Raw genomic sequence first — 56107 nt, forward strand, 5'->3', positions numbered from 1 at the left:
CCCTCACGGGCGCCGACGACCAGACGGCGCACGACGTGCTGGGCAGGCTCGCGCTCGCCACGATGGTGCCGATCATCGGCGTCATCGCCGGTACGGGTGCGATCGGTCCGGAGATCGACGACGGCTCGGTGGTGTACCTGCTGTCCAAGCCGGTGAAACGGCCGACGATCATCTTCACCAAGCTGATCGTGGCGATCGCGGTCACCATGGTCTTCTCGGCCCTGCCGACCCTCGTGGCCGGGTTCATCCTCAACGGCAACGGCCAGCAGATCGCCGTGGCCTACACGGTGGCCGCACTGGTCTCGTCGATCGCCTACGCGGCGCTGTTCCTGCTGCTGGGCACGGTGTCGCGGCACGCGGTGGTCTTCGGGCTCGTCTACGCGCTGGTCTGGGAGGCGCTGTTCGGTTCCCTGGTGCCGGGCGCGCGCACCCTCAGCGTCCAGCAGTGGTCGCTGGCCGTCGCCCACAAGGTGGCCGGCGGGGACCTGGTGACCTCGGACGTCGGCCTGACCACGGCGACGGTGTTCCTGATCGCGGTGACCGTCCTGGCCACCTGGTACGCCGGCCAGAAGCTGCGCTCGCTGACGCTGGCCGGCGAGGAGTAGACGCCGGCTTTATTGACGGGGCCCTCACCCGGGTCCGGGCACACTGGGCAAAAGGGAAGAGTGGGCTGAGAGGAATGGGGATGGCAGACAACTGGGACGACCTCGTCCTGGACGAGAACTTCATACGGTCCGCCGAGACGACCGAACCCTCAGCCCGCGCCCGCATGCTCGCCGCCCGCTGGCGCGAGGAGGAGCCGGAGCCGCAGCCGTGGCGCTCCGACGAGCCGCCCGCCGGGTGGTTCTTCAGCAAGGGGCGCCGTCGGCGGTGGCGGCGCCGCTGACCTGCCGTACGACCCTTTTATTCGGTGGCGTCCGTCTCGTCCGCCAGGCACAGTGGTGGTGTCCACGACGCCGGACGAGCCGGCGCCACCGACTGGGAGAGGAGCCCGGCGATGTCCATGCACGACAGTCCGTCGAGCTCCCGGCAGGGCAGTCGTCGGCGGACTCCGGTGTAGTTACCCCACCGTCGAGTCCACCCGTACGGAAACTGCCCGGGGCGGCCGCTTCGAGCACGCGATGTCGATCTCGCGTGGGTCGCCTTCCCTCGTCGCCCCCTGCTGAAGGGGGCACCCTCCGCCGGGGTGGCCCGGTCGGCCGCGCTACCGGGCACCGCGAGGTGCCTCCCCCACAGGGGGGCTGCCGGCGCCCGCCCGTGCCGCCCCGGCGGTACACCTGCTCGCGACGCGCGGATCCCGCACGGCTATGCCAGCAGGCGCTCCAGCACCACCGCGATGCCGTCGTCCTCGTTGGAGGCCGTCACCTCGTCGGCCACGGCCTTCAGCTCCTCGTGGGCGTTGGCCATGGCCACCCCGTACGCCGCCCACCCGAACATCGGGACGTCGTTCGGCATGTCGCCGAAGGCGATCGTGTCCGCGGCCTTCAGGCCGAGCCGTCGCGCGGCCAGCGACAGCCCCGTCGCCTTGGACAGCCCCAGCGGCAGCAGTTCCACGATGCCGGCGCCCGCCATCGCCACCGAGACGAAGCCGCCCGCCGCCTCACGAGCCGCGTCCGCCAACTCGTCGTCCGTCAGCCGCGGATGCTGTATGTAGATCTTGTTCAGCGGCGCCGCCCACAGGTCTGCGGCGTCGGTGAACGGCGTCGCCGGGAGCGCGCCCGTCACCGCGTACCCCGGCCCGACCAGCACGGCGCCGTCCAGACCGTCCCGGCTGGCGGCCAGATGCAGCGGGCCGACCTCCGCCTCGATCTTCGCCAGGGCGACGCCCGCCAACTGCCGGTCCAGGGTGACGGACGTCAGCAGGCGGTGCGCCCGGGCGTCGTACACCTGCGCGCCCTGGGCGCAGACCGCCAGGCCCTCGTAGCCGAGGTCGTCGAGGATGTGCCGGGTCCAAGGGGCCGCTCGGCCGGTGACGACGATGTGCGCGGCGCCCGCCGCGGTGGCTGCGGCGAGGGCGTCACGGGTGCGCCGGGAGACCGACTCGTCGGAGCGCAGCAGCGTTCCGTCCAGGTCGGTGGCGATGAGCTTGTACGGGAGAGCCCCGTCCGGGGACGCGTCGCTCACCTGGCGACCGGCTCCAGGACCTCCCGGCCGCCCAGGTACGGGCGCAGCACCGGCGGCACGTACACGGAGCCGTCTGCCTGCTGGTGGTTCTCCAGGATCGCCACGATGGTGCGCGGGACGGCGCACAGCGTGCCGTTGAGCGTCGCGAGCGGCTGGACCTTCTTGCCGTCGCGCAGGCGCACCGACAGCCGGCGGGCCTGGAAACTGTCGCAGTTGGAGGCCGAGGTCAGCTCGCGGTACTTGCCCTGGGTCGGGATCCACGCCTCGCAGTCGAACTTGCGGGACGCCGAGGCGCCCAGGTCGCCCGAGGCCACGTCGATGACCTGGAAGGGCAGCTCGAGGCCGGTCAGCCACTGCTTCTCCCACTCGAGGAGGCGCCGGTGCTCGTTCTCGGCGTCCTCGGGGGCGACGTACGAGAACATCTCGACCTTGTCGAACTGGTGCACGCGGAAGATGCCGCGGGTGTCCTTGCCGTAGGTACCGGCCTCGCGGCGGAAGCACGGCGAGAAGCCCGCGTAGCGCAGCGGCAGTTGGTCGGCCTCGAGGATCTCGTCCATGTGGTAGGCGGCGAGCGGTACCTCGGAGGTGCCGACCAGGTAGTAGTCGTCCTTCTCCAGGTGGTACACGTTCTCCGCGGCCTGCCCGAGGAAGCCGGTGCCCTCCATGGCACGCGGGCGGACCAGCGCGGGGGTCAGCATCGGGATGAAGCCGGCCTCGGTGGCCTGGGCGATCGCCGCGTTGACCAGCGCCAGCTCCAGCAGGGCGCCGACGCCGGTGAGGTAGTAGAAGCGGGAGCCGGAGACCTTGGCGCCGCGCTCCACGTCGATGGCGCCCAGCGCCTCGCCCAGCTCCAGGTGGTCCTTGGGTTCGAAGCCCTCGGCGCCGAAGTCGCGGATCGTACCGTGCGTCTCGAGGACGACGAAGTCCTCCTCGCCGCCGACCGGGACGTCGGGGTGCACGAGGTTGCCGAGCTGCAGCACGAGCCGCTTGGTCTCCTCGTCGGCCTCGTGCTGTTCGGCGTCGGCACTCTTGACGTCGGCGGCGAGCTGGCTCGCCTTCTTCAGCAGCTCGGCCTTCTCGTCGCCGGAGGCCTTGGGGATGAGCTTGCCGAGCGACTTCTGCTCGTTGCGCAGCTCGTCGAAGCGGACGCCGGACGACCTGCGCCGCTCGTCGGCGGACAGGAGAGCGTCGACGAGCGCGACGTCCTCTCCACGGGCGCGCTGGGAGGCGCGCACACGGTCGGGGTCCTCACGGAGCAGGCGAAGGTCAATCACGCGGTCAAGGCTACCGGTGCGGGGGTACGGCCCACGACTCAACCATTCCAACAGTCCCGGAAAATCTCTTACGTTCCGTTATGGGCGAATTGCGCACCGTGTCAATAAAAGGTGCCCCATTCCCCGGGACGGATCATGGGGGTGGCGCTCGGTTGACTGGATTCCCTTGTGCGGAACGGTACTTGGGAACTGGTTGTCCACAGGGATCCAAGCCCCTCGGAGAGTTATCCACAGGCTGTGCGGGAGATCTGTGGATTTCGGAATCGATCACTCCGAAAGTCGGCGATCACGCCGAGGATTCCCTCTTCAAGCCCGCCCCTACCCCCGCTTTCGAGTGGAAAGGGGCGCTCCAAAGGATGGCCCGAAGGAAACGCGTGGACGAACGGTGATGTGCGCGCATGTGGACGCCGGGCGGGTTCAAAGGCAGATTTGTCGACAGAGTCATGGGTGGTTGTCGACTTGTCCCCAGGTCGAGATGCGGACCTGTGGATAACTCCTGTGGATAACGAAAATCTGCAGGTAGGACTGGTTGACAGCAGCCGGAAACACGTCAGAAACGTCCGTCCTGGCAGCGCGCCAGCCAGTCCGAGGCGGACGCGAAGTCCTCGTCCGAGGTCCCGGGCCGCGGAGCGTTCACCTCCTCGACGCCCGCGTCCGCACGCGGGTACGAACCGAGGAACCGCACCTCCAGACAGATCCGCTTGAGCCCCATCAGTGCCTCGGCCACCCGGCGGTCGGAGATATGGCCCTCGGCGTCGACACAGAAGCAGTAGTTGCCGATACCGGCGCCGGTCGGACGAGACTGGAGGAGCATCAGGTTGATGCCCCGGGTGGCGAACTCGCCCAGCAGGTCACGCAGACCGCCGGGGTGGTCGTCGCGCTGCCACAGCACGACCGAGGTCTTGTCCGCGCCGGTCGGCGCCGCGGGCCGGGCGGGCCGGCCGACCAGCACGAAACGCGTCTGTGCGTTCTCGGCGTCGTGGATCCCGGTCTCCAGGGCGTCCAGTCCGTACAGGGCGGCGGCGAACTCGCCGGCGAACGCGGCGTCGTACTGGCCCTCCTGGACCAGGCGGGCGGCGTCCGCGTTCGAGGCGGCCGACTCCCAGTGGACGTCCGGGAGGTTCTTCCGCAGCCAGTTGCGCACCTGCGGCTGGGCGGCCGGGTGGGCGGAGACCGTCTTGATGTCCGACAGCTTCGTGCCCGGCCTGACCAGTAGCGCGAAGGTGATCGAAAGCAGCACCTCGCGGTAGATCATCAGCGGCGCGCCCGCGACCAGCTCGTCGAGGGTGGTGGTGATCCCACCCTCGACGGAGTTCTCGATCGGCACGAACGCGGCCTCGGCCTCGCCGGAGCGGACCGCGTCGAGGGCGGACTGGACGGACACGTACGGGACCAGCTCCCGCGTGGCCGTCTCGGGAAGCGTGCGCAGGGCGGCCTCGGTGAAGGTGCCCTCGGGGCCGAGATAGGCGTAGCTCGCAGGCATGACCTCACCCTAATGGCCCTTGCTTGACCCGGCGCCCGCGTCACCCCTCCAGCAACGCCTGCCCCACGTACTCACCCTTCGCCGCGCCGCCCGGTACTGCGAACAGACCGCTGGACTCGTGGCGGATGTACCTGGACAGGGCGTCGCCCCGGTCGAGCTTGCGCTGGATGGTGACGAAGCCGCGCAGCGGGTCGGCCTGCCAGCACACGAAGAGCAGGCCCGCGTCGGGCACGCCGTCGGCGTCGATGCCGTCGTGGTAGGAGAACGGCCGACGCAGGATCGCCGCCCCGCCGTTCTGGTCGGGCCGCGTGATGCGGGAGTGGGCGTTGACGGGGACGACGTACTCGCCCTTGGCGTCCGTCTTCTCCAGGTCCATCGGCGTCGTCTCCGAGCCGCCCGACAGCGGCGCCCCGTCGGGTTTGCGGCGCCCGATCACGTTCTCCTGGGCCGTGAGGGAGAGCTTCTCCCAGTCGTCGAGAAGCATGCGGATGCGCCGGACGACGGCGTAGGAGCCGTTCGCCATCCACGCCGGGTCGTTCGAGCCGGACGCAGGCACGAAGATCCGTTTGTCGAAGTCGGCGTCCGTGGGCTTCGGATTGCGTGTGCCGTCGATCTGGCCCATGAGGTTGCGGGCCGTCATGGGGTGGGCCGTCGCCCCCGGGGTGCGGTTGAAGCCGTTCATCTGCCAGCGGACCTTCGCCGCGCTGCCCGCGTCCTTCTGGATCGCGCGCAGGGCGTGGAAGGCGACCAGGGCATCGTCGGCGCCGATCTGCACCCATAGGTCGCCGTCGCTGCGGGCCCTGTCGAGCTGGTCGGAGGAGAAGTCGGGCAGTGGATCGAGCGACACGGGCCGCTGCTTCTCCAGGCCGGTCCGGGCGAAGAAGCTGTGTCCGAAGCCGAAGGTGATGGTCAGTGACGAGGGCCCGGCGTCCCGCGCCACGTCCGTGTCGTCGCTGGTAGCCGCCTCGCCCGCCATGAACCGCTCGGCCGTCGCCGACCAGCGGCGCAGCAGTGCTGCCGCCTCCTTGCGGCCGGCGCCCGCCACCAGGTCGAAGGCGACGAGATGGCCGCGGGCCTGGAGACCCTCGGTGATGCCGGGCTGATGTTTCCCGTGAAACATTGCCATGTTCGCGCCGATGGAGGTCAGCGGAGTGGCCGCGGAGGGCGCGGCGGCGTATCCCACGGCGCCGCCGGCCGCGCCGAGCACGAGCCCGGTGGCGCCGGCGGTGCCGAGCAGCGCACGACGTGAGATCCCGCCCGGGGGAGGGGTCTGGGCATCAGGACCCGTGGAGGCGGGGGTGCGGGTCGGAGGGGACTGGTCAGCCATGCTGCGGTTCAGCCGATCTGCGCGTTCTTGGAGACGGTCACCTGGTCGATGTCGGAGGTGCGCACGGTCACGGCGATCTTCCAGTCGCCGGCCATGGGGATCTGCACCCCGTTCGCGGCCCAGTGTCCGGTGGTGACGTGGTCGGGGGCGACGGGCAACGGCCCGATCTTCTTGGCCTCGAGGGTGAAGGCGACCTTCACCTCGGGGACGTCGAAGGCGCGGCCGTTGGGCCGGGTGACGTAGACGTGCATCTCGTTGGCGCCCACGTTCGCGGGGTCGAGGTCGACCGAGACGACGCCCTTGCCGTCGGTGCCGCCGGTGTCGAAGGGCATGGTCAGGGTGAGCGCGCCGGACGAGGAGTCGGCCGGGGACGAGGAGGAAGAGGAGGACGAGGTGGCCGCCTTGGCCTCCTGCTCGGTGCGGCCCGGTTCGGTCTGCGTCAGCACGGTGGTGACGGCGAGCAGGACGACGGCGACTCCCGCCTCGGCGAGGACCGAGCGCCGGAGCCCGAACCGGTTCGGATCGGCGTCCCGCTCCCGCTTCTGCCGCGCGGTGTCCCTGGCCGCCTGCTGGCGGGCGAGCTGGGCGGCGCGTTCGGAGCCGCCCGTGGCCTTGGAACCGCCCGCGGCGGCCTTCTTCTTCGCCGTGCCGGCCCCTGCGTTGACGTGTTCCTTCTCCCGCTGGCGTTCCTTGGCGGGCACCGTCTGCGCCAGTTGCCCCGTCCACCGCCGCGAGATCGAGGCGATGCCGACGAGCAGGGCCACGAGGCCGATCTTGACGAGCAGCAGCTGTCCGTACGCCGTGTCGGTGAACGCCGACCAGGAGCCGAGCTGGCGCCACGACTGGTAGGCGCCGGTCGCGACCAGGGCGAGGACGCTGCCGAAGGCGACCCGGGAGAAGCGCCGTACGGCGGCGGACTCGATCGGGGTGTCCGAGCGGTAGAGCGCCACCAGGAGCGCGGTGAGACCGCCGAGCCAGGCCGCGACGGCGAGCAGGTGGACCACGTCGACCGGCATGGCGATGCCCGGCTGGAGCCCGGTGGAGGCGTGCTCGGCCATGGCCCAGCTCGCCGCGAGCCCGGCGGCCACCACGAATCCGCCGATCGCGAGCCCGAAGGTCAGGTCCCGCTTCTCGTCGTCCTCGCGTTTGTCGTACGCCCCGAACAGCACCGCGATGAACAGGGCCGCCGCGGCGAGCAGCAGCAGCCGCGACACCAGGGCGGCGCCCGTCTTGGTCTGCAGCACCTGCCCCAGCAGGCTCAGGTCGAAGACGTCACCGACCTTGCCGGTACTGGTGTAGGAGCCGCGCAGGAGCAGCAGCAGAAGGGTCGCCGCGGTGAGCGAGAGCCACCCGGAGACCACGAGCCGCTGCAGCGGCCGTACGCCCGATCCGCGCGGCCAGCAGGCGAGGACGAAGGCGCCGGCGCCGACCATCACGATGAAGCCGGCGTACGACATGTACCGCCCGAAGCCGTACAGCCAGCCGACCGTCCCGCCGCCGACCTCCTGGCCGACCGCCTTGACGGTGGTCTTGGAGGGGGAGCCGATGGAGAAGGTGAAGGCACCGGCGACGGGGTGGCTGTCCGCCGACACGACCTGCCAGGACACGGTGTAGGTGCCGTCGGGCAGGCCGCTGTGCAGCTGCACGGCGTACGTCGTGCCGCTGATGTCGACCGGTTTGCCGTCGTCGACGCGCTTGCCCTTGGGGTCGAGGACGCGCAGGGAGTCGGAGTTGGTGGCGACCTTCTCGGAGAAGGTCAGCGCGACCTCGGTGGGCGCCTTGGCGACCACCACCCCCTGTGCGGGGTCGCTGCCGGTCAGCGCGGCGTGTGCCGAGGCCGGTCCGGCGCCGGCGAGCAGCGTCCCGGCGACGGCCAGGAACAGCAGCACCAGGGCCCGCACTCGGCGGGGGGTGATGGTCGGTGTCACGGTCGTGCCTCCCTCAGTGGCCCGTCGCAGGGTTGTACGTGGCCGACTTCACCGGCATCTCGATCGTGATCGGACGGGACTTGGCGAAGTGCAGTTCGACGGTCACCTTCGTGCCCTGCTCCGGCTTCCCCTTCAGCTTCTCGAACATCAGGTGGTTGCCGCCGCTCTTGAACACGAGTTGACCGTGTGCGGGCACGTCCAGGGAGGAGACCTCCCGCATGGACTGTCCCACGGTCTCGTGCACGGTGACGCTGCCGGCGGCGCTGCTGGTGACGGAGGTCAGCTCGTCCTTGGTGCCGCCCTTGTTGGCGATCTTCAGGAAGCCCGCGGCCATCTCGCCGGTGACCGGCTGGGGCATGTACGCGGAGCTGACGGCCAGTTCGGGCGCCGAGCTGCCGGAGCCGCCGCAGCCGGCCAGGGCCACGGCGCCGGTTATCGCCAGGGCGGCGGGGGTGAGGCGCCTCATGGGTTCTGCCCCTTGATGATCTTGGGGAGGTCCTTGGTGTAGTCGTCGACGGTGGCGTCCTCGCCGTACAGGACGTAACCGCCGTCGGTCTTGGGGGAGAACGCGATGACCTGGGTGCCGTGCACCGAGACGGTCTTGCCGGTCTTCTTGTCCTTGTGGGTGGGCTCGATGGAGATGCCGAGGGTGCGGGCGCCGGCCTGGATGGTGGGGAAGTCGCCGGTCAGTCCGATGAACTGGGGGTCGATGCCGTTGAGCCACTTGCCGAGTTCGGACGGGGTGTCCCGGGCCGGGTCGGTGGTGACGAACACGACCCGCAGCTTGTCCTGCTCCGCCTTGGGCAGCTGCTTCTTGGCGACGGCGAGGTTGTTCATCGTCAGTGGGCAGATGTCGGGGCAGTGGGTGTACCCGAAGTAGATCAGCGTGGGCCTGCCCGCCGTCTCCTTACGGAAGTCGTACTTCTGCCCCTTGGTGTCGGTCAGTACCAGATCGGGCTTCTCGAACGGCTGGTCGAGGACCGTCGCGGCCTTGTGCGAGGTGTCCTCGGAGACCACGGCGACGGGCGAGTCACTGCCGCCACCGCTGCCGCAGGCGGAGAGGGTCACAGTGGCGGCGGCCAGCAGCGCGGCCGTGGCGAACGTCTTCTTGCGCATAGAAAAATGTCCCAGATGTGAGAGATCCGGTGTGCGGCGGGGGTGTCGCGCCCCCGCCGCACGGGGTGGATCAGGAAGTTCAGGCCTCGGTACGCCGACGGCCGGCGAGCACGCCGTAGGCCACGCCGAGCGCGCCGACGACGATGCCCACGACGCCCAGTACGCGCGCGGTGGTGTCGGTGCCGTCGCCCGACGGGCCGGAGGAGTCCGCTGCGGAGCCGGTCGTCTTCTGCGCGGCGTCCTCGGCCGTCGCCGCGCCGTGCCCGTCCGCCGTGGCGGCGGACAGGGTGAGCACCGGAGCGGGGTTCGCGGGCTCCTGCCCGCCGTCCTGCCGGACCTCGATCCAGCGCACGACCTCGTTGTCGGAGTACGTCTGCAGCGCCTTGAAGGCCAGGTGGTCGGCGTCCTCGGGCAGGGCGCCCACGGAGACCGGGAACTTCTCGAAGTAACCGGGCTCCACGCCCTTGCCGTCGGCGGTCCAGGTGATCTTGGAGACGACCTCGTTGATCTTCTCGCCGTGCATCTCGACCGGCTTGGCCGGCTTGGACTTGGTGACCTCGATCTTCCAGCCCGGTACCGGCTCCGGCAGCGCGGAGGCCAGCGGGTGGTCGGTCGGGAAGGTGACCTCGAGCCTGGTGGTCGAGGCGTTGTCGCGCTCGTTGGGGACCTTGAAGTCGATCACCGCGTAGCCGCCCTTGGCGGCTGTGCCCTCCGGCTGCACGGTGACGTGCGCGAACGCCGGGGCGGACAGGGCGAGCACCGCGGAGCCGGCGAGGGTACCGGCGGCGGCGAGACGAGAGACCTTCATGGCAGGGAGCACTCCACTTCGAGTGAGTTCCGGTGAGGACGAAGGGGTACGCGCGCGTGGGCGTCGAAAAGCCGAGAACGCCGGTACGCGCGCGTGCGCCGCGTGACGGCGGCCCCTCCTCCGGGAAGCGGAGTGACGGTCGCGTCGCGTCAGGCGGCGAGGACGAGCACGCCGGCCGGCGGACCGCGCCGGATCACCGAGTGGCGGAGTGCGGTGGTATGGGGCTTGGAGGGCGCGAGCAGGGCGGTGCGCGGCGGCCGCGGGGCCGTCCCGGGCATCGCCGGGAGCCCGGCGCGCAGGGCACGCGCCAGCGCGAGCGCCGCACGCAGGGACCGTACGAGAGCGCTGTCCGCGAAGGAGTCGGCCGACAGGTCGATGAGCCGCAGCAGGGCCAGGTCGCCGCGGCGCAGCAGCCAGCCGGCCGCGACGGCCGCGAGGACGTGGCCGAGGAGCATCGGCAGGGACGGCAGCAGCGACGAACCGGCCGCCGTGGACAGGGCGTCCGCCCGGTGGGGCATGGCGCTCATGCCCAGGGCCGGGTCCGTGGACAGCCGTGCGTCGGCGAGGATGCGGCGTGCGTGTGCGGGCGAGATCGCCGCCGCCGAGGTCCCGCACACCAACCGCGCCGCCCGTTCGACCAGGGAGGTGTCGGACATCGACGTCATCGACATCCCGCCGCCCACCGTCGAGTTCTGGCCCAGGCCGAACAGCGTGTGCAGCACGGTCTGGCCGACCGCCAGCAGGGCCGCGATGCCGGGCAGGGAACGTGCGCGTCCGGCGAGCGGTGCCGCGACCAGGACCACCCCGAGGAAGCCCGCGCCCAGGGTCCACAGCGGAACCGTGGCGCAGGAGGCGAGCGTGTGACCGGCCGCGGCCAGCGCGACGCAGACCGCGGCGAACACCGCGGCCCGCAGCATCCGGACGTCTCGTCCGGAGCGCGCCGTGCGCTGGTGGGGGTCGGTCATGGCGGGCTCATCATCGCACTGGCCCCACCGGCGTCATGCGGCAGGTCCGCAACGTCGGACACCGACCGGAAGATCACTCTCTGGTGTGAGCCGACCCCACATACACGGATTCTTTCTTGGATGCATCGCCCATATGGGCCGCATCACGTCAACTCCGTGCTTACACACGGGCACGGGCGGCAATAAGAAACGGTATGTCGAGCCGCGGCCGGGAGGCTGGAGCATGAGCATCTGGTGGTCACTCCATTTGCGGCGGGAAGCTGCGAGCGTGCCGCTCGCCCGGCGGCTGCTGCTCGGCACGATGGAGACGGCGGGCGTCGACCCGGACGTCTCCTACGACCTCTCGGTCGCCCTCAGCGAGGCCTGCGCGAACGCCGTGGAGCACGGCGGGGACACCGCGCCGGGCGCGTCCTCGGAGGCGTACCGGGTCACCGCCTATCTGGACGGCGAGAAGTGCCGCATCGAGGTCACCGACTCCGGCCCCGGCTTCTGCGGTGCCGAGGCCGCCCGTCCCGCGCGCGCCGACGCCGAGCACGGCAGGGGTCTGTGTCTCATCCAGGAACTCGCCGACCATGTCCACATCGGCGCCAAGCCCGGGCTCGGGGGCACGGTGGTGAGCTTCGACAAGATCCTCAAGTGGCGGGAGGACGCACCGCTGGTGGCGGTATGACCCTGGACCCGCCGTCGGTCAGGCCACCGGCACCGGCCGCCCGAGGTCCTCACCGGTCCGTACGGCGGCCCTCCGCGTCGCCGGCCCCATCGCGTACGAGGCCACCACCGTCGCCCCGCCCAGCAGCAGCCACCCCGGCGTCCCCCACCCCATCAGCAGCGAGGTCAGCACGAGCGGCCCCAGCGTCCGGGCCACCGTCACCCCGGTCCCGAAGAACCCCTGGTACTCACCCACGCGGTCCGCCGGCGCCAGATCGAAGGACAGCTGCCAGGAACCGGCCGACTGCCCCATCTCGGCGACGACTTGGAGCACCGCCCCGACGGTCAGGGCTCCCACCGCCGCCCACCGCGTCACTCCGGCCGACAGCGCGAACACCGCGCACGCCCCGAGCATCACCCACGCGGAGCGCCGCACCGCGCGCGTGGCGGACGCCAGGCCGGTGACGCCGCCGGCCGTCCGCACCTGGAACAGCATCACCGCCCCGGTGTTGAGCACGAACAGCGCCGAGATCAGCCAGGCCGGTGCGGTCGTCCGCTCGGCGATCCACAGCGGCAGCCCCAGGCTGAGCAGCGGCATCCGCAGCAGCAGCACGGTGTTGAGCAGCGCGAGCACCGCGTACGGCCGGTCCCGCAGCACACCGAGCCGGTCCCGGTTCCGCGCGGGCTGCTCCTGAAGCACACCCCGCGCGTCCGGTTTCCCCGCGGCGGCCACGCCGGCCGGTGCGACCGGCGGCAGCCGCAGCAACATCCCCGCGCACACCAGGAAGCTCAACGCGTCCAGTGCGAACACACCGAAATACGCGGCCCGGGTCCCCGCCTGCAACGCCAGGCCGCCCAGTCCCGCACCCACGGCCAGCCCGGCGTTCAGCGTCGCCTGCAGGTGCGCGAGCAGCCCCGTCCGCTCCCCGGCCGCCACCAGCCCCGCGAGCAGCGCCTGCCGGGCGGCCGCCAGACCCGCCTGCGCCGTCGCGTAGGCGCAGGCGGCGAGGACGAACGGAACGAACCCCCGCACCACCAGGAACGAACCGACCGCCGCAGCGGTTCCCACCGCGAGCGCCACGGCCGTCCCCCGTGCCCCCCGCCGGTCGGCGATCCTCCCGAGCGGCACCCCGGCCAGCGACCCCACCGCCCAGGCGACGGTCAGCCCGAGCCCCACACGCCGAGGCGCGAGACCGACGACGTGCGTGAAGTAGAGCGCAGAGGTCACGTAGTACGCGCCGTCGCCGACGGAGTTGGCCAACTGGGCGAAGGCGAGCACCCGCCGCGGCCCGACGGGCGGTACGAGTCGAGAGGTCATGCTCCGACGCTACGATCCCAATGGGCCGTTCGGCAGTCCCAATCCCTTGCCGTCTCACTGGCCCAATTCAGCTGCCGTCCAGTACCTTCCCCAGCACCTCCAGGGCTTCCGGATACACCCGCTCCCGCGGTGTTCCGTACCCCACGACGACGCCCTGCGGCCGTTCCCCGCCCGGCTCGTGCCAGTGATCGCCGAGCCGCCCGAGCGCGAGCCCCGCCGCCTCGGCGCGCCCCAGCACCTCCGCCTCGTCGGCGACCTCCACGAGGGCGTGCAGCCCGGCCGCGATGCCGCGTACCTTCCGCCGCCCGCCGAGCCGGTCCAGGAGCTGGTCCCTGCGTCTGCGGTAGCGGAGACGGCACGCGCGCACGTGCCGGTCGTAGGCGTGGCTGTCGATGAGCTCGGCGAGTGCCAACTGGCCGATGGACTCGGTGTGGTGGTCGCTGTGCAGCTTGGCGTCGGCGACCGCGTCGACCAGGTGCGGCGGCAGCACCATCCAGCCCAGGCGCAGCGCGGGCCCGAGCGTCTTGGAGGCGGTGCCCAGGTAGACGACCTGCCCCGGCGCCATCCCCTGCAGGGCGCCCACCGGCTGGCGGTCGTAGCGGAACTCCCCGTCGTAGTCGTCCTCGACGATCAGTCCGCCCCGCGCGCGTGCCCAGTCCGTCACCGCCCGCCGCCGCTCCGGGTGCAGGGTGACGCCCGTCGGGTACTGGTGGGCCGGAGTGACCACGACGGCCTTCACGTCCCCCAACTCGTCGGCGCGTGCCCCGCGTTCGTCCACCGGCACCGGCAGCACGGTCCCGCCGTTGCGCCGCACGACCTCCCGGTGGAACGGCAGCCCCGGATCCTCCATGGCCACCGTGCCGCCCTCCAACACGCGGGTGAGGAGCGCGAGGCCCTGGATGTAGCCCGAGGTGATCACGATGCGCTCCGGGGGCGCGATGACGCCCCGCGCGCGTCCCAGGTACCCGGACAACGCCGTCCGCAGCTCGACGCGGCCCCGCGGATCCCCGTAGTCGTACGCCAGCAGGGGCGCCGTCGCGATGGCCCGCCTCAGCGCCCGCAGCCAGGCCGCCGCCGGGAAGGCGCCGACGTCCGGGCTGCCCGGGCGCAGGTCGAAACGCGGGGTACGCGCGTGCGTGGCCGCGTCGGGCGCCTCGGCGTCGGCCGACGGCAACCGCGCGACCTGCGTTCCCGACCCCTGGCGAGCGGTCAGGTACCCCTCGGCGACCAACTGGTCGTACGCCGCCTTGGCGGTCCCCCGGGAGATCCCGAGCTCACCGGCGAGCCGCCTTGTCGCGGGCAACCGGGTCCCGGGCGCGAGCCGCCCGTCCCGCACGGCGTCCCGCAGGGCCCGCTCCAGCCCGACCCGCCGTCCATCGCCGTCATCGGTCTCGAGATGCAGATCGACACCGACACCCGACCAGAAGCCGTCCACCCATCAACCCCCGTAGCCGCGGACCGCAGAGCAATGGCCGGGCACCCCTTCGTACCCGGCCATCAACAGCACATCAGCCCTTCAGCGAAGCCATCCAGCTCTCGACCTCGTCGGACCGCCGCGGCAGCCCCGCCGACAGGTTCCGGTTGCCGTCCTCGGTCACCAGGATGTCGTCCTCGATCCGCACGCCGATGCCCCGGTACTCCTGCGGCACCGTCAGGTCGTCGGACTGGAAGTACAGCCCGGGCTCCACGGTCAGCACCATCCCCGGCTCCAAGGTGCCGTCGACGTAAGACTCCACGCGCGCGGCGGCGCAGTCGTGGACGTCCATGCCCAGCATGTGACCCGTCCCGTGCAGCGTCCAGCGGCGCTGCAGCCCCAGCTCCAGCACCCGCTCCACGGGCCCCTCGACCAGCCCCCACTCGACGAGCCGCTCGGTCAGCACACGCTGCGCGGCGTCGTGGAAGTCCCGGTACTTGCCGCCCGGCTGCACGGCCGCGATACCGGCCTCCTGGGCGTCGTACACGGCGTCGTAGATCTTCTTCTGGATCTCGCTGAACCGCCCGTTCACCGGCAGCGTCCGCGTGACGTCGGCGGTGTAGTACGTGTGCGTCTCGACGCCCGCGTCCAGCAGCAGCAGCTCACCGGAGCGCACGGGTCCGTCGTTGCGCACCCAGTGCAGCGTGCACGCGTGCGGGCCGGCCGCGGCGATCGTGCCGTAGCCGACGTCGTTGCCCTCCACTCGGGCGCGCAGGAAGAACGTGCCCTCGATGTACCGCTCGCTGGTCGCCTCGGCCTTGTCGAGCACGCGTACGACGTCCTCGAAGCCGCGGACCGTGGAGTCGACGGCCTTCTGCAGCTCGCCGATCTCGAAATCGTCCTTGACCAGCCGCGCCTCGGAGAGGAAGACCCGCAGCTCCTCGTCGCGCTCGGCGGTGACCTTGTCGTTGAGCGCCGCCTCGATCCCGGCGTCGTACCCGCGCACGACGCGCACCGGGCCGGTCGCCTCGCGCAGCTTGTCGGCGAGTTCGCGCACGTCGGAGGCGGGGAGGCCGTAGAGCTTGGCGGCCTCGGTCAGCGAGTGCCGGCGGCCCACCCACAGCTCGCCCTGGCCGGAGAGCCAGAACTCGCCGTTCTCGCGGTCGGAGCGCGGCAGGAGGTAGATCGTCGCCTCATGTCCCTCGCCCTGGGGCTCGAGGACCAGGACGCCGTCCTCGGTCTGGTTGCCGGTCAGGTAGGCGTACTCGACCGACGCCCGGAAGGGGTACTCCGTGTCGTTCGAACGGGTCTTCAGGTTCCCCGAGGGGATCACCAGACGCTCGCCCGGGAAGCGCGCGGACAGCGCCGCGCGGCGGGCCGCGGTCTCGGCGGCCTGGGCGATCGGCTCCAGGTCGTGCAGCTCCGTATCGGCCCAGCCGGACTTCATGTGCTCGGCCAGTTCATCCGACACGCCCGGGTACAGGCCGTTCTTGCGCTGCTTGATCGGCTCCTCGGTCTCTTCCGGGCCCGCTGCGGCAGCAGCAGATGTCTCAGCCGGATTGAGCTCGTCGGCCACGGTCATCCTCCTCGATACGGCACTGGACCCCCTCCATCGTACGGTCGTACGGAAGGGGGCCCAGGGGCGAAGGGCCTGTTACCGAGGGAAGCGGCGCGCGGACGGAAGTACACGCCTCCGGCTCATTCGAACCGCGCCGCCAGCAGGACGACGTCCTCCTCGTGGTCCGCCGCGTCCAGCTCGTCGGGCAGCACCGTGCGCAGCACGTGGTCGGCGATCGCGTCCGGGTCGTGGCGCAGTGCCCTCGGCACCCCGGCCGCCGCCGCGTGTAGGCGGGCGAAGGCGCGGTCGGTGGGATCGCCGGTGCGGTGCAGCAGGCCGTCGGTGTAGAGCAGCACGGTCTCGCCGGGCTCGGCCTGGAGCTCGACGCTGGGCGCCTCCCAGCAGGCGAGCATGCCGAGCGGTGCGGAGACCGACGTCTCCACGTACTCGGTACGCCGTTCGCCGACAAGCAGCGGCGGACAGTGCCCGGCACCCGCGAGGGTGATCTTGCGCAGCGCGGGTTCGCAGTAGGCGAACAGGGCGGTGGCCGAGCGGGCGGGCTCGGTGAGCCGCAGCAGCAGTTCCAGGTCGGACAGGACGGCCACCGGGTCCTCGCCCTCCATCACGGCGTACGCGCGCAGGGAGGCCCGCAGCCGGCCCATCGCGGCGACGGCGCTCGGTCCCGAGCCGGTCACCGAGCCGACCGCGAGGCCGAGGGCGGCGTCCGGCAGCGGCAGCGCGTCGTACCAGTCACCGCCGCCGCGCGGGCCGGTGCGGTGCCGGGCGGCGAGCTGGACACCGGCGACACGGGGGAGCCGGGACGGCAGCAGCTCCTCGGACATCGTCGCCATGCACGCGCGCGTGCGCTCCAGCTCGACCAGCCGGGCCAGGTGTTCGCCGGCGTAGCGCGCGTACAGGCCGACGAGGTGGCGTTGACGCTCGACCGGCTCGGCGGGCTCGTCGTACAGCCACACGGCGGCGCCCAGGCGGCCCGTCGCGTCGGCGGTCAGGGGGAGGGCGTAGCTGGCGGCGTAGCCCAGGCGGGCGGCCACCTCGCGGTGGCGGGGGTCGAGGCCGTCCTCGGCGAGCAGGTCGGGCTGGGCGATCTCCGCGTCCGCGCCGGGCAGCCCGTCCAGGATGCGGCCGTACGACATGGCGCTGCGCGGCACGGTCTCGATGTGACCGAGGTCGGCGCGGCCGAGGCCCAGGCCGATCGTCGTGTCCGGTCCCAGCCGGTCGGCGGGTTCCAGGACGACGAGACCGCGCCGGGCGCCCACCAGGGCGGCTCCGGCGTGCAGCAGTTCGGTCAGGGCGTTGGTCAGGGTGTCCGTGCGGGCCAGTCGTTCGGTCAGTTCGTGCAGGGTCGTGAGGTCGGAGACCCAGCCGGCGAGGCGGTCCTGGAGCAGGGCTCCGGGTGGGTTCGGCGGGGGGACCGGAGCGGTTCCCGGGGCGACGGGCGCGGGCGCGACAGTGTGTGCGGGCGACGGAACCGTTGCATCGATTCCAGCCACTTTCGGAGGGTGAGGGGCGTTCATGGCGTCCGGCTTTCCGACCGGTGCGTACTGCTCAAAAGCATCGCAAACCCCCATGTCATTCTGCGCCGCTAGCAGTGTCTCCACATGTACACGCACTCGTGAGGGGATGTCCAGCATTGTCCTGCTGGGATTCCTGGTGTCCGTGGGTAACAAGTGCCTCGCCTGCCATAAAGCAAAGTTGGCTTAAAACTGCCCCAGGTAACGGGGTATTGCGGTCGACTGGCCTTGCTCCACGGAGCGTCACAGCGGTCGTGATGGGTACGTACTCGGAGAAGACCAGGGGTGTTTGACGGCCACCCGGAACCTGGTGACCGACCCGGGCGTCCTATCCACCGACGACCGTGCCCCATCCTCCCGTGGCGGAGGCGAAGAGAAAAACGCGTGACGGCAAAACGCCAGACTTCGCCACCCCGCGCCACGCCCATGCTTTTGACTGACGCAGTATGGGTGGCGTGGCTGCCACGGAAGCAGTCAACGTTCGACCCATAGGGGTTCCCCTTGTCTCCGGCAGGGGTGTGATGCGCCAACAGGTACGCACAGTGAAGTGATCGACACATTTTGTGATGTGGCCCACGGTGTTGCCAGCGGTGCAACGGAAAGGAACGAGCGCTCATGCGCGAGATCCTCGGAAGGCGACGCAGGCTCCTGTCCCAGCGCAGCGACGGAAGGCCTGAGTTGATCAGCGCGGCCCTGACCTTCGCGACGGAATGGCAGTGGCCGGTACTCCCGGGAGTGGCGGCGGACCCGCAGGGACGCTCCCGCTGCGCCTGTCCCGACCCGGAGTGCACGGTCCCCGGCGCGCATCCCTTCGACCCCGGCCTCCTCGCGGCCACCACCGACGCCCGCATGGTGCGCTGGTGGTGGGCCAACCGCCCGGCCGCGCCGATCGTCCTGGCCACCGGGGGTAAGGCCCCCTGCGCGGTGAGCCTGCCGGCCCTGGCCGCCGCGCACACCCTCACCGCCCTCGACCGCATGGGCCTGCGCCTGGGCCCGGTCGTGGCCGCGCCCAGCCGCTGGGCGATCCTCGTGAAGCCCTACTCCCTGGAGCAGTTGGGCGAACTGCTCTACGCCAAGGACTTCGTCCCCGGCTCCCTGCGCTTCCACGGCGAGGGCGGCTACCTCGCGCTGCCGCCGTCCGAGACCGGCGAGGGCGAGATCCGCTGGGAGCGCGCCCCGCTTCCCGGTTCCGCCTCCCCCTGGGTCCCCGATGTCGAGCCCGTGGTGGACGCGGCGGTCGAGGCCCTCACTCGTACGGGTGTGAGTGCGCCCGAGTTGTAGGGGTGTCGAGCGCGCGTGGTACGGCACGCGCGCGCGTGGTCGTTATCTTCCGCTCATGCTGCATCATTCCGGGGGCCGTCCCCCGGGCTCCCCGATCCGTCTGCTCGCCCTCGCGGGCACCGTGGTGTGCGCGGTCGCACTGCCGCTGGCCGTCGCGTCCGCGGGACCGGTGGGCGACGAGGGCCGTGCCGTCGTACGCACCCTGACCACCGACGACCCGAAAGTGCCCGCCGCCGAGGCCGGCCGATCGCCCCTGCTGCTGGGGCTCGGCCTCGCCACCGCCGCCCGGTGCGGGCCCCGACTCACCTCACCCGGCGGCATCGAGGCGCAGACCTGTGTGCTCACGGAGGGCGAGTACACGTGGGCGCGCACCTACTTCCGCAACACGACCGGCGACGCCCTGGGCGCCGTACTGAGCCTCCTGGGGCCCGACGACCGGACCGTGCAGACGAACTGCGCCGTGGGAGCCGGGAACGATCCAGGGACGTGCGAGACGCCCCGTGAGCGCACCCGGGGCGCCCTGGACGCCTACACGGCGGTCTCCGAGTTCGCGGCGCGGGCCGCGGACGGGCCGCTGCTGTTGCGCTCGGGAAGCAACTCGGGTGCGCCTACCGGCAGTTGACGCGTGGCCGCGTTCCGTCAAAGGAGCGCGGACATGAGAAGACCCGGTTGCTGGCGACGGGGGATGCACCAGCAACCGGGCTACTCGAACGGTAACAAGAGATCGGCGGTTCGCAAATTCGATCCGGGCTTTCCGGTCACCTACCGGCCCGTTCCCGAAGGGACTTGGGAGCACCGTCACCGGCCGTGCGGGAGCCCGGCGGGGCTGACCGGTGGTTCAGCCCCGCTCGATGCAGACAGGGTCTGTCAACTGAGCGTGACCTGCCGGTTGGTGAGCCCACCGCGCGCGCGGCGCTCGTCGGCGGTCAGCGGCGCGTCGGAGGCGAGGGCGTCGGCGAGGCGCTCGGCGAACTCGGCCGCGGGCTTCTCGATCTCCTCCGCCCCGACCCCGCTCGGCAGGTCCCAGACCGGCACGGTGAGCCCGTGGGCGCGGAAAGACCCCACGAGACGGGTGCCCTCCCCGAGGTTCGAGCCACCCGCCGCGTGCAGCCGCGCGAGAGCGTCCAGAAGCCGCTCCTCCGGGTGCGGCATCACCCAGCGCAGGTGGTTCTTGTCCGGAGTCTCGCACCAGTAGGCGGCGTCCACCCCGGTCAGCTTCACGGTCGGGATCGCCGCGGCGTTCGCCCGCTCCAGGGAAGCGGCCACCTCAGGGGTGGCGTTCTCCGGGTCCGGGACCCAGAACTCGAAGCCGCTGTGCACAACTGGCTCGAACGCGCCTTGGGGATCGAGCAGGTCCTGCAGCCGCGGACTCCCGGCGGGGGCGCGCCGTCCCTCGACCGGCGTGCCCGGTTCGGCGGTCAGCGCCCGCTGGAGGGTGTCGGCGAGGTCGCGGCTGATGTCACCCGACGCCGTGTCGTTCTGCAGCCCGAGCAGCACCGCGCCGTCGTCGCGGCGCAGGGCCGGCCAGGCCATCGGCAGCACCGTCGCGAGCGTGATGGACGGGACGCCCTCGGGGAGGCCGCCCTTCAGCGTCAGCTCGACCGTGGCTGCCGGGACCAGCTCGCGCAGCGCCACCCAGTCGCACTCGCCCGCGAGGCCCTCGAAGGGACGGTGCACCAGCTCGGTCACCGCGTGCTGGGCGGCCCGGCCGTGACAGGCCTTGTAGCGACGGCCGCTGCCACACGGGCAGGGCTCGCGCGCGCCGACGACCGGGATCTCTTGGTCGTCGAGAGGCTGCTTGGCCTTCGTCTGGGGTCGCTTCTTGGCCATCGTGGGTGTCTCCCGGTTACGGCTCGTCTCGTACGTCGGGAGCCTAGCCGTTCACGCCTCGGGCGACGGGAGCCTGTGGACAACGCGGTGTCCTCGCGCCGACCTGTGGACGACGCACCGGTCGTCCCGGAACCGGCGGACCCTGGTCCGCCCCGCGACCGGCGCCTCAGTCCAGGTCGTCGAAGGCGTCCGAGAAGCCCAGACCCGGCATCGCCGCGATCCGCGACACCGGTGCCGTGACGCGCGCGGCGAAGCCGTCCCGGCGGTGACCCGCGTCAGGATCATGAACGTCCGCGTGCACCACGACCCAGACGGTGACCTCGCCGCGGGCGTCGTCCCGCACGCCCCAGTCGTCGGCCAGCGCGGTGATGATGTTCAGCCCGCGGCCGCCGTGCGCGGTGACCGAGGGCGTCGCCGGAGCCGGGCGGGTGGGCCCGCCGCCGTCGGTGACCTCCACCGTGAGCCGACCGCTCAGGTCGACCCGCCAGGCGGCCCGGACGTCGCCGTCGCCGGCCGGCGCGCCGCCCAGCGGGCGGCCGTGCTTGCACGCATTGCTCAAGAGTTCGGAAAGAATCAGTACGGCATCGTCGATGACCGCTTCCGAGACCCCGCCCCTGCGCAGTTGCTCGCGCATACGGTGTCTCGCCTCCCCCACGCCCGCAGGGCCATGGGGTACGGCCATGCTCGACGACGTGGGCACCTCCTGTGCCACCACCAACGCCACCCCCGAGACCTCCTTCGCCCCACGCCACGGTGTGGATGCCCCATTGGCCTGTACCGGAAACCGGCCAGTGCTGGCCCGGTGACGCATTCGCAACGATCGAATACGGACCGAACGCGCCGGAGCACTCCCTGTAGCCGTGTGGCTTGATTTCGACGGTGGCCGGAGTCGGAGAATGGCTGCAAACCGGTCGAAGGGTCAAGGGTTCTTCACAGGTATTTACCAGTGACACACCTTCACAGGCGCCCCAGCTGTCGCAGCACCGCGCGCGGCCGGTTGGTGATGATGGCGTCGATGCCCAGGTCGACGCAGAGGTCCACGTCATCGGGCTCGTTCACGGTCCACACGTGTACCTGGTGCCCGGCGGCCTTGAGGCGCTCGATGTACCCCGGATGGTTGCGCACGATCCGCATGGAGGGGCCCGCGATCCGGACACCCGCCGGCAGCCGTCCGTCCCGCAGCCGCGGGGAGACGAACTGCAGCAGGTAGACCGTCGGCAGAGTCGGCGCGGCGGCACGCACGCGGTGCAGCGATCGCGCCGAGAAGCTCATCACGCGCACCGGGGAGTCGGCGGCCGAGGCGGGAGCGTCCAGTCCGAACCGCTTGAGGAGCATCAGCAGCCGCTCCTCCACCTGCCCCGCCCACCGCGTCGGATGCTTGGTCTCGACGGCCAGCTCCACGCGCCGCCCCGCGTCCGCGACGAGCTCCAGCAGCCGCTCCAGGGTCAGTACGGAGGTGTGCTCCCGCCCCTCGGGCAGGTACTCCCAGTCGGGCTCCTCGTCGCGCGTCCGCCAGAACTCGCGCGCCCGGCGCGAGCCGAAGTCCAGCGCGGCGAGCTCCGCGAGTTCCAGCGCCGAGACCGCGCCCCGGCCGTTGGACGTACGGTTGACGCGGCGGTCGTGGACACAGACGAGATGCCCGTCCGCCGTCAGTCGTACATCGCATTCGAGGGCGTCGGCGCCGTCCTCGATCGCCTTCTTGTAGGCGGCGAGGGTGTGCTCGGGGGCATCCTCGGACGCTCCGCGGTGGGCGACGACTTGGATCGTGTGCTGCCGTACGTGGGTCACCGCGTCATGGTGCCACCGCCAGGGGGTAGTCGTGCGGTCGGAGGGGCAGAGAATGCATCCTTTTTGCGAGTCATGACCTATATAAAGATTGCCCCCGGACCCACAGGCACCGCTTATGGTGCCCTGACGGCTCATGGGAAAAGCTGACGACATACAAAAGGACATGCACAGCTGCAGCGCACCGGACCGTCGAGCAAGTGAACGGGCGTGACCGAGTGCGACCCAGAACAACAGCCGTGGATCGAGGAGAGAAGCTGTGAGCACCGAGAACGAGGGCACCCCGGTACCCCCGGCCCCGTCTGCACCCCCCGTGCCGGTGGACGCTCCCGCTCCTTCGGCACCCGCCGCACCCGAGGGGGGCGCACCGACGACCCTGCTTCCTCCGACGCCCGCGAGCGCCCCCGGAGACCAGGGACAGGACCTGGCGCACGCCGGCCACGCGCCCGCGTACGCGTCGACGGACCCGAACAACCCCCAGGGGCATTCCGCTCCGGACGCCTCCTGGCCGCCCCCGCCCCCCGCGACGCCCGCGTACGCCGCCGGCGGCGGCGGTGCCGACTCCGGCTGGGGATCCCCGTACCCGTCGCAGCCGGCGCCGAAGTCCGGCCGCGGCGGTCTCTTCGCCGCGATCCTGGTGGCCGCCCTGGTCGCCGGCGGCCTGGGCGGCGGTCTCGGTTACACGCTGGCCAAGAACAACGACAACAACAGCGGCTCGACGACGGTCTCCGCCTCCACCAGCGGCGGTGGCGTCAAGCGCGACGCGGGCACGGTGGCGGGCGTGGCCGCACGGGCGCTGCCCAGCACGGTCACCATCGAGGCCGAGTCCACCAACGGCCAGGGCGGCACCGGAACCGGGTTCGTCTTCGACACCCAGGGCCACATCGTCACCAACAACCACGTCGTCGCCGACTCCCTGGACGGCGGCAAGCTGACGGCGACCTTCCCGAACGGCCGGAAGTACGACGCCGAGGTGGTCGGCCACGCGCAGGGCTACGACGTCGCGGTCATCAAGCTCAAGAACCCCCCGTCGGACCTCAAGCCGCTCACCCTGGGCGACTCCGACAAGGTGGCCGTCGGCGACTCCACCATCGCCATCGGCGCCCCCTTCGGCCTGTCCAACACGGTGACGGCGGGCATCATCAGCGCAAAGAACCGCCCGGTGGCCTCCAGCGACGGCCAGGGCTCCAGCGCCTCCTACATGAGCGCGCTGCAGACCGACGCCTCGATCAACCCGGGCAACTCGGGAGGCCCCCTCCTCGACGCCCAGGGCAACGTGATCGGCATCAACTCGGCGATCCAGTCCACCGGCAGCGGTGGCCTGGGCGGCAGCGGCCAGTCCGGCTCGATCGGCCTGGGCTTCGCCATCCCGATCGACCAGGCCAAGTACGTCGCCCAGCAGCTGATCAGCACCGGCAAGCCGGTCTACGCCAAGATCGGCGCGTCCGTCTCCCTGCAGGACTCCGGCAACGGTGCCAAGATCACCCAGCAGGGCGCGGGCGGCGCCTCCGCGGTGGAGTCCGGCGGCCCCGCCGACAAGGCCGGCCTCAAGCCCGGGGACGTCATCACCAAGCTCGACGACATGGTGATCGACTCCGGTCCGACCCTGATCGGCGAGATCTGGACCCACAAGCCCGGCGACAAGGTCACGATCACCTACGAACGCGGCGGCTCGTCCCACACCGTCGAACTGACTCTGGGCTCCCGGGTGGGCGACAACTGATCCACCCCGGGTCGATCAACAACCGACCACGCGCGCGCGTGCGGACCGGTTACCCTGTTCCCGCGCCGCCGATCTCGTGGGCGGCGCGGGGTGGGTTGCCCGAGCGGCCTAAGGGAACGGTCTTGAAAACCGTCGTGGCAGCGATGTCACCGTGGGTTCAAATCCCACACCCACCGCATCCATGAAGCCCTGGCACCGGAATCATTCCGGTGCCAGGGCTTCATGCGTGCCCGGGCGCTGGTCCGGCTAGGGCCTGTTGCGAAAGTGGCGCCTGCCGCGCGACGCCCGGCACGTGCTCTCGCCGCACCGCCCGAAAGCCCGAGTACGCCCGGTCCATCAACGGCGTCTTCCGGCCGGCACGCCGAGAGCACGCTCCCCCCACGACGCCGCGCGGCCGCCCTCCGGGCGACGACGCCACTTTCGCAACAGGCCCTAGAGCTCGAAGTCCCGTGCCAGTGCTGCCCAGTCCACCTCGCGCAATCCCGCCTCCGCCTCGCACTCGTCCGGTACGCGCGGTGTCGGCTGGAACCAGATGACGGTGAGGGAGGAGCGGTAAAGGACCGGGTCGTGGGCCGGATCGAGGGCGGTTGAGTGCAGGGAGCCCACGCAGGCGACCGGCGGCAGGACCTCGACCGGGCCGAACGCGCCCGAGTACTGGTCGGGGTACTCGCGCGCGGGCGGGACGAGGTGGACCGGTGAGCTCGGGAAGGCGCCCTCGGCGGTGCGGAGCAGGCCCTTGATCTTCATGTCGTTGACCAGTTTGCAGGGATAGCCCTCCAGCATTCCGCCGTACGTCGACGACAGCCGGAGCTCGGTGAGGTCGACGGAGCGGCCGGAGGTGAGGATCACGCGGGTCAGCGACATGAACCGCACTCTAGGGCGGTCTTGCATGGACTTCCTTTGCTTTTCGGCGCGGGTGGCCTCACGGCCGGTGCCCCGTCATCCGCGCCGCCGACGCGATCGTCGCCCGGGCCTCGCGCTCGGTCAGACCGGCGTTGAGCGCGGCGTCGACCAGGGGGGCGACGAGGGCGGGGCCGATGCCGTTCTCGTAGGCCCGGCAGGCCGCCCAGAACAGGCGGGTGTTGCGCTGCCCCTCGTGTGCCGCGAGGACGAACTGGACCAGGCCCTGCCCATGGTCGCCGGCCGAGGGGTGCGTGGCCGGGTGGACGGGCCGTGGCGGCGGGAGCAGCAGGCGCAGCAGGGCGGGCGGACAGGCGGCCGGGGCGAGGTGGGCGGTGCCGGGGGCGGTCGTGTAGGCGCCGTGGTCGGTGCGGGAGCCGGGGCCGACGAGGTAGCCGCCGGCGCCGCGGATGTCGATGCCGGGGGCCAGGCGGCCGGCCGAGTTGGGGACGGCCGCGTCCGGCGGGCCGGTCAGCCACAGGTGGCGGCCGCCGCTCGGGGTGAGCACGACCACCGTGTCGGGGATGGTGAACAGGTGGCGCAGGGCCAGTTCGCGCAGGGCCGTCGAGGAGTCCGTGCCGGACTTGGTGTCGAGGTCGACGCCGATCAGGTGATGGGGCGGCAGGCCGCAGGCGATGCCGTAGCCGGTGGCCCAGGGGGCCGCGGCGAACAGTTCGCGGATGCGCGCCGGGTCGGTCGAGGCGTCGTAGACCCCGTGGCCGAGGCGTCCGCACTCGCCGTGGCAGGGCTGGGGGTCGGGGTCGTCGCGGTGGGGGGAGCGCAGGGCCGGGAGTTTGGTCCGGGACAGCGGGATGACGGCCAGTCCGCGCTCGGCGGCTGACAGGGCGTGTGCGAGGGCCAGCGTCGTGGCCTGCCGGTCGGTGGTGGCCATGCCTCTATGCTCGTACGTACGTTCGAAAAAGGGAAGAGGGGTCGAACACGACGCGCCGGGGGCGGGCGAGTTGGCCGGAAAAGTGCTGAAACGCTTCGCCCCTTGTGTCACGGGAGAGGTGAGTGTCCGCACTGCACCGAACTGGGCCGAGAAAGGGGTGAAAGGGGTTTATCGACTTGTCGTAGCACTTGAGGAGGAATCGCGGCTTCCGGGGTGGTTCGCCGGGGATTCGGTGGGCAACCCTGGTCTTGCGACGTCGTGCACAGAACCGAGGTGGTCGGCCAACTTCCTTGGTAGCAGCCTTACTTGACGCACTACCGGCTGGAGAGCCGGGTTCTGGAGGAAGAAACATGGCAAGCATCCGTACCGCCCGCATCATCGCCGCCGTCTCCGCCCTCCCGCTGGCAGCCGCCCTGTTCACCGGCGTCGCGGCAGCGGACAACGGCGCCCTCGCGGGCAACGGATCGAACGCGGGTGTCGCGAGCGTCGTCGGCGGCGGCGTCGGACACGACAACAAGGGCAACTCGTCCACCACGAACCAGAACGCGGTCGGCTCCGGCGCCTCGAACCAGAGCAACACCGCACAGGTCGACGGCTCCGCCTTCACGGCGGTCCAGCAGGGGAACGAGGACGTCGTCGTCCATTTCAGTCACCTGTGGTGAGCCGACGGTCCTGACCCGCGAGGTCGGACCGGGGGTGTGGGGCAACGCGTCCGCGCGGCGATGCTTCGGCGTCGCCGCGCAGGCGTTTTCGTTGCGTGCACGCGTTTCGGCGGTCGCGGATCCGACCTTGACAGCCGACCTCATCTGACGGACAGTCAGAAACTCTCGGGACGAGGGGGCGATGGTGAGCGAGGACGAGCTGGGCGCACGGCTGAAGGCCTACGAGGGACGGCCGGCCGCGGTCGCCGGAGCGGGCAAGGACCCCGTGAACCTGCCCATGATCCGGCACTGGTGCGAGGCGATGGGCGACACCAACCCGGTGTACGAGGGCCCGGACGCCATCGCCCCGCCCACCATGCTCCAGGCCTGGACCATGGGCGGCCTGACCGGCCACACGGGCCGCTCGCAGGCGTACGACGACCTGCTCGGCCTCCTCGACGAGGCGGGCTGCACCTCGGTCGTCGCCACGGACTGCGAGCAGGAGTACGTCCTAGTCCTGCGGCCGGGCGACGAGATCACCTTCGACACCGTGATCGAGTCGGTGTCGGAGCGCAAGACGACCAGGCTGGGGACGGGCTACTTCGTCACCACCCGCACGGAGATCCGGGTCGGCCCGGGCCAGGACCTCGCCGGCACCCACCGCTTCCGCATCCTCAAGTACGCCCCCGCGGGCGGAGGTCGCAAGCAGCGGGGCGAGACCGCGGAACGGCAGCCCGCCCGCCGCCCCCGCCCGGTGGTCAACCGTGACAACGCCGGCTTCTGGGAGGGGGTGGAGCACCACCGGCTCCTCATCCAGCGCTGCACCGCCTGCCGGACCCTGCGCTTCCCCTGGCTGCCGGGCTGCAACCGCTGCGGCGCCCCGGACTGGGACACGGTCGAGGCGAGCGGGGAGGGCACGGTCTATTCGTACGTCGTGATGCACCACCCGCCCTTCCCGGCCTTCGACCCGCCCTACGCGGTCGCCCTCATAGAGCTCACGGAGGGCGTCCGGATGATCAGCAACGTCATCGGGACGCCCTACGACAAGGTGCGCATCGGGCTCCCCGTCCGTCTCGAGTTCCAGTCCTACGACGACGACCTGGTGCTGCCGGTGTTCCGTGCCCGGGAGGAGGTCGCATGAGCGGGCTTACGAGGGCCGGGCAGAAGCTTCCGCCGCTGGAGATCCCGATCACCTGCACGCTGATCGTCGCCGGGGCCATCGCCTCCCGCGACTACCAGGACGTGCACCACGACGCCGAGCTGGCCCGGCGGAAGGGCTCCCCGGACATCTTCATGAACATCCTGACGACCAACGGCCTGGTGGGCCGTTACATCACCGACCACTTCGGCCCGACAGCCGTGCTGCGCAAGGTCGCCATACGGCTGGGGGCGCCCAACTACCCCGGTGACACCATGGTGTTGACGGGCACGGTCGAGGAGGTCGTCGAGCACGCCGACGGCGACACGGCGACGGTCCGGGTGGTCGGGGCGAACGGCATCGGCAGACACGTCACCGGCACGGTGACGGTGACCGTCCCTTCGGGAGGTGCCGGATGAGCGTGCGCGCACCGGACCTTCTCGGCGGGCGGGCGGCCGTCGTCGGCATCGGCGCCACGGAGTTCTCCAAGGACTCGGGGCGCAGCGAGCTGCGGCTGGCCGTGGAGGCGGTGCGGGCGGCGCTTGAGGATGCGGGGCTGACGCCGGGCGACGTGGACGGGATGGTCACGTTCACGATGGACACCAGTCCGGAGATCACCGTGGCGCAGGCCTCCGGGATCGGTGAGCTGTCCTTCTTCTCCCGGGTCCACTACGGCGGCGGCGCCGCCTGCGCGACCGTCCAGCAGGCCGCGCTCGCCATCGCCGCCGGGGTGGCCGAGGTCGTCGTCTGCTACCGGGCCTTCAACGAGCGCTCCGGGCGCCGCTTCGGCTCCGGCGTGCAGCACCGCGAGCCGTCGGCCGAGGGCACCGCGCTCGGCTGGTCCCTGCCCTTCGGGCTCCTCACCCCGGCCTCCTGGGTGGCGATGGCGGCGCAGCGCTACCTGCACACCCACGGGCTGACACCGGAGGCGTTCGGGCAGGTGGCGGTGGTCGACCGGACGTACGCGGCGACGAACCCGGCGGCGTACTTCCACGGCCGCCCGATCACCCTCGCCGAGCACGCCGCCTCCCGCTGGATCGTCGAGCCGCTCAGGCTCCTGGACTGCTGCCAGGAGACGGACGGCGGCCAGGCGATCGTCGTGACGTCTCTCGAGCGGGCCCGCGATCTGCCGAACCGGCCGGCGGTCGTCGCGGCGGCCGCCCAGGGCGCGGGACGCGGACAGGAGCAGATGACCAGCTTCTACCGGGACGACCTGAGCGGTCTGCCGGAGATGGGCGTGGTGGCCCGCCAGCTGTGGCGGACCTCCGGGCTCACCCCGGCCGACGTGGACGTGGCGATCCTGTACGACCACTTCACGCCGTTCGTGCTGATGCAGCTGGAGGAGTTCGGGTTCTGCGGGCGGGGCGAGGCGGCGGACTTCGTGGCCGGTCGGAGCCTGCCGATCAACACGCACGGCGGCCAGCTGGGAGAGGCGTACCTCCATGGGATGAACGGGATCGCGGAGGGGGTACGGCAGCTTCGGGGGACGGCGGTGAACCGGATACCGGGCGCGCAGCGGGTCCTGGTCACGGCGGGCACCGGGGTGCCCACCTCGGGCCTGGTCCTGGCCGCGGACGGCTGACCTGCGCCGGAGCGGCCGCAGCGGGGTGCCCGCGGTGAACCCCCGGGCTTCCCCTCAGGGGTGATCCCAGGGTGATCCCGCAGTACACGTCACCCGCTCGTCCACCTTCAGGAGGTGCAGCGAGCCCCACCCCTACAACCTGAGGCGGAGTCCGCTTCGGGACCTGCGGCCGATGAGCCGGAGGCCCCCCGCTCATAGCGTGGAGCCATGACCACACCCGTCTGCACCAGCGCTTCGACCGCCGCCAAGCCGGCGACGCAGACCATTCCGTACACGTCGTTCACCTCGTACGTGAGGGCCCGGCAGCCGGTGCTGCTGCGTACCGCCCGGTCGCTGACCGCGAACCCGAGCGACGCGGAGGACCTGCTGCAGACCGCGCTCACCAAGACGTACGTCGCCTGGGAGCGGATCGAGGATCACCGTGCGCTGGACGGCTATGTGCGCCGGGCGCTGCTGAACACGCGCACCTCGCAGTGGCGCAAGCGCAAGGTCGACGAGTTCGTGTGCGAGGAACTGCCCGAGCCCGAGCCCGTGCCCGGCGGGGACGATCCCGCCGAGCAGCAGGCGCTGCACGACGCCATGTGGCGGGCGGTCATGAAGCTGCCCGACCGGCAGCGGGCGATGGTCGTCCTGAGGTACTACGAGGACCTGAGCGAGGTGCAGACGGCCGAGGTGCTGGGCGTGTCGGTGGGCACGGTCAAGTCCGCGGTGTCGCGTGCGCTGGGCAAGCTGCGGGAGGACCCCGAGCTGGGCCTGGTGCGGTGACGCGCCGAGCCGGCGGGTACGGGGGAGCGGCGTGACACGATCGTTCACCGGCAGCTAGTGACATACCGCGCGGTATGTGAGCAGAATCAGCGCAGACCCTACCGCCGCGTTGGCAATGTCGCCCCGGGAGGACACCGTGCTGAGCACGATGCAGGACGTACCGCTGACCGTTACCCGCATCCTGGCGCACGGGACGCTGGTGCACGGACGGTCGCAGATCATCACCTGGACCGGCGAGGGCGAGCCGCACCGGCGCAGCTTCGGCGAGGCGGGCGTCCGGGCCGTACGGCTGGCGAACGCCCTCCGGGACGAGCTCGGCGTCCGGGGGGACGACCGGGTGGCGACGCTGATGTGGAACAACGCCGAGCACGTCGAGGCCTACTTCGCGATCCCCTCCATGGGGGCGGTGCTGCACACCCTCAACCTCCGCCTGCCCGCCGAGCAACTGGTGTGGATCGTCAACCACGCGGCCGACAAGGTGGTCATCGTCAACGGTACGCTGCTGCCGCTGCTCGCCCCGCTGCTGCCGCACCTGCCGACGGTGGAGCACGTCGTGGTCTCCGGCCCCGGCGACCGCTCGCTCCTGGAGGGCGCCCGCGCGCGGGTGCACGAGTACGAGGAGCTGATCGCGGACCGGCCGACCACCTACGACTGGCCCGAGCTGGACGAGCGCCAGGCCGCCGCCATGTGCTACACGTCCGGCACGACGGGCGACCCCAAGGGCGTGGTGTACAGCCACCGTTCGATCTACCTGCACTCCATGCAGGTCAACATGGCCCAGTCGATGGGATTGACGGACCAGGACACCTCGCTCGTCGTGGTGCCGCAGTTCCACGTCAACGCCTGGGGCCTGCCGCACGCGACCTTCATGACCGGCGTCAACCTGCTGATGCCGGACCGCTTCCTGCAGCCCGGCCCGCTCGCCGAGATGATCGAGAGCGAGCGGCCCACCCACGCGGCCGCCGTCCCGACCATCTGGCAGGGTCTGCTGGCCGAGCTGAACGCCAAGCCGCGGGACGTCTCCTCCCTCACCCAGGTCACCATCGGCGGCTCCGCCTGCCCGCCCTCCCTCATGGAGGCCTTCGACCATCTGGGTATGCGGGTCTGTCACGCCTGGGGCATGACGGAGACCTCCCCGCTCGGCACCATCGCCCGTCCGCCCGCCCATGTGGTGGGCACGGACGAGGAGTTCGCGTACCGCCTGACGCAGGGCCGTTTCCCGGCCGGCGTCGAGGCGCGGCTCAGTGGCCCCGGCGGCGAACGCCTGCCCTGGGACGGCGAGTCGGCCGGTGAGCTGGAGGTGCGCGGCCCCTGGATCGCGGGTGCCTACTACAACGGCCCGGACGCCGAACCCCTGCGCCCCGCCGACAAGTTCAGCGAGGACGGCTGGCTGAAGACCGGTGACGTCGGCACCATCTCCCCCGAGGGCTTCCTCACCCTCACCGACCGCGCCAAGGACGTCATCAAGTCCGGCGGCGAGTGGATCTCCTCGGTCGACCTGGAGAACGCGCTCATGTCCCACCCGGAGGTCGCCGAGGCGGCCGTCGTGGCGGTGCCGGACGAGAAGTGGGGCGAGCGCCCGCTGGCCACGGTCGTCCTCAAGGAGGGCGCCACCGCCGACTTCGCGTCCCTGCGCGCCTTCCTCGCCGACGAGGGCCACATCGCGAAGTGGCAGCTCCCCGAGCGCTGGACCATCATCGAGGCGGTGCCGAAGACCAGCGTGGGCAAGTTCGACAAGAAGGTGCTGCGCAGGCGGTACGCCGACGGCGAGCTGGACGTGACCCAGCTCTGAACCGTACGACCGGCACCAACTGGCGTGCCCCGAGCGTCAGTTGGTGCCGATCCGCGCCAGCAGGTCCACGATCCGGGCCTGCACCTCGGTGCTCGTCGACCGCTCCGCCAGGAACAGCACCGTCTCGCCGGACGCCAGCCGCGGCAGGTCCGCCTGGTCGACGGCGGCGGTGTAGACGACGAGCGGGGTGCGGTTGAGCTGCCCGTTCGCGCGCAGCCAGTCGATGATGCCGGCCTGGCGCCGGTGCACCTGCATCAGGTCCATCACGACCAGGTTCGGCCGCAGTTGCCCCGCCAGCGTCACCGCGTCCGCGTCGCTCGCGGCCCGCGCCACCTGCATCCCGCGCCGCTCCAGTGTCGCCGTCAGCGCCAGCGCGATCTCCGCGTGCTCCTCGATCAGCAGCACCCGCGGCGGATGCTGCTCACTGTCCCGCGGCGCCAGCGCCTTCAGCAGGACCGCGGGGTCGGCCCCGTACGCCGCCTCGCGCGTCGCCTGCCCAAGGCCGGCCGTGACCATCACCGGCACCTCGGCGGCGACGGCGGCCTGCCGCAACGACTGCAGGGCCGTCCGGGTGATCGGCCCGGTCAGCGGGTCCACGAACAGGGCGGCCGGGAAGGCGGCGATCTGAGCGTCGACCTCCTCGCGCGAGTGCACGATGACCGGCCGGTACCCGCGGTCGCTGAGCGCCTGCTGGGTCGTCACGTCCGGCGCGGGCCACACCAGCAGCCGCCGCGGGTTGTCCAGCGGCTCCGGAGGCAGCTCGTCGTCCAGCGGAACGGGCCGCGGGGTGTCCGCGACCTCGACGGCACCGCCGGGACCGTCCAGCGGCTCCGGACCCTCGGCGGCGTTCTCGTCCGGCGCGCCTATGGCGTAGGACCGTCCGCTGCCCTCGGTGGTCTGCGTCAACCGCGACGGGGCCTGCCCGGGCGCCTGCTCGGCCGTCGGATGCGGCCGGGCCGTCTGCTCCGGCGCGGTGCCGGCGTCGGTACGCGTCCCCAGCTTGCGGCGCCGCCCCGAACCGCCCGGGTTGTGCGGCGCGGGCGTCGCGGTCGGCTGCTGCACCTGCGCCGCCTGGCGCGTGAACGGCACCCCCTGCCCGAGCGTCCGCACGCTGATCGCCCGTCCCTGCGTCGAGTTGGGGTCGACGGGAGCGGCGCCCGCCTCGGCGGGAAGCGGCTGAGCGGCCCCCGCCCGCGCCTCGGGGGGCAGCGGAGCACCGGGGACGGCCTGACCCGGCAGCCCCTGCCCGGGCGCCTGTTGCTGCTGGACGGGCAGGGCGACCTGCCCGGTCGCGTTCTGCGCGGGCACGCCCGGTACCGGTACGGGAACCGACTGCCCCGGCGCCATCTGCGCCGGAATCGGCTGACCGGGAGCCGACTGCACACCCGCCGGAAGAGCCCCCTGCGGGGGCACGGCGACGGCAGCCGGCTGCCCCTGGGCGACCGGCTGACCGGGCGCCGTACCGCTCGGCACGGCCTCCGGTACGGCGGTACCCGCCGCGGGCTGGGCGACGGCACGACGGCGCCGTCCGGTGGGCGCACTCGTGGGATGCGGCTGGGGCGGGGTGTGGTCGCCGGACTGGTCGTGCGGTACGGCGTCGTGCCGGCCGTCCTCGGTGGGCGCGTCACCGGAGGCACCCTGCTCGCCCTGCGCGGGAACGGGCGCCTGCGGCTGCCCCGGCACGACCGCCGCCTGCGCGGGCCCGGGCACCTGTCCTGCGACCGGCGCCGGCCCTGACCCTTGCGGCTGTGCGCCCACCTGCTGCTGCCCGGGAACCGGTACCTGCCCGGGAACCGGCGGCTGTCCCGCCACCGGCATCTGCCCGGCAGCCGGCACCCGTCCCTGCCCGGGAGCCGCAACGGGCACCTGCCCCGCAGCCGGCACCAACCCCGGCGCGGGAGCCGCAACCGGCCCCTGCCCCGTGACCTGCGGCTGCACCGGCATGAGCCCCTGCCCGCCGGCATCCGTGCCGGGTGTCCGGTCCGCCTCCGCCGGGGGCAGCGCGAACACCGAGCGCGGGCCGGCCTCCTGCGCGGCGGCGCGCTCGTTAGCGGCGGCCAGCGCGCGGCGGCGACGCCCCGTCGGCTGACCGTCCTCGCCCTGGTCGTCCGCGGCCGCGGGCTCCACCGCCGGTGCTCCCGCCGACTGCCCCCCGGCAGGCAGCGCCGCGGGCAACGCGTGCTGTTCGCCGCCGTCGCGCCGCGCGCGTCGTCCCGTCGGTGCCGGAACGCCCTGCGGCGGTACGGTCCCGCCCAGCCCCGTACCGGCGGCGGCGGTCCCCGCGGCGTGCTCGGCGGCCGTGACGACGGCGCCCTCGGAGACCCCGTCCCCGGCGGCCCCGGCTCCCTCGGCTGCTCGCCCGCGCCGTCGCCCGGTACCGCCGGACACCTCCACGGCACCCGTGGCGGCAGCGGCGGCGGCCGACTCCTCGACGGCGCGCCTCCGGCGGCGCCCGGTCGGCGCACCGGCCTCCGCGTCCGGGGCGCCGAACACGGCGACGGCCGTACCGGGTTCGTCGGTGCCGGATTCCTGGGCGTCGTCGCCGTCCAGGAAGGCGTCGACGGAGGACCGACGGCCTCGGCGCCGTCCGCCGGAGGTCTCGTCCGCGGCGGGGAGCTCGGCGGGGGCCTGGGCCGCGACGGCGCCCGCGCCGCCGCCGATGGGCACCTCCAGCACATAGGCGCTGCCGCTCATGCCCGGCACTTCGTGGGTCTGCAGCACACCGCCGTGGGCGCGCACGATCCCGCGCACGATCGGCTCGTGCACGGGGTCTCCGCCGGCGTACGGCCCGCGTACCTCGATGCGGACGACCTCGCCGCGCTGCGCCGCCGCGACGACGACGGTGTTGTCCATGTAACCGCCCGCCGACACGGGCGCGTTGCCGGTCGCGTCGACGCCGGCGACGTCCGCGACGAGGTGCGCGAGCGCGCTCGCGAGGCGCTGCGGGTCGACCTCGGCCTCGATGGGCGGCGCGTGCACGGCGAACTGCACCCGGCCGGGCCCGATGAGCTCCACGGCACCGTCGACACCGGCGGCGACCACCGCGTCGAGCATGACCTTCGTACGGACGATCTGCTCGACGCCGGTGTCGAGCCGCTGATAGCCGAGGACGTTGTTGATGAGGGTGGTGATCCGCGAGTACCCGGCGGACAGGTGGTGCAGCACCTGGTTGGCCTCGGGCCACAGCTGCCCCGCGTCGTCGGCGGCCAGCGCGGCGAGTTCGCGCCGCAGCTCGTCCAGGGGCCCGCGCAGGGATCGCCCCAGCAGCGTCAGCAGCTGCTCGTGCCGTCCGGCGAGGGCCTCGTACCGGTCCTTCTCGCGTTCGCCGAGCGCGGCGTACCGCTCGTCGCCGGCGGCGAGTTCCTCCTCGTGCTGCTCCTGCAGCTCCTCGACCTCGTTGATGTGCTTCTGGCGCAGGGCGGTGAGCTCGGAGGCGTGCTCCTCCTCGAGCCGGTCCACCTCCGCGGCGTGCCGCTTCTCCAGCGCGGCCTTCTCCTCGACGAGGGCGTCGTAGGGCCGCCGGTCGGTGAAGGTCATCACGGCGCCGACGAGCTGGTCGCCGTCGCGCACCGGCGCGGTCGTCAGGTCGACCGAGACCCGGTCGCCGTTCTTGGCGAACAGCACCTGTCCGCGCACCCGGTGCTTGCGTCCCGAGCGCAGGGTGTCGGCGAGCGCCGACTCCTCGTACGGGAAGGGGGAACCGTCGGCGCGTGAGTGCAGGGCGAGGGTGTGCAGCTGCTTGCCGCCGAGGTCGCTGGCCCGGTAGCCCAGTATCTGGGCGGCGGCCGGGTTGACGAGGACGATCCGGCCGTCGGTGTCGGTGCCGACCACGCCCTCGGAGGCGGCCCGCAGGATCATCTCGGTCTGCCGCTGCGAGCGGGCCAGCTCCGCCTCGGTGTCCACGGTGCCGGTCAGGTCGCGCACGACGAGCATCAGCAGCTCGTCGCCGCTGTAGCCGTAACCGTCGTACGCCTGCTGGCCGTTCTCCAGGTTGGCGCTGGTGACCTCGACCGGGAACTCGGTGCCGTCGGTGCGGCGGGCGATCATACGGGTCGGTTTGGTGCGCCCGCGCGGGTCCATGTGGTCGGGGCGGCGCATGGAGCCGGGGATGAGCTTGGAGTCGAACTGCGGCAGCAGGTCGAGCAGCCCGCGCCCGACCAGCGCGGTCCCGGGCGCTTCGAAGGCCTCGAGCGCGATGGTGTTGGCGTTGACGACCGTTCCGTTGGCGTTGACCAGCACCAACGCGTCGGGAAGCGCGTCGAGTATGGCTGCGAGGCGAGCAGCGCCTCGGGATGGCCTGCTGCTCACGAGACGCTTCCTCCCTGTTACCGCACCTTGCCGACCGCTCGGGCCATCTTGCCAACCTGCCCGCGACGTGTCACGCGAGGGAGTCTAAAGGCACGGGTTGCGCTCGCGACGCCGGATGAGAGGGAGGTCGCACGACGAAGTGAAGCAGAACATGTGACCGCCTCCCCTGGCCTGCGCGACTTTACGGACCGGCGGTTTCCGCCCGGGAAATCCTGTGCGTACTTTCACGGTCACCACCGCCTCTGCGGTCGCAGATCGGGCAGCACCGGCACCATCCGCTCCCACCGCGCGATCTCGCACCCGTCGCCGCGGCTGTAGGAGGCGTCGACGGGGCGGCCGGCCCAGGTCCCCGTGACATGGGCGGTGGCGGGGCCGCCGTACTGCAGGGTGCAGATGCTGCCGCCGGCTACCGCGGCGAAGGTGTCGCGGCCCCACCGGGTGCCCCGGTCGAGGGTCTCGCAGGCGCCGGCCACGTCCGGGTGGTCGCCGCTGCCTGGGTGGCAGTACAGCTGGTACGTGCCGTCCCGGTCGGCGCCGGCGTGGCGCACGGTGACGGTGAGGTGGTCGGTGGCGCGGTCCTCGTCGCGGGCGGGCGGGGGAGCGAGGGTGCGGGGTGCGGTGCCGGCGTGGGCGAGGGCGGGCAGGGCGCAGGAGGCGGCGGTGGCGGCCGTGGCGGCGATCAGGAGCCGGGTGAGCCGACGGCTGCGGCGGGTCATGGCGGACATGACCTGCCCAACGCGGCTCGCCCCCCGGACGTTGCGCATCGCCGACAACGCCTTTGCCCTGCGGGCGGGCTGCCTAGTACCGTGGAGGCCGATTGGTGACAGCACGCTCGACTGTGTCATCATCTGCACGCACCACTCGCGCTCGCGCGGGCGGTTGTGCTGGAGGCGTCGCCTAGTCCGGTCTATGGCGCCGCACTGCTAATGCGGTTTGGGACTTACCTCCCATCGAGGGTTCAAATCCCTCCGCCTCCGCCACCTTCCCAGGGAGTCCATGCCGAACGGCGTGGGCTCCCTGAGTCGTTCTCACGGGCTCCCGGGTCGTTTTCACTGCGTTACCGGAATTGTGTGTGGCCGGTGGGAAAAGCGGGGAAATCGCTTGTCGTACAAGGTGATCGATGCAGTCTGAGTCATCACGTAAACACGTTACGTGTGCGCATGCCGGGGGGAGTGTGCCATGCCTCAGTGGCCTGGGCGGTCCGCACGGGACCAGGCGGTACGCCGTTACGTCGACGAGCACGTGGACCGTACGCCCGGCTCCGGCCTGGGCACCCCGCCCGCGCTGCTGCTGCTCGGGCCGCACGGCAGCGGGAAGAGCTCCCTGCTGCGGTCCCTCGAACACTGGGGGCAGCGCCTTCCGCTGGCCTCCGTCGACCTGGCCGCGGCCACGCCCGAGGGCCAGGCCAAGTCGTTCTTCGACGCACTGACCGAGCTGGTCTTCCGGCTCCAGGAGGTCAAGGACGACTCCCCGCCGCTGCTGTTCCCGTCCTTCAGCGTGCTGCTCATGGCCGTCGTCACCGGAGTCAACACGCGGTCCCGGGAGCGGGCCGTGCAGGAGATGCACGCGGCCTTCGAGCCGGACGGACAGCAGGAGTACGCGTACGAGAGGCTCCAGCCGTTGATCCAGGGCGTCGCGGCCGCGATCGGCGGGGTGCCCGGCTGGGCCACCCAGGTCATCCCCGTCGTCCGGGGCGGCCAGCGCATCCGCGCGTCGGTCGAGATCCGCCGCCGGGTCGCGCAGGCCGCACGTGACGCCGGCCGCCACCGCGCGCCCATGGACTTCCTGGTCCAGGTCAACCGGCTCTTCAACGGCCCGTCCGTGCAGCGCGACGAGGCGGAGGCGCTGCTGCTGCGGGCATTCCTGGCGGATCTGCGGGCCGCCTACACCGACAGGCGCGGGCGAAGACGTCGTACCGCCCACTGCATCCTCCTGCTGGACAACGCCGACCACGAGGCCGGCGACCGGCTGCTGAGGCTGCTGCTCGAATCCCGTGCCGCCGGCCACGCCGATCCGCTGCTGGTGGTGGCCGCCGCCCGCACGAGGCCGCAGACCCTGGCCCGGCGGGAGGAGGGGACGCAGTCCGCCGCGCTGGACTACGACCGCGGGAGCTGGCCCGAGGAAACGGTTTTCCGGCCGGTACCGGTGCGCGGTCTGCACGTCGGAGGGCTGCGCGACCTCAACCGCGACGAGGTGGCGCAGCACGCGGCCGCCGTGCTCAGGGAGCTGCCCGAGCGGGCGGAGCTGCCGCCGGTGCGCGACCAGGCCGAGTGGCTCGGCTGGGCGGTGTACGGCGCCACCCGCGGGCAGCCCGCCGCCACCGGCGTGGTCCTCGAGACCCTGGGCCGCTTCCCCGCCGACACCGACTGGGAGACCCGGCTGCGGCAGTGCCTGGCCCTGCCGCAGGCGGTGCCCGGGCTCGACCCCACGCTGACCGCCGCGCCCCAGGTCCTGGACCGGCTGCTCCCCCATGTGGAGAACGCCCTGTGGCGGGCGCTGCCGAGCACCGCCGCCGCACTGACCCCGGACCAGGCGGAGGCCGCCCCGGGCCTGCTGCCCAACCTCGCCTCGCGCACCTGGTTCGAGGCGGTCGCCGCCGACGTGTCCCAGCCGGTCGCGCGCTTCCTGCTGCTGCGCCTGCTCGACGCGGCCTCCGGCGAACCCGGCGCGGGGCCCTGGGAGGCGGCCTGCCGCAGACTCCAGGCCGCGGCACGCGACGAACGCACCCGGGTCTACTACGACCTGGCCTGCGGCGATGTCGACAGCGCGGTCGACCACCTGCGGCGCAGGTTCGGCACCGTACCGGCTGACGAGTGGTGTGCGGACCTGTCCTGGCTCCAGCGCGCCCCCGCCCGCTGGAGCGGGGGCCTGCCCGAACAGCCCCGGGCCCGGTACGAGCGGCTGGTCGGCTCCGTCTCGGGCGACGAGACGCGCAAGGTGATCACGAGGCTGCTGGTGGCGGGCTGGATCACCGCCCACCCGCGCACCGATCCCTACGCCGAGCTCTACGAGGACCCGTTCGGCGACCCCTACGCGGAGCTGTACGGCGACATCGCCGAGGACTTCAGGGCGCTCGGGATGCTGGCCCGCGACGCCCGTGACCTGTTCGTGTTCCGCGAGCGGACCAAACAGTACGAGAGGAAACCCTGGTGAGCGGCAACTCGGACCCCCACGGGGGCATTCGCCGGCCGACCCCACCGCCGCGCCGCAGGTGGCCCTGGGCGGCGGCCGTCGTCCTGCTCGTCGCCGCCGGGGTGACCGCGTACCTGCTGATCTCCCAGAAGATGGACGAGTGCGGGTCCGGCGTGCGCAGGACCGGCCCCCAGAACGAGTGCGTCGGAGTCAGCGACGGTTCGTACGCGTTCCGCAGTTCCCTGAAGCCCGTCATGGACAAGATCAAGGAGGAGAACCGGCGGGTCGAGAAGTCGGGCCGGAAGTGGGTGAGCGTCGCCTACGTCGAGCCGCTCTCCTCCGACCCGAACGACGAGGCGGCCAAGTACCAGATCGTCGAGGAGCTGAAAGGCGCCTACCTGGCCCAGCGGCAGCTGAACGACAACCAGCTCGGCGGGCTCGGCGACCTCCCCCAGATCCGGCTGCTCGTCGCCAACATCGGGGAGCGCTCGCAGCAGTGGAAGCCGCTGACGGACCAGCTGATCGCGATGGCCCACGGCAAGGACCGTCTCGTGGCGGTCGCGGGCTTCGGCACCAGCCGGGGCGGGACGCTGAAGGCGGTGGACGCGCTGCGCGCGGCGAAGGTGCCGATGATGGGGGCGACGGTGACGGCGGACGCCCTGAGCTCCGCGAGTGCCGTGGGTTTCTTCCGCGTCTCCGCGCCCAACAGCGACCAGGCGAGCGCGGCGGCGGCCTACCTCGCCGGACAGCAGCGGGCGAGGCACGGCTACAAGGTGCTGGTCATCCGCGACCGCAACCAGGACGACATCTACAACACGTCCCTCTACAAGGACTTCATGACCGCCGCCGGCGCCAAGAAACTCGCCCTCATGGACGGCGAGGTGCAGTACGCGTCCGGGATCGACGGCATCAGCAACGCGTTCTCCGCGGTCGCCCAGCAGGTCTGCTACAAGAAGCCGGACGCGATCTTCTTCGCGGGCCGCGGGGCCAACCTGCGGGGTCTGGTCATCGCCATGTCGGCCGCCGGCCGCCGCTGCCCCGTGACGGTGCTCACCGGGGACGACGCGGTGGGCGTGTACTACGACGCGAACACTCCCGACGCGACGGTCAAGCAGTTCCAGCGGGACTGGACCGTGAGCCGGATGACCGTGCTCTACACGGCGCTGGGCCATCCGGGACTGCCCGAGCGGCTGTACGCCAAGGCGGACAACCCCTACACCGGGTTCGTGGAGCTCTACCGCCGCACGTTCGGCGGCACCGGCGACGAGGAACTCCAGGACGGCCAGGCGACCCTGGGCCACGACGCCGTCTGGACCCTCGGCGTCGCCATCCACCAGGCGGCCGGCGACGACGGCTCCGCCACCGTGAACGCCGAGAGCACCCTCAGCCAACTCGTCACCGGCGTGACCGCCGCGGGCGTCACCGGCCCCATCCAGCTCGACTCCGACGGCAACCCGCACGACAAGCCCATGGCCATCGTCCGACTGGACCCGCGGGGCACCTACACCTTCGAACAGGTGATCAAGCCCTGAAACGCCGTTTTCGCAGCTCACAAGGGGTGCACGGAACGGATTTCACATGTCAGCGGCAGTCATGTAATGTTCTTCCTGTCGCCGCGAAGGGCCCACGGGCCCGGATAACGACACAGAACAGAACAAGCACTCGTAGCTTAACGGATAGAGCATCTGACTACGGATCAGAAGGTTGCAGGTTCGAATCCTGCCGAGTGCACACAAGCGAGAGGCCCCGCAGGGATGCGGGGCCTCTCGCGTTCCGGCGGTGAACAGCAACGGGGTACTGAAGCCGTTGACGTCGGCCGGAGGGCAGTTCGAACGCTGGGCGTCAGGGCTCGCGTGAATACGTCGATGTCCACCAAGTGGTGAGGCGGTTCGCCATTGCGTCCGCGTCGTGCGGGTGGCTCAGACCGAAGTGGCCCGTCATCTCGCGGAGCGGGAACTCACCCAACTCCACTCGGTCGGCTCCGCACCGCAGTCGGCTGAGGATCGGCACGATGAGGCAGTCGTACTCATCGTGTACAAGATCGGCCACGCCGATCGGGTCCCAGGCGTTGAGCAGGGACCTCAGGTCGTCTTGAACGTCCGCCGCCATGGCGCCAGGATGCCACGCGGGCAGCAAACAGCTCGGGTTGGGCGAGTCCTTCAAGGTGCCCGGGAGCCGTCAGGGAAGCTTTCTCATCACCCAGAGTCCGAGCCGGTACGCGAGGGTGGCAACCGCCAAGCTGATGAGCGTGACAGCTGTGTGTGGATGGTCCCGGGTCAGTCGCTCGGCCGGGTCGCGAGCCAGCCCAGAAGTGAGGAAGTAGCCGGTTGTACCCGCCAGGTACGCTCCCGCCTTGTCCTTGGTCCACCCTGGCTGTCCAGCCTTCTCCGCCTTGCCGGGCCTCATGAGGGGCTACCGGGGAGGACGGTGAGGTAGGTGGATCCGCTCCATACGCCGCCGGTCTGGGATCCCTTGGCCGCGAAGGACTTCAGGGCGCGGTCGTGGCCGTACCGGCCGTCGGAGTAGAGGGGGGCGCAGCTCCGTGAGGTGACGTGGCGCCAGGCTCCCGAGGAGCAGTGGTCGACGTACACCGACGTGCGCGCGGCGCCGGCGCCGGCGACCGTCGTCAGTCCCACGGGCAGCGCTGCGGCGAGCGGCGGCGAGAATCGCGCCAGTTTCATGAGGGCCCCCACCCAACCTTCACGATCAAGGGGCGCAACGTAGCACGGGGGAGGTCGGGGCACGATGGCGGGCGGAGCGGTCTCGCATGTCGGCCCCGCATGCCCTGCTCCACGTGCCCTTTTCACATGCCGCTGTCCGGGCCCCAGCGGTCCGGGCCCACCCCGCGCCAGTCGATCCACGACGCCCGCGCGACCTCGTCGGCGTCGACCTCCAGGCCGGCTCGGCGGAGGAACTCGACCAGGTCGACGATCGTGTGGGCCAGGCCGAGGATCTCGCCGTCCACGCGGACGCGCCGGCCGCCCGTGGGCGATGGCGGGTGGACGATCACGCGAATGGGTCCCGACATGCCTTCAGGATCGTCCGCGGGGTACGGCTCCGCACTCCAGCGCGTCATGGGCGGACCCTCGGTGCCGGGCGGGTACGGCGCTCGCGCCCCGCGGTGGAGCCGCTCACGTCAGGTCCCTGCCCGTACGTCCCACGCGACGCAGCTCCCACCACGCCGCGGGGCTCGGTCGCCGTTGCTGCCAGTGGGAGTGGAAGAACAGCTGAACCGACAGCCGGTACAGACGCCGGCGCAGCTCGGTACCGCCGGGCCGCTCGGCGAGTTGCTGGTAGGCGGCGCTCCACTCCTGCTGCGCCCGGGTGAGGTCGGCTGGAAACGGTCGCATGGCTGAATTCAATCATGTGTTCGATTTATGCGTCCATCGGAAGCAGCGATACGCGGCCCGCGAGGCAGGGGCCGGCTGGCGTTCCCCTGGAACCGACCGCCAAGATCACAACCTGCATAAGATCGCCGGCATGGCGTTGCGACCCGTTCACGTGAACATCAAGGCCCTCGATGCCGCGGCGGTCGGCCGGTTCTGGGCGGAGGCGCTTGGCTGGAGTGCGTACAGCGCCGGGGTGACCACGTATGTCGGACCCGGCGGTGGACTCGTCTGGCCGGACCCGGTCGTCCTCGGCATCGACGTCGTTCCCGTCCCGGAGGCCAAGACGGCGGCGAAGAACCGGGTGCACCTCGATCTCGCCACCACCTCCGCGGCCCAGCAGACGGAACTGGTCGCCCGACTGAGGGCTCTCGGGGCGACGTCCGCCGACGTGGGCCAGGGCGATGTGCCGTGGACCGTCCTCGCCGACCCCGAGGGCAACGAGTTCTGTGTGCTGGAGCCGCGGGAGATCTACCGGGACACCGGTCCGATCGCCGCGGTGGTCGCCGACTGCGCGGATCCACGGGCCATGGCCCGGTTCTGGGGCGAGGCGACGGACTGGATCGTGCACGACGTCGAGGACGATCACGCGGTGCTGCGCTCAGCCAAGGCGGCAGGCCCGTATCTCGAGTTCCTCCGCACGCCCGACGCGAAGACCGCGCCGGACCGCGTCCATCTCGACCTGCTGCCCTACCCAGGTGACGACACGGCGGCGGAGGTGGCCCGGCTGCGCGCCCTCGGCGCCACCGACCTCGACATCGGCCAGGGCGACGTCCCGTGGACCTGCCTGACCGACCCGGAGGACCACGAGTTCTGCGTCCTCGCCCCGTCCTGAGGGAAGCGGCCCAGGCGGCCCTGCGCGTCAGAAGGGAAGACGGCCGAGTGGTGTGGTCAGGGTCGGAGACACGGTACGGCGGCCGGTGAGCGCGTCGTCCGCCGTCGTCGCCGAACTGCTCGGTCACCTCCATGAGCAGGGTTTCACCGGCGCCCCGCGCCACCTCGGCCTCGACGCGGCCGGACGGGACACCTTCGGCCACCTCCCCGGTTGGGTCCCGGCCCGCTTCCAGCGCTGGACCGACGCCCAGGTCGCCGCCGGCGGCGCCCTGCCGCGAGCGCTGCACGACGCCACGTGCGCATGCCGCCTCACCGGGCCGTATTCCGTCGTGTGCCACGACGACCCTGGACCGAACAACGCCGTTTTCCCGGACGGTCCGGACGGGATGCCCGTCGCCTTCATCGACTTCGACACGGCCGCACCGGGCGACAAGCTGGACGACCTCGGCTACATGGCGTGGACCTGGTGCGCCAGTCCCGCAACGCGCGTCGGCGGGCGGCCCGTCTCACCGGTTCCACCGGAGCCGAAGCCGACCGGATCACCAAGCGCGTCGACCGGTCGGAGCGCGAACACGCCCATACGGCCGCCTACTACGAGATCTTCGCTCAAGCCTTGCGGTGAGCGCCCGGCGAGGCGATGTCAGTGGTGCCCTCTACTCTCGGAGGCGATGGCACAGGCATGGAAGTGCTCGGGGCTGCGGTGGGCGGACAGCGGTCCCGTGCTGGCGTGGGACGGCGGGCGGCGCAGTGCGCTGACCTGGGGGAAACGGGTGGCCTTCGGGGTCGCGGACGGGGGTGTGCGGACGTGTGTGGGAGCGCGAGGGCACGCGTGCCCGGTACGGGCGGTGGTGCCGGGGCGGAGTACGGGGGCGCGGTGCGAGGAGTGTGCGCGGCTGGACCGGGCGCACTCCGTGGCCGCCGACACGATCGCCGACGATCCGCGGCCGTACCGCGTGTATCTGGCGTGGTTCGGGCCCGGCATGGTCAAGGTCGGAATCACCGCCGAAGAGCGGGGCTCGGCGCGGCTGCTCGAGCAGGGTGCGGTCTGCTTCAGCTGGCTGGGCCTCGGCCCGTTGATGGCGGCCCGGCGCACGGAGGAACTGCTGCGCGCCGCCCTCGGGGTGCCGGACCGCATCCCCTACGGCGACAAACGCGCGGTCCGCTCCCGGCTGCCGGCGTCGGCTCCGGAGCGGGCGGCCGAGGTCGAGGCGCTGCACGCCCGGGCCGGCGCGCTGACCGCGTGGCCGGAGTCGCTGGCGCGGGAGCCGTGCCGAGTCGTGGACCACGTCGGGGTTTTCGGGCTCACCGACCTTCCGGCCGCCGCCGGGGAGGTGACCGAACTGGCCGCGGGCAGCGGGGTGAACGGGAAGCTGCTCGCGGCCGCGGGGCCTGATCTGCACCTCGATACGGGACGCGGGGTGGTCGTGCTCGACACGCGGCTGATGAGGGGGTGGGACCTCGTGCCGACGGCGGGCGAGGACGGGGTCACCGTTCCGGTGAGGGAGGTGAAGGGGGAAGCGGGGGTTCAGGACGGACTCTTCTGATGGACCATGGCCGGGGGAAGAGGTGTGAAGACGGCGAGCGAGCGGGTCGAGCGGGTCGAGAGGGCGGATGGCTGGGACAGCGGAGGCCGGTGAGGTCCGGCGGTTCTGGGAGCGGCTGGGGCTGCCGGGGCTGGTCGACGTGCACACGCACTTCATGCCCGAGCGGGTGCTGCGCAAGGTGTGGGACTACTTCGACTCGCTCGGGCCGCTGATCGGCGGGGTGGAGTGGCCGATCACCTATCGGGCGGAGGAGGAGCAACGGCTCGCTGTGATACGGGAGTTCGGCGTGCGCCGCTTCACCGCGATGCTGTATCCGCACAAGCCCGGCATGGCGCGCTGGCTGAACGGCTGGGCCGTCGAGTTCGCCGCCCGTACCCCTGACTGTCTGCACACCTCGACCCTCTTTCCAGAGGACGGGGTCGAGGGCTATGTCCAGGATGCGCTCGACGCCGGGGCGCGGGTCTTCAAGGCGCACGTGCAGGTGGGTGACTACGACCCGGCCAGTGAACTCCTTGACGCTGCTTGGGGGTTGCTCGCGGAGGCACAGGTTCCGGTGGTGATCCACTGTGGTTCAGGGCCCGCTCCCGGCAAGCACACGGGACCCGAGCCGATCGCGCGCGTACTGGCCCGGCACCCCAGGCTGCCGCTGGTGGTCGCGCACATGGGGATGCCGGAGTACGAGGACTTCCTCGACCTGGCCGAGCGGTACCCGCGGGTGCGGCTGGACACCACGATGGCGTTCACCGACTTCGGCGAGCGGTTCGCGCCGTTCCCCCGGCGGGCGCTGCCCCGGCTGGCCGACCTCGGCGACCGGATCCTGCTGGGCAGCGACTTCCCCAACATCCCGTATCCGTACCTCCGGCAACTTCAGGCCCTGGAACGCCTGGACCTCGGGGACGACTGGCTGCGGGCCGTGTGCCACGACAACGGGGCACGGCTGTTCGGGCTGTGACACGGCCCGGCGGAGTTCCCAGTGGTTACCTGAGAGGCGCCTGTGCGTTTCTCAGGGAAATCACAGGTTGCCGAAAGGGTGCTCTCAGAGGGTCCCGACAGTGTGTCCACCATGACCACGACCTCGCCCCAGGGGCGCACCGAACTGCTGAGGCCGGACGGGAGCCCCGTCCGAGTGCTTGTGGTGGACGACGAGCTGTCGATCACGGAACTGCTGTCCATGGCCCTGCGCTACGAGGGCTGGCAGATCCGCAGCGCGGGAGACGGTACGGGCGCCATACAGACCGCGCGCGAGTTCCGGCCCGACGCCGTCGTCCTCGACATGATGCTGCCGGACATGGACGGGCTGGCCGTGCTGGGGCGGTTGCGCCGGGAGCTGCCGGACGTGCCGGTGCTGTTCCTGACGGCCAAGGACGCCGTCGAGGACCGTATCGCCGGGCTCACTGCCGGCGGGGACGACTACGTCACCAAGCCGTTCAGCCTGGAGGAGGTCGTCGCGCGACTGCGGGGGCTGATCCGCCGTTCCGGTGCGGCCGACCGGCGCTCCGACTCCGTGCTGGTCGTCGGTGACCTGACGCTGGACGAGGACAGCCACGAGGTCTCGCGGGCCGGGGACAACATCCACCTCACCGCCACCGAGTTCGAGCTGCTGCGCTTCCTCATGCGCAATCCGCGGCGCGTGCTCAGCAAGGCGCAGATCCTCGACCGGGTGTGGTCCTACGACTTCGGTGGCCAGGCCAACGTGGTCGAGCTGTACATCTCGTATCTGCGGCGCAAGATCGACGCCGGCCGGGAGCCGATGATCCACACCCGGCGTGGGGCCGGTTATCTGATCAAGCCCGCCGCGTGATGAGCGGACGACGACGACCGCGTCCGCAGAAGCCACGAGCGGGTAAGCCGCGCACCCTGCGGGCGCGGCTCGTCGTCGCGTCGGTGGTGCTGATCGCCGTCGTCTGCGCGGTGATCGGCACGGTGACGACGCTGGCGCTGCGCTCGCATCTGTACCAGCAGTTGGACCATCAGCTCAACGAGGCCGTCTCGCGGGCGTCGGGTTCCTTCGGGCCTCCCGGCCAGCAGCCCAGGGGCGGCTTCACCGGTCCCAACGGGCAGAAGATCCAGCCCCACCGCGAGAAGCTCAGCGACTTCGTCACCAGGGGGCCGCAGCCCCCGGGCACGATCGCGGCCAAGGTGGAGAACGGCTCCATCACCGACGCCCAGCGCGGGCAGAAGTCCACGAGCGACTTCGAGATGACCGCGAAGACGCTGACCAAGGACCAGATGTCCGCCCTCGGGGCCGTCTCCCGGGACGGCAACGCGCACAGCGTGGACCTTCCCGGGATCGGGAGCTACCGCGTCGAGTACCGGACCAGTGACAACGGCAGCTACTACGTCGCCATCCCCACCGCGGACACCGACAACACGATCAACACCCTCATCCTCGTCGAGGTCAGCGTCACCGCCGCAGGCCTCGGTGCCGCCGTCATCGCCGGTTACGTGATGGTCGGCGTCGCCACCCGCCCCCTGCGCCGGGTCGCCGCGACCGCGACCCGGGTCTCCGAACTGCCCCTGCACACCGGCGAGGTGAACCTCAGCGAGCGGGTGCCCGAGTCGGAGACCGATCCGCACACCGAGGTCGGCCAGGTCGGTGCCGCGCTCAACCGGATGCTGGACCACGTCCACGGCGCCCTGCACGCACGGCAGCAGAGCGAGATGCGGGTACGGCAGTTCGTGGCCGACGCCAGCCACGAGCTGCGCACACCCCTCGCCTCCATCCGCGGGTATGCGGAGCTGACCCGGCGCGGACGGGAGCAGGTCGGGCCCGACACCCGGCACGCGCTGGGCCGTATCGAGTCCGAGGCCGGTCGGATGACCTTCCTCGTCGAGGACCTGCTGCTGCTCGCCCGGCTGGACGCGGGGCGGCCGTTGCAGTTCGAGCAGACCGATCTGATCCCCCTCGTCGTGGACACGGTCAGCGACTCGCGGGCGGCCGGCATGGACCACAACTGGCGGCTCGACCTGCCGGACGAACCGGCGCTGGTGTCGGCGGACGCGGCCCGGATCCAGCAGGTGCTGGTCAATCTGCTGGGCAACGCCCGCAAACACACCCCGCCCGGTACGACTGTCACCGCCCGCGTGCAGCGGCGCGGGCCGTGGATGTGCGTGGATGTCGAGGACAACGGCCAGGGCATTCCGCCAGACCTGCTGCCGCACGTCTTCGAGCGGTTCGCCCGCGGCGACTCGGCGCGTTCGCGGGCCACCGGCTCCACCGGCCTCGGGCTCGCCATCGTGCAGGCTGTCGCGGCCGCGCACGGCGGTGCCGTGACCGTGGACGGCGTTCCGGGCCGTACGGTCTTCACCGTGCACCTGCCGGCGCTCGCCCCGGCCGTCCCCCACCCGGCCCCCGAAACGAACTGGCAGGCGCACTCACAGGTGCACCACAGTGCCAGCACATGGGTGCAACAGGGCACTTGACCAGAGTCGCTTCCATGCGAAGCGACTCTTCTCCCGGCACCCTGCCGGCGCGGGAGCACCTCCCGGCCGGCGACGCCGGTACGCCTGTCCTGGACGTAGTGGTCCCCGTCTACAACGAGGAGAAGGACCTCGAGCCGTGTGTGCTGAGACTGCACGAGCACCTGAGGCGCACGTTCCCCTACGCGTTCCGCATCACCATCGCGGACAACGCGTCGACCGACACCACCCCGCAGGTGGCGGCGCGGCTGGCGACGGAGATCCCCGAGGTCTCCCACGTCCGGCTGGAGCAGAAGGGCCGCGGACGCGCCCTGCGCACCGTGTGGTCCGCCTCGGACGCCCCGATCCTCGCCTACATGGACGTGGACCTCTCCACCGACCTCAACGCCCTGCTCCCACTGGTGGCCCCGCTGATATCGGGCCACTCCGACCTGGCCATCGGCTCCCGGCTGGCCCGCTCCTCGCGCGTGGTGCGCGGTCCCAAGAGGGAGTTCATCTCCCGCTCGTACAACATGATCCTGCGCGGCTCGCTGCAGGCCCGCTTCTCGGACGCGCAGTGCGGGTTCAAGGCGATCCGGCGTGACGTCGCCCAGGTGCTGCTGCCGATGGTCGAGGACACCGGCTGGTTCTTCGACACCGAGATGCTGGTCATCGCCGAGCGCGCGGGGCTGCGGATCCACGAGGTGCCCGTCGACTGGGTCGACGACCCCGACTCCACCGTCCACATCCTGAGGACGGCGACCGAGGACCTCAAGGGGGTCTGGCGCGTGGGCAGGGCCCTGGCCACCGGGTCGCTGCCGCTGGACCGGATCACCCGGCCCTTCGGCGACGACCCGCGCGACCGCGACATCCAGGACGTGCCGAAGGGGCTGGCCCGTCAGCTCGTCGGGTTCTGCGTCGTCGGCGGTCTGTCGACCCTCTTCTACCTCCTCCTCTACAGCGTCTTCCGCCAGTTCGGCGGCTCCCAGGTCGCCAACGCGCTGGCCTTGCTGGTCTCCGCGGTCGCCAACACGGCCGCCAACCGCCGGCTGACCTTCGGGGTGCGCGGCAGCGGCGGCGCCGTCCGGCACCAGGCGCAGGGCCTGGTCGTCTTCGGTATCGGTCTCGCGCTGACCAGCGGTTCGCTCGCCGCCCTGAACGCGGCGACCAGCAACCCGGCGCACTCCACCGAACTGGCGGTGCTGATCGCCGCCAACCTCGCGGCGACCGTCCTGCGCTTCCTGCTCTTCCGCGCCTGGGTCTTCCCCGAGCGGCACGACAACCAGCCGACCACCGTGGTGGCCGCACACGAGCCGTCCCCGCCGACGTACGCCGTCGCCTCCTCCCCGCAGCCCCCGCTGCCCCAGCGCCCGACGGGCCGCACCGCCTACGAGACCACCCCGTTCCGCGCCGGTGAAGTCGCGGACCGCAGCTGGGAGGACGCCACCCTGCACCTGCAGCCGGTGCGTCCGACCGACACCGATCCGAGGGACCCCCGATGACGACGCACTACGACCGGACGACGTACGAGGGGGCGCCCGCTCCCTCCTCATGGGGACCGCCCCCCACCGCCCCCACGGCCGTCCAGGAACCGGTGGCCCCCACCGGACCCCAGGCCGGCGAACCCCAGCAGCCCGGCGCACACAGACTGCGCCGCGGCCGCCCCGAGGACCCCCGCTGGGCGCGCCCGGCCTTCCTCGGCCTGCTCGCCGCCACCCTCCTCCTCTACCTCTACGACCTGAGCGCCTCCGGCTACGCCAACTCCTTCTACTCGGCGGCCGTCCAGGCCGGCAGCAAGTCCTGGAAGGCGTTCTTCTTCGGCTCGCTGGACGCGGGCAACGCGATCACCGTCGACAAGCCCCCGGCCTCCCTGTGGCCGATGGAACTGTCGGTGCGGATCTTCGGCCTCAACTCCTGGGCGATCCTGGTCCCCGAGGTCCTCATGGGCGTCGCGACGGTCGCCGTGGTCCACGCGGCCGTACGGCGCCGGTTCGGCCCCGGGGCCGGTCTGGTCGCGGGCGCGGTGCTCGCGCTCACCCCGGTCGCGGCACTGATGTTCCGGTTCGACAACCCGGACGCGATGCTGGCCCTGCTGATGGCGGTGGCCTGCTACCTGGTGGTCCGAGCGGTCGAGGACGGCCGGACGAAGTGGCTGGTGTGGGCCGGGGCGGCGATCGGCTTCGCGTTCCTCGCCAAGACCCTGCAGGCGTTCCTGATCCTGCCGCCGCTGGCGATCGTGTACGCGGTCTGCGCGCCGGTGTCGGTCAGGAAGCGGCTGGCCCAACTCGCCGCGGCGACCGCCGCGCTGGTCGTCGCCGGCGGCTGGTGGGTCGCGATCGTCGAACTGTGGCCCGCGTCCTCCCGCCCGTACATCGGCGGCTCACAGGACAACAGCTTCCTTTCGCTGACCTTCGGCTACAACGGCTTCGGGCGCCTGAGCGGCAACGAGACCGGCAGCGTCGGCGGCGGCGGAGGTGGCGGTGGCGGCACCGGCATGTGGGGCGCCACGGGCTGGAACCGCATGTTCAACTCCGAGGTCGGCGGCCAGATCTCCTGGCTGCTGCCCGCCGCGCTGATCCTGTTCGTCGCCGGCCTGGTGGCCACGCGGAAACTGAAGCGGACCTCGGCCACCCGCGCCTCGTTCCTGGTCTGGGGCGGTTCGCTGCTGATGACCATGGTCGTCTTCAGCTACATGGCGGGCATCTTCCACCAGTACTACACGGTGGCGCTGGCCCCGTACCTGGCGGCCGTGATCGGCATGGGCTCCGCGATCCTGTGGGAGCGCCGCAAGGAGACCCGGGCCTCGATCACTCTCGCGGCGGCCGTCGTCGCGAGCGCGGTGTGGAGCTACGTCCTCCTCAACCGCACCTCCACCTACCTGCCCTGGCTGAAGTACCTGATCCTGATCGGCGGTCTGACCGCCGCCCTCGGCCTGATCTTCGCGGGCCGCGTCAACCGGCGGCTCGCCCTCGCGGCGGCCGCCGTGGGCCTGGCCGCCTCGCTGGCCGGCCCGACCGCGTACACCCTCAGCACCCTGCAGACCGGCCACACCGGCTCCATCGTCACCGCGGGGCCGGCCGGCGCGAGCATGATGGGCGGTCCCGGCGGTGGTCGCGGCGGCTTCGGCGGCGGCACGCGGGGCGGCTTCGGCGGCGGGATGCCGGGCCAGCAGAACGGCAACGGCAGGGCCAACGGCGGCTTCGGCGGGATGACCGGCCAGAACGGCAACGGCAACACCGGCACCACCCAGGGCCGGCAGAACGGCAACGGCTTCCCCGGCATGGGCGTCACCCGGGGTGGCATGGGCGGCGGCGGTGGCGTCGGCGGCCTGCTCAACGGCGCCAGCGTCTCCTCCCAGGCCAAGAAGCTGCTGGAGACCGACTCCGCCAAGTACACCTGGGTCGCGGCGGCCATCGGTGCCCAGAACGCGGCGAGTTACCAGCTCTCCACCGGCGATCCGGTGATGGCGATCGGCGGCTTCAACGGCACCGATCCGTCCCCGACGCTCGCCCGGTTCCAGAAGTACGTGCAGGAAGGAAAGATCCACTACTTCATCGCCTCCGGAACCGGCGGCGGCATGGGCGGCAGCAGCACCGGCACGTCCTCGCAGATCACGACCTGGGTCGAGAAGAACTTCAAGAAGGTGACGTTCGGTTCGGCCACCTTCTACGACCTGACGCGGAAGACGAGCGGCTGAAGAGATACTCCGCCTCATTGACGGAAACCGTGTCGTACACCGTATAGCGGCTGGCTGTACGGTGTACGACACGATGCTGTTCGGTTGCTGGGAGGGTTCGTGGCGGCGGCGTTGCTGCGACGTGCGCGGCGGGCACACTCGGAGTTGGCGGCCGCCTGAGCGGCCGGCCGCCGACCGGCACCTCGATGAGTGACGGAAGTCCAGGAAGGTACGCCATGGTGAGGGCAGCCGAGCGGGCCGTGCGGACCAGCGTGTGGCTGGAGGGCAAGGTCCGCCGGGGTGGGCGCGGCGGCGGGCAGCCGTCGGGTCTGGACCGGGACCGGATCACCGAGGTGACCGTGCGGCTCCTGGACGCGGAGGGGCTGGCCAGGTTCTCCATGCGCCGGCTGGCCGCCGAGCTGAACGTCACCGCGATGTCCGTCTACTGGTACGTCGACACCAAGGACGACCTCCTCGAACTCGCCCTCGACGCGGCCTACGGCGAACTGACGCTGCCCGCCCCGGAGGCCGCCGAGGACTGGCGCGACCAGTTGCGCACGCTGGCGACGGAGTACCGCTCCCTGCTGGTGCGCCATCCCTGGCTGTCCCCGCTGGCCGGCACGTTCCTCAACATCGGCCCGAACTCGCTGGCGTTCTCCCGGGTGGTCCGGCAGGTGATCCGCAAGACGGGCCTGCCGGGGCACGGTCTGACCGGTGCCCTCTCGGCCGTCTTCCAGTTCGTCTACGGCTTCGGCACCATCGAGGGCCGCTTCATCGCCCGCTGCGCGGCCGCAGGCATGACCCAGGACGAGTACTTCCAGCACGCCATGAGCGCGGTGACCCGGTCCCCGGAGGCCGCCGAGATCGTCAAGGAGAACGAGGAGATCTTGGTGGCCCGGAGCGGCGACACGGTGCAGGAGATCCGCGCCAGGGACTTCACCTTCGCCCTGGACCTGCTGATCGCGGGCATCGAGGCGATGAGTGAGACGACCCGCTAGCCCTCGGAGACCAGCCGAGCCGGGAAACCACCCGTGGCCACCGGCCCCCACTTCTCCGGCGTGACCCGGATGATCGACTTGCCCTGCTTCACCATGGCCTCGCGGTACTCGTCCCAGTCGGGGTGCTCGCCCGCGATGTTGCGGTAGTACGCCACCAGCGGCTCGACGGAGTCGGGTGAGTCGATGACCTCTGCCGTGCCGTCGACCTGGACCCACGGTCCGTTCCAGTCGTCGCTCAGGATCACCAGGCTGACCCGCTCGTCCCGCTTGGCGTTGCGGGTCTTGGCACGCTCGGGGTACGTGGAGACCACGATCCGTCCCGAGTCGTCGACGCCGCAGGTCAGCGGCGAGGCCTGGGGGCTGCCGTCGGTCCGTCGCGTCAGCAGGATGGCGCGGTGCCGGGGCCGTACGAAGTCCAGCAGTTCGTCCAGCGAGACGGTCGTGTTCGTAGCGATGTTGGGTGCCATGCCCTCAGCCTAGGGCCCTTCTGACGGATCTCCGCGGCGTCGCGACGCCCGGCACGCACTCCCCCATTCTCGGCTGCGCTCGAGCGGGGGGACCCCCATGCCGCACGGCGCGAAGGGACAGGTGGCTCCGCCACATGACCCTTCACACCGCACGCCGATCGCACGCTCCCCCACTCTCGACTTCGCTCGAGCGGGAGGGGCCCCCACGACGCCGCTCCTTCCTCCGCGGAGATCCGTCAGAAGGGCCCTAGCCCTGCGGCAGTGACTCCCCCTGGACCGCCTGGATGTCCAGCTCCACGCGCAGCGTCGTGCCGATGGCGGCGATGCCGGCCTGGACGACCTGGTTGTAGTTCATGGCGAAGTCCTCGCGCCGCAGCTCGGTGGTCGCCCGGAAGGCGGCCCGGGTGCCGCCCCAGGGGTCGGCACCCGTGCCCAGGTAGGCGAGGTCGAGGTCGACCGGCCGGACCACCCCGTGCAGGGTCAGCTCGCCGTGCACGGTCCAGCGGTCGGAGCCCGCCGCCGTGAGTCCGGCGGAGCGGTAGGTGATCTCCGGGAACTTCTCCACGTCCAGGAAGTCCGGCGAGCGCAGGTGCTCGTCCCGCATCCCGTTCCCCGTGTCGATCGAGGCCGCCCGGATCACCGCCTCCACACTCGACTTCTCCACCTCGTCCGGCGCGATCTCGATCCGCCCACGGAACTCGGTGAAGCGGCCGTGCACGCTGGAGATGCCCAGGTGCTGGGCGACCGCGCCCACGGAGGAGTGCGCGGGGTCGATGGTCCACGGCCCCGGCGGCGGCAGCTCGGTGCCGCCCTGCCGGGCCAGCGTCACGTTCCCCAGCTCGGCCCGCCCGCTCGCGGTCACGATCGCCGTGGAGGCGGTGGGCGCGTAGCCGACGGCGGTGACGATGACGACGTACGGCCCGGGGGTCAGCGCGGTCGTGTCCCGTACGGTCCCCTCGGCGTCCGCCTCGGCGCGCAGCACCTGCGTGCCGGTCATGTCGGTCACCGTGACGACCGCGTGCGACACGGCCCATCCGTCCCGCGTACGGATCCTCGCGGTCAGTCCCATCCCGTTTCTCCCTGCGCAGACTGTCGGTCTCATGAAACCGGCCCGTGGCGGGCGCGTCCGAAGGTCGGGGCACGCGCCGCCACGGGCCGGGGTGCGAACTACTCGCCCGGGTGGGCCAGTTCGATGTCGTGGCCGTCGACCCCGCGGCCGTTCACGGTCAGCGAGGTGGCCACCGGCGGGTAGCCCGTCGCGATGACGGTGTACTCGCCGCCGCCCAGGTCGGTGAAGGCGTACGCCCCGTCCGCCCCGGTGGTCGCGGTCCCGACGACGTTGCCGGCCGCGTCGACCAGCGTCACCCGCGCGTCGGCGAGCGGCCCGTGCGGCGCCCGTACGACGCCCTGCAGCTGCGCCCCCGAGTCCAGGTCGACCTCGACCCGGGTGACCCCGGTGCCGCCGACCTCGACGGGCAGCGCCCGCGGCCGGAACCCGGCGGCGTTCACCGCGACGGTCACGGCACCCGGCACCAGGTCGGCGAAGGAGAACTCGCCCGCCTCCCCGGTGGTCCCGGTGGCCAGCAGATCCCCGCGCACGTCGGTCACGATGACCATCGCGTCCTTGACCGGCAGCCCGCTCTCCGCGGCCCGCACCAGCCCGTTCAGCCCGCTGGTGCCACTCAGCAGGACGTCGTACGACACCGGCTCACCGCCCACCACGACGGTGGACGCCTGCGGCTGGTAACCGTCCGCGGAGGCGATCAGAACGTGCGACCCGACGCTCGGCGCGTCCACCGCGTAGGAACCGTCGGCCTGGGTGACCGAGCGGCCCAGCTGGCGGCCGGCCAGCGAGATCAGCGTGACGGCGGCCTGCGGCACGGGCGCGCTCTCGTTGCCGCGCACGAAGCCGCGCACCGGGATCCCGCCCGAGCCCTCGGAGGTCTCCGGACGGGCGATGGTGGCCACCGCGGCGAGCCGCTGCGTGCCCTCGGTGGCGGCCTCGGTGTCCGACACGGCCCAGCTCGGGACGTGCTCGGCGGCCGGGGTCCGCGTGGCGGCCGGCGACTCGGCCGGAGCCTCGGCCTGTGCCGGGGCCTCCGCCTCGGCGGCCTGGGCCAGGGCGCCCTTGGTCTTCAGCGGGACCTCCTTGATGAACAGGGTGATCAGGAAGGCGACGGCCGCGAGGCAGGCGGCGATCAGGAAGACGTCGGCGATGCCGTGGCCGTACGCGCTCTCCATCAGGGTGCGGATGGGAGCCGGCAGTTTGCCCAGGTCCGGGATGCTGTCGCCGGAGGAGCTGGAACCGGCCAGCGCCGCCCGGTACTTGGGGTCGAGGGCGGCGACGCCGTCCGCGACGTAGTGGGTGATCCGGCGGGCCATCACCGCGCCCAGCGCCGAGACGCCGACCGCACCGCCCAGCGAGCGGAAGAAGGTGACCGTGGAGCTGGCCGAGCCGAGGTCGCTCGGGGCGACCTGGTTCTGCGTGCACAGCACCAGGTTCTGCATCATCATGCCGATGCCGAGACCCATCAGGGCC

At 71.7% G+C, this 56107-nt stretch carries 50 protein-coding genes, 3 tRNA genes and 1 pseudogene (2 of these 54 only partly in view); 27 read left to right on the forward strand and 27 right to left on the reverse strand.

Going from position 1 to position 56107, the window contains the following annotated elements; translation table 11 throughout:
* Together ACIRVK_RS21310 and ACIRVK_RS21315 are read left to right on the forward strand one after the other, a co-directional pair.
* Positions 1–605, forward strand: partial view of an ABC transporter permease subunit gene (locus tag ACIRVK_RS21310; RefSeq protein ID WP_404249239.1) — the 3' portion only. Its footprint begins 115 nt before the window's first position; the window shows 605 of its 720 coding nt (coding positions 116–720); the start codon falls outside the window, past its left edge; the stop codon is at positions 603–605.
* Positions 606–685: 80 nt separating this feature from the next.
* Positions 686–886 (forward strand): hypothetical protein, encoded by a 201-nt coding sequence (locus tag ACIRVK_RS21315; protein WP_404249241.1) that lies wholly within the window; start codon positions 686–688, stop codon positions 884–886.
* A 419-nt stretch (positions 887–1305) separates the two neighbouring features.
* Here the strand turns inward: ACIRVK_RS21315 and ACIRVK_RS21320 are convergent, their stop codons facing one another.
* From ACIRVK_RS21320 to ACIRVK_RS21360, 9 genes are all read right to left on the reverse strand, one after another.
* On the reverse strand, positions 1306–2124 hold the full coding sequence (locus ACIRVK_RS21320) for an HAD family hydrolase (RefSeq protein WP_404249243.1): 819 nt from the start codon (positions 2122–2124) through the stop codon (positions 1306–1308).
* Complete coding sequence (gene serS / locus ACIRVK_RS21325; protein ID WP_404249244.1) at positions 2121–3398, reverse strand: serine--tRNA ligase; 1278 nt, start codon at positions 3396–3398, stop codon at positions 2121–2123. The genes ACIRVK_RS21320 and serS overlap by 4 nt, the downstream gene beginning before the upstream one ends.
* A gap of 550 nt (positions 3399–3948) precedes the next feature.
* A complete protein-coding gene (gene pheA, locus ACIRVK_RS21330; protein ID WP_404249246.1) occupies positions 3949–4881 on the reverse strand; it encodes a prephenate dehydratase in 933 nt (310 codons plus the stop codon).
* A 40-nt stretch (positions 4882–4921) separates the two neighbouring features.
* A complete protein-coding gene (gene efeB, locus ACIRVK_RS21335; RefSeq protein ID WP_404249248.1) occupies positions 4922–6208 on the reverse strand; it encodes an iron uptake transporter deferrochelatase/peroxidase subunit in 1287 nt (428 codons plus the stop codon).
* 8 nt (positions 6209–6216) lie between these two features.
* The gene (locus ACIRVK_RS21340) at positions 6217–8136 is read right to left on the reverse strand and encodes a copper resistance CopC/CopD family protein (protein ID WP_404249250.1); all 1920 of its coding nucleotides are present in this window, start codon (positions 8134–8136) and stop codon (positions 6217–6219) included.
* A gap of 13 nt (positions 8137–8149) precedes the next feature.
* Complete coding sequence (locus tag ACIRVK_RS21345) at positions 8150–8602, reverse strand: copper chaperone PCu(A)C (RefSeq protein WP_404249252.1); 453 nt, start codon at positions 8600–8602, stop codon at positions 8150–8152.
* Positions 8599–9252, reverse strand: coding sequence for an SCO family protein (locus ACIRVK_RS21350; RefSeq protein WP_404249254.1), 654 nt, complete (start codon positions 9250–9252; stop codon positions 8599–8601). Before ACIRVK_RS21350 ends, ACIRVK_RS21345 begins: the two co-directional genes overlap by 4 nt.
* Positions 9253–9331: 79 nt before the next feature.
* Positions 9332–10060, reverse strand: coding sequence for a YcnI family protein (locus ACIRVK_RS21355; protein WP_404249255.1), 729 nt, complete (start codon positions 10058–10060; stop codon positions 9332–9334).
* Between the two features lie 149 nt (positions 10061–10209).
* Entirely contained in the window at positions 10210–11025 is an 816-nt protein-coding gene (locus ACIRVK_RS21360; RefSeq protein WP_404249257.1) for a hypothetical protein, read from the reverse strand.
* Positions 11026–11248: 223 nt separating this feature from the next.
* On the opposite strand from ACIRVK_RS21360, the gene ACIRVK_RS21365 reads away from it, so the two are divergent.
* Entirely contained in the window at positions 11249–11695 is a 447-nt protein-coding gene (locus tag ACIRVK_RS21365) for an ATP-binding protein (RefSeq protein WP_404249259.1), read from the forward strand.
* 18 nt (positions 11696–11713) lie between these two features.
* Here the strand turns inward: ACIRVK_RS21365 and ACIRVK_RS21370 are convergent, their stop codons facing one another.
* The 4 genes from ACIRVK_RS21370 to ACIRVK_RS21385 all read right to left on the reverse strand — a co-directional run bounded on the left by ACIRVK_RS21370 (position 11714) and on the right by ACIRVK_RS21385 (position 17615).
* Positions 11714–12991, reverse strand: coding sequence for an MFS transporter (locus ACIRVK_RS21370; RefSeq protein WP_404249261.1), 1278 nt, complete (start codon positions 12989–12991; stop codon positions 11714–11716).
* A 67-nt stretch (positions 12992–13058) separates the two neighbouring features.
* Positions 13059–14426, reverse strand: a complete 1368-nt coding sequence (locus ACIRVK_RS21375) for a PLP-dependent aminotransferase family protein (RefSeq protein WP_404249263.1) — start codon at positions 14424–14426, stop codon at positions 13059–13061.
* 73 nt (positions 14427–14499) lie between these two features.
* Entirely contained in the window at positions 14500–15987 is a 1488-nt protein-coding gene (locus ACIRVK_RS21380) for an aminopeptidase P family protein (protein WP_404249265.1), read from the reverse strand.
* Positions 15988–16103: 116 nt separating this feature from the next.
* On the reverse strand, positions 16104–17615 hold the full coding sequence (locus tag ACIRVK_RS21385) for a PP2C family protein-serine/threonine phosphatase (protein ID WP_404249267.1): 1512 nt from the start codon (positions 17613–17615) through the stop codon (positions 16104–16106).
* A gap of 495 nt (positions 17616–18110) precedes the next feature.
* Here ACIRVK_RS21385 and ACIRVK_RS21390 point away from each other — a divergent pair, with 495 nt between their 5' ends.
* Together ACIRVK_RS21390 and ACIRVK_RS21395 are read left to right on the forward strand one after the other, a co-directional pair.
* A complete protein-coding gene (locus ACIRVK_RS21390; RefSeq protein WP_404249269.1) occupies positions 18111–18776 on the forward strand; it encodes a bifunctional DNA primase/polymerase in 666 nt (221 codons plus the stop codon).
* Positions 18777–18831: 55 nt separating this feature from the next.
* A complete protein-coding gene (locus tag ACIRVK_RS21395; protein WP_404249271.1) occupies positions 18832–19398 on the forward strand; it encodes a hypothetical protein in 567 nt (188 codons plus the stop codon).
* 245 nt (positions 19399–19643) lie between these two features.
* On the opposite strand, the gene ACIRVK_RS21400 is transcribed toward ACIRVK_RS21395, so the two are convergent.
* The 3 genes from ACIRVK_RS21400 to ACIRVK_RS21410 all read right to left on the reverse strand — a co-directional run bounded on the left by ACIRVK_RS21400 (position 19644) and on the right by ACIRVK_RS21410 (position 22394).
* Positions 19644–20606: a DUF5926 family protein gene (locus ACIRVK_RS21400; RefSeq protein WP_404249273.1), complete on the reverse strand. Its 963-nt coding sequence runs from the start codon at positions 20604–20606 to the stop codon at positions 19644–19646.
* Between the two features lie 166 nt (positions 20607–20772).
* Entirely contained in the window at positions 20773–21417 is a 645-nt protein-coding gene (locus tag ACIRVK_RS21405) for an ATP-binding protein (RefSeq protein WP_404249275.1), read from the reverse strand.
* A gap of 146 nt (positions 21418–21563) precedes the next feature.
* Positions 21564–22394 (reverse strand): glycerophosphodiester phosphodiesterase, encoded by an 831-nt coding sequence (locus ACIRVK_RS21410; protein WP_404249277.1) that lies wholly within the window; start codon positions 22392–22394, stop codon positions 21564–21566.
* 256 nt (positions 22395–22650) lie between these two features.
* Here ACIRVK_RS21410 and ACIRVK_RS21415 point away from each other — a divergent pair, with 256 nt between their 5' ends.
* Both ACIRVK_RS21415 and ACIRVK_RS21420 read left to right on the forward strand, forming a co-directional pair.
* Positions 22651–24114, forward strand: coding sequence for a S1C family serine protease (locus tag ACIRVK_RS21415; protein ID WP_404249279.1), 1464 nt, complete (start codon positions 22651–22653; stop codon positions 24112–24114).
* An 89-nt stretch (positions 24115–24203) separates the two neighbouring features.
* Positions 24204–24290: transfer RNA gene (locus ACIRVK_RS21420), tRNA-Ser, on the forward strand.
* 256 nt (positions 24291–24546) lie between these two features.
* On the opposite strand, the gene ACIRVK_RS21425 is transcribed toward ACIRVK_RS21420, so the two are convergent.
* The gene (locus tag ACIRVK_RS21425; RefSeq protein WP_404249280.1) at positions 24547–24978 is read right to left on the reverse strand and encodes a hypothetical protein; all 432 of its coding nucleotides are present in this window, start codon (positions 24976–24978) and stop codon (positions 24547–24549) included.
* A 58-nt stretch (positions 24979–25036) separates the two neighbouring features.
* Positions 25037–25906: a bifunctional DNA primase/polymerase gene (locus ACIRVK_RS21430; RefSeq protein WP_404249282.1), complete on the reverse strand. Its 870-nt coding sequence runs from the start codon at positions 25904–25906 to the stop codon at positions 25037–25039.
* Between the two features lie 350 nt (positions 25907–26256).
* Here ACIRVK_RS21430 and ACIRVK_RS21435 point away from each other — a divergent pair, with 350 nt between their 5' ends.
* The 6 genes from ACIRVK_RS21435 to ACIRVK_RS21460 all read left to right on the forward strand — a co-directional run bounded on the left by ACIRVK_RS21435 (position 26257) and on the right by ACIRVK_RS21460 (position 31824).
* The gene (locus ACIRVK_RS21435) at positions 26257–26568 is read left to right on the forward strand and encodes a hypothetical protein (RefSeq protein WP_404249284.1); all 312 of its coding nucleotides are present in this window, start codon (positions 26257–26259) and stop codon (positions 26566–26568) included.
* A gap of 181 nt (positions 26569–26749) precedes the next feature.
* Positions 26750–27688: a bifunctional MaoC family dehydratase N-terminal/OB-fold nucleic acid binding domain-containing protein gene (locus ACIRVK_RS21440; protein ID WP_404249286.1), complete on the forward strand. Its 939-nt coding sequence runs from the start codon at positions 26750–26752 to the stop codon at positions 27686–27688.
* Positions 27685–28104, forward strand: a complete 420-nt coding sequence (locus ACIRVK_RS21445) for a MaoC/PaaZ C-terminal domain-containing protein (protein WP_404249288.1) — start codon at positions 27685–27687, stop codon at positions 28102–28104. The genes ACIRVK_RS21440 and ACIRVK_RS21445 overlap by 4 nt, the downstream gene beginning before the upstream one ends.
* Entirely contained in the window at positions 28101–29267 is a 1167-nt protein-coding gene (locus tag ACIRVK_RS21450; RefSeq protein ID WP_404249290.1) for a lipid-transfer protein, read from the forward strand. Before ACIRVK_RS21445 ends, ACIRVK_RS21450 begins: the two co-directional genes overlap by 4 nt.
* A 207-nt stretch (positions 29268–29474) precedes the next feature.
* On the forward strand, positions 29475–30032 hold the full coding sequence (locus ACIRVK_RS21455; protein WP_404249292.1) for a SigE family RNA polymerase sigma factor: 558 nt from the start codon (positions 29475–29477) through the stop codon (positions 30030–30032).
* 115 nt (positions 30033–30147) lie between these two features.
* Complete coding sequence (locus ACIRVK_RS21460) at positions 30148–31824, forward strand: long-chain fatty acid--CoA ligase (RefSeq protein ID WP_404249366.1); 1677 nt, start codon at positions 30148–30150, stop codon at positions 31822–31824.
* Between the two features lie 36 nt (positions 31825–31860).
* Here ACIRVK_RS21460 and ACIRVK_RS21465 read toward each other — a convergent pair whose 3' ends face one another.
* On the reverse strand, positions 31861–36132 hold the full coding sequence (locus ACIRVK_RS21465; RefSeq protein ID WP_404249294.1) for a PAS domain-containing protein: 4272 nt from the start codon (positions 36130–36132) through the stop codon (positions 31861–31863).
* Positions 36133–36362: 230 nt separating this feature from the next.
* Positions 36363–36857, reverse strand: a complete 495-nt coding sequence (locus ACIRVK_RS21470) for an SSI family serine proteinase inhibitor (RefSeq protein ID WP_404249296.1) — start codon at positions 36855–36857, stop codon at positions 36363–36365.
* A gap of 161 nt (positions 36858–37018) precedes the next feature.
* On the opposite strand from ACIRVK_RS21470, the gene ACIRVK_RS21475 reads away from it, so the two are divergent.
* The 4 genes from ACIRVK_RS21475 to ACIRVK_RS21490 all read left to right on the forward strand — a co-directional run bounded on the left by ACIRVK_RS21475 (position 37019) and on the right by ACIRVK_RS21490 (position 40995).
* Positions 37019–37112 (forward strand) — tRNA-Ser (locus ACIRVK_RS21475).
* A gap of 199 nt (positions 37113–37311) precedes the next feature.
* Positions 37312–39285: a hypothetical protein gene (locus ACIRVK_RS21480; RefSeq protein WP_404249298.1), complete on the forward strand. Its 1974-nt coding sequence runs from the start codon at positions 37312–37314 to the stop codon at positions 39283–39285.
* Positions 39282–40796 carry a hypothetical protein gene (locus ACIRVK_RS21485; protein ID WP_404249300.1) on the forward strand — a complete coding sequence of 505 codons (1515 nt, stop codon included), beginning with the start codon at positions 39282–39284 and terminating at the stop codon, positions 40794–40796. Before ACIRVK_RS21480 ends, ACIRVK_RS21485 begins: the two co-directional genes overlap by 4 nt.
* A gap of 126 nt (positions 40797–40922) precedes the next feature.
* Positions 40923–40995: transfer RNA gene (locus ACIRVK_RS21490), tRNA-Arg, on the forward strand.
* A 111-nt stretch (positions 40996–41106) separates the two neighbouring features.
* Here ACIRVK_RS21490 and ACIRVK_RS21495 read toward each other — a convergent pair.
* The 4 genes from ACIRVK_RS21495 to ACIRVK_RS21510 all read right to left on the reverse strand — a co-directional run bounded on the left by ACIRVK_RS21495 (position 41107) and on the right by ACIRVK_RS21510 (position 42614).
* Positions 41107–41373: a hypothetical protein gene (locus tag ACIRVK_RS21495; protein ID WP_404249302.1), complete on the reverse strand. Its 267-nt coding sequence runs from the start codon at positions 41371–41373 to the stop codon at positions 41107–41109.
* Between the two features lie 293 nt (positions 41374–41666).
* Positions 41667–41945 (reverse strand): hypothetical protein, encoded by a 279-nt coding sequence (locus tag ACIRVK_RS21500; RefSeq protein WP_404249304.1) that lies wholly within the window; start codon positions 41943–41945, stop codon positions 41667–41669.
* 122 nt (positions 41946–42067) lie between these two features.
* On the reverse strand, positions 42068–42292 hold the full coding sequence (locus ACIRVK_RS21505) for a hypothetical protein (protein WP_404249306.1): 225 nt from the start codon (positions 42290–42292) through the stop codon (positions 42068–42070).
* 103 nt (positions 42293–42395) lie between these two features.
* Positions 42396–42614 (reverse strand): hypothetical protein, encoded by a 219-nt coding sequence (locus ACIRVK_RS21510; protein WP_404249308.1) that lies wholly within the window; start codon positions 42612–42614, stop codon positions 42396–42398.
* Between the two features lie 130 nt (positions 42615–42744).
* Between ACIRVK_RS21510 and ACIRVK_RS21515 the strand changes: the two genes are divergently transcribed.
* From ACIRVK_RS21515 to ACIRVK_RS21560, 10 genes and pseudogenes are all read left to right on the forward strand, one after another.
* Positions 42745–43485, forward strand: a complete 741-nt coding sequence (locus tag ACIRVK_RS21515; protein ID WP_404249310.1) for a VOC family protein — start codon at positions 42745–42747, stop codon at positions 43483–43485.
* Between the two features lie 85 nt (positions 43486–43570).
* A pseudogene (locus ACIRVK_RS21520) lies at positions 43571–43900 on the forward strand (phosphotransferase); the annotation flags it as partial.
* 41 nt (positions 43901–43941) lie between these two features.
* Positions 43942–44106 carry a hypothetical protein gene (locus ACIRVK_RS21525; protein ID WP_404249374.1) on the forward strand — a complete coding sequence of 55 codons (165 nt, stop codon included), beginning with the start codon at positions 43942–43944 and terminating at the stop codon, positions 44104–44106.
* A 46-nt stretch (positions 44107–44152) separates the two neighbouring features.
* The gene (locus ACIRVK_RS21530; protein WP_404249368.1) at positions 44153–45028 is read left to right on the forward strand and encodes a DUF2797 domain-containing protein; all 876 of its coding nucleotides are present in this window, start codon (positions 44153–44155) and stop codon (positions 45026–45028) included.
* Between the two features lie 67 nt (positions 45029–45095).
* Complete coding sequence (locus tag ACIRVK_RS21535) at positions 45096–45980, forward strand: amidohydrolase family protein (RefSeq protein ID WP_404249312.1); 885 nt, start codon at positions 45096–45098, stop codon at positions 45978–45980.
* 111 nt (positions 45981–46091) lie between these two features.
* The gene (locus ACIRVK_RS21540; protein WP_404249314.1) at positions 46092–46829 is read left to right on the forward strand and encodes a response regulator transcription factor; all 738 of its coding nucleotides are present in this window, start codon (positions 46092–46094) and stop codon (positions 46827–46829) included.
* Positions 46829–48451 (forward strand): ATP-binding protein, encoded by a 1623-nt coding sequence (locus tag ACIRVK_RS21545; protein WP_404249316.1) that lies wholly within the window; start codon positions 46829–46831, stop codon positions 48449–48451. Before ACIRVK_RS21540 ends, ACIRVK_RS21545 begins: the two co-directional genes overlap by 1 nt.
* A 14-nt stretch (positions 48452–48465) precedes the next feature.
* A complete protein-coding gene (locus ACIRVK_RS21550; RefSeq protein ID WP_404249318.1) occupies positions 48466–49929 on the forward strand; it encodes a glycosyltransferase in 1464 nt (487 codons plus the stop codon).
* The gene (locus ACIRVK_RS21555) at positions 49926–52124 is read left to right on the forward strand and encodes a glycosyltransferase family 39 protein (RefSeq protein ID WP_404249320.1); all 2199 of its coding nucleotides are present in this window, start codon (positions 49926–49928) and stop codon (positions 52122–52124) included. The genes ACIRVK_RS21550 and ACIRVK_RS21555 overlap by 4 nt, the downstream gene beginning before the upstream one ends.
* Before the next feature lie 215 nt (positions 52125–52339).
* Positions 52340–53101: a TetR/AcrR family transcriptional regulator gene (locus ACIRVK_RS21560; protein WP_404249322.1), complete on the forward strand. Its 762-nt coding sequence runs from the start codon at positions 52340–52342 to the stop codon at positions 53099–53101.
* Here ACIRVK_RS21560 and ACIRVK_RS21565 read toward each other — a convergent pair.
* The 3 genes from ACIRVK_RS21565 to ACIRVK_RS21575 all read right to left on the reverse strand — a co-directional run.
* Positions 53098–53568 (reverse strand): PPOX class F420-dependent oxidoreductase, encoded by a 471-nt coding sequence (locus tag ACIRVK_RS21565; protein ID WP_404249324.1) that lies wholly within the window; start codon positions 53566–53568, stop codon positions 53098–53100. The two genes, ACIRVK_RS21560 and ACIRVK_RS21565, sit on opposite strands and share 4 nt — an antisense overlap.
* Positions 53569–53815: 247 nt before the next feature.
* Complete coding sequence (locus tag ACIRVK_RS21570; protein WP_404249326.1) at positions 53816–54637, reverse strand: YceI family protein; 822 nt, start codon at positions 54635–54637, stop codon at positions 53816–53818.
* 98 nt (positions 54638–54735) lie between these two features.
* Positions 54736–56107, reverse strand: the 3' portion of a protein-coding gene (locus ACIRVK_RS21575; RefSeq protein ID WP_404249328.1) for an MFS transporter. 1163 nt of this gene lie beyond the right edge of the window; only the last 1372 of its 2535 coding nucleotides appear in the window; the start codon falls outside the window, past its right edge — the gene reads right to left on this strand; the stop codon is at positions 54736–54738.

Origin of the sequence: Streptomyces sp. NPDC101152, assembly GCF_044768275.1 — a bacterium.
In the GTDB taxonomy this organism is placed as follows: Bacteria; Actinomycetota; Actinomycetes; order Streptomycetales; family Streptomycetaceae; genus Streptomyces.

What these genes read in the sequence shown, in the direction of transcription:
- ACIRVK_RS21315 (WP_404249241.1), top strand. Translation starts at nt 686, where the DNA reads ATGGCAGACAACTGGGACGACCTCGTCCTGGACGAGAACTTCATACGG.
- pheA (WP_404249246.1), bottom strand. Translation starts at nt 4,881, where the DNA reads ATGCCTGCGAGCTACGCCTATCTCGGCCCCGAGGGCACCTTCACCGAG.
- efeB (WP_404249248.1), bottom strand. Translation starts at nt 6,208, where the DNA reads ATGGCTGACCAGTCCCCTCCGACCCGCACCCCCGCCTCCACGGGTCCT.
- ACIRVK_RS21345 (WP_404249252.1), bottom strand. Translation starts at nt 8,602, where the DNA reads ATGAGGCGCCTCACCCCCGCCGCCCTGGCGATAACCGGCGCCGTGGCC.
- ACIRVK_RS21350 (WP_404249254.1), bottom strand. Translation starts at nt 9,252, where the DNA reads ATGCGCAAGAAGACGTTCGCCACGGCCGCGCTGCTGGCCGCCGCCACT.
- ACIRVK_RS21355 (WP_404249255.1), bottom strand. Translation starts at nt 10,060, where the DNA reads ATGAAGGTCTCTCGTCTCGCCGCCGCCGGTACCCTCGCCGGCTCCGCG.
- ACIRVK_RS21360 (WP_404249257.1), bottom strand. Translation starts at nt 11,025, where the DNA reads ATGACCGACCCCCACCAGCGCACGGCGCGCTCCGGACGAGACGTCCGG.
- ACIRVK_RS21365 (WP_404249259.1), top strand. Translation starts at nt 11,249, where the DNA reads ATGAGCATCTGGTGGTCACTCCATTTGCGGCGGGAAGCTGCGAGCGTG.
- ACIRVK_RS21370 (WP_404249261.1), bottom strand. Translation starts at nt 12,991, where the DNA reads ATGACCTCTCGACTCGTACCGCCCGTCGGGCCGCGGCGGGTGCTCGCC.
- ACIRVK_RS21380 (WP_404249265.1), bottom strand. Translation starts at nt 15,987, where the DNA reads ATGACCGTGGCCGACGAGCTCAATCCGGCTGAGACATCTGCTGCTGCC.
- ACIRVK_RS21385 (WP_404249267.1), bottom strand. Translation starts at nt 17,615, where the DNA reads ATGCTGGACATCCCCTCACGAGTGCGTGTACATGTGGAGACACTGCTA.
- ACIRVK_RS21390 (WP_404249269.1), top strand. Translation starts at nt 18,111, where the DNA reads ATGCGCGAGATCCTCGGAAGGCGACGCAGGCTCCTGTCCCAGCGCAGC.
- ACIRVK_RS21395 (WP_404249271.1), top strand. Translation starts at nt 18,832, where the DNA reads ATGCTGCATCATTCCGGGGGCCGTCCCCCGGGCTCCCCGATCCGTCTG.
- ACIRVK_RS21400 (WP_404249273.1), bottom strand. Translation starts at nt 20,606, where the DNA reads ATGGCCAAGAAGCGACCCCAGACGAAGGCCAAGCAGCCTCTCGACGAC.
- ACIRVK_RS21405 (WP_404249275.1), bottom strand. Translation starts at nt 21,417, where the DNA reads ATGCGTCACCGGGCCAGCACTGGCCGGTTTCCGGTACAGGCCAATGGG.
- ACIRVK_RS21425 (WP_404249280.1), bottom strand. Translation starts at nt 24,978, where the DNA reads ATGTCGCTGACCCGCGTGATCCTCACCTCCGGCCGCTCCGTCGACCTC.
- ACIRVK_RS21430 (WP_404249282.1), bottom strand. Translation starts at nt 25,906, where the DNA reads ATGGCCACCACCGACCGGCAGGCCACGACGCTGGCCCTCGCACACGCC.
- ACIRVK_RS21435 (WP_404249284.1), top strand. Translation starts at nt 26,257, where the DNA reads ATGGCAAGCATCCGTACCGCCCGCATCATCGCCGCCGTCTCCGCCCTC.
- ACIRVK_RS21440 (WP_404249286.1), top strand. Translation starts at nt 26,750, where the DNA reads ATGGTGAGCGAGGACGAGCTGGGCGCACGGCTGAAGGCCTACGAGGGA.
- ACIRVK_RS21445 (WP_404249288.1), top strand. Translation starts at nt 27,685, where the DNA reads ATGAGCGGGCTTACGAGGGCCGGGCAGAAGCTTCCGCCGCTGGAGATC.
- ACIRVK_RS21450 (WP_404249290.1), top strand. Translation starts at nt 28,101, where the DNA reads ATGAGCGTGCGCGCACCGGACCTTCTCGGCGGGCGGGCGGCCGTCGTC.
- ACIRVK_RS21455 (WP_404249292.1), top strand. Translation starts at nt 29,475, where the DNA reads ATGACCACACCCGTCTGCACCAGCGCTTCGACCGCCGCCAAGCCGGCG.
- ACIRVK_RS21460 (WP_404249366.1), top strand. Translation starts at nt 30,148, where the DNA reads ATGTCGCCCCGGGAGGACACCGTGCTGAGCACGATGCAGGACGTACCG.
- ACIRVK_RS21470 (WP_404249296.1), bottom strand. Translation starts at nt 36,857, where the DNA reads ATGTCCGCCATGACCCGCCGCAGCCGTCGGCTCACCCGGCTCCTGATC.
- ACIRVK_RS21480 (WP_404249298.1), top strand. Translation starts at nt 37,312, where the DNA reads ATGCCTCAGTGGCCTGGGCGGTCCGCACGGGACCAGGCGGTACGCCGT.
- ACIRVK_RS21495 (WP_404249302.1), bottom strand. Translation starts at nt 41,373, where the DNA reads ATGGCGGCGGACGTTCAAGACGACCTGAGGTCCCTGCTCAACGCCTGG.
- ACIRVK_RS21500 (WP_404249304.1), bottom strand. Translation starts at nt 41,945, where the DNA reads ATGAAACTGGCGCGATTCTCGCCGCCGCTCGCCGCAGCGCTGCCCGTG.
- ACIRVK_RS21505 (WP_404249306.1), bottom strand. Translation starts at nt 42,292, where the DNA reads ATGTCGGGACCCATTCGCGTGATCGTCCACCCGCCATCGCCCACGGGC.
- ACIRVK_RS21510 (WP_404249308.1), bottom strand. Translation starts at nt 42,614, where the DNA reads ATGCGACCGTTTCCAGCCGACCTCACCCGGGCGCAGCAGGAGTGGAGC.
- ACIRVK_RS21515 (WP_404249310.1), top strand. Translation starts at nt 42,745, where the DNA reads ATGGCGTTGCGACCCGTTCACGTGAACATCAAGGCCCTCGATGCCGCG.
- ACIRVK_RS21530 (WP_404249368.1), top strand. Translation starts at nt 44,153, where the DNA reads ATGGCACAGGCATGGAAGTGCTCGGGGCTGCGGTGGGCGGACAGCGGT.
- ACIRVK_RS21535 (WP_404249312.1), top strand. Translation starts at nt 45,096, where the DNA reads ATGGCTGGGACAGCGGAGGCCGGTGAGGTCCGGCGGTTCTGGGAGCGG.
- ACIRVK_RS21540 (WP_404249314.1), top strand. Translation starts at nt 46,092, where the DNA reads ATGACCACGACCTCGCCCCAGGGGCGCACCGAACTGCTGAGGCCGGAC.
- ACIRVK_RS21545 (WP_404249316.1), top strand. Translation starts at nt 46,829, where the DNA reads ATGAGCGGACGACGACGACCGCGTCCGCAGAAGCCACGAGCGGGTAAG.
- ACIRVK_RS21550 (WP_404249318.1), top strand. Translation starts at nt 48,466, where the DNA reads ATGCGAAGCGACTCTTCTCCCGGCACCCTGCCGGCGCGGGAGCACCTC.
- ACIRVK_RS21555 (WP_404249320.1), top strand. Translation starts at nt 49,926, where the DNA reads ATGACGACGCACTACGACCGGACGACGTACGAGGGGGCGCCCGCTCCC.
- ACIRVK_RS21560 (WP_404249322.1), top strand. Translation starts at nt 52,340, where the DNA reads ATGGTGAGGGCAGCCGAGCGGGCCGTGCGGACCAGCGTGTGGCTGGAG.
- ACIRVK_RS21565 (WP_404249324.1), bottom strand. Translation starts at nt 53,568, where the DNA reads ATGGCACCCAACATCGCTACGAACACGACCGTCTCGCTGGACGAACTG.
- ACIRVK_RS21570 (WP_404249326.1), bottom strand. Translation starts at nt 54,637, where the DNA reads ATGGGACTGACCGCGAGGATCCGTACGCGGGACGGATGGGCCGTGTCG.